This window comes from Enterococcus sp. DIV1298c, assembly GCF_017316315.1.
GTDB classification, from domain to species: domain Bacteria; phylum Bacillota; class Bacilli; order Lactobacillales; family Enterococcaceae; genus Enterococcus_B; species Enterococcus_B mangumiae.
This window is the reverse complement of the sequence record NZ_JAFLWG010000021.1, coordinates 1-52,844: the sequence shown is the minus strand read 5'-3', so window position 1 is coordinate 52,844 and position 52,844 is coordinate 1. Positions and strand designations below refer to the sequence as shown.

At 38.3% G+C, this 52,844-nt stretch carries 54 protein-coding genes, 1 tRNA gene and 1 pseudogene; 44 read left to right on the top strand and 12 right to left on the bottom strand.

Translation table 11 applies throughout. The features are described from left to right. Nucleotides 1-363: 363 nt before the first annotated feature. Both JZO83_RS06140 and JZO83_RS06135 read right to left on the bottom strand, forming a co-directional pair. A complete protein-coding gene (locus JZO83_RS06140) occupies nt 364-792 on the bottom strand; it encodes an ImmA/IrrE family metallo-endopeptidase (RefSeq protein WP_019722947.1) in 429 nt (142 codons plus the stop codon). 6 nt (nt 793-798) lie between these two features. Beyond that, nucleotides 799-1,161 carry a helix-turn-helix transcriptional regulator gene (locus JZO83_RS06135; RefSeq protein ID WP_206859061.1) on the bottom strand — a complete coding sequence of 121 codons (363 nt, stop codon included), beginning with the start codon at nt 1,159-1,161 and terminating at the stop codon, nt 799-801. A gap of 312 nt (nt 1,162-1,473) precedes the next feature. On the opposite strand from JZO83_RS06135, the gene JZO83_RS06130 reads away from it, so the two are divergent. Then, nucleotides 1,474-1,863, top strand: coding sequence for a phage holin family protein (locus JZO83_RS06130; RefSeq protein ID WP_206859060.1), 390 nt, complete (start codon nt 1,474-1,476; stop codon nt 1,861-1,863). A 140-nt stretch (nt 1,864-2,003) separates the two neighbouring features. On the opposite strand, the gene JZO83_RS06125 is transcribed toward JZO83_RS06130, so the two are convergent. From JZO83_RS06125 to JZO83_RS06105, 5 genes are all read right to left on the bottom strand, one after another. Then, a complete protein-coding gene (locus tag JZO83_RS06125) occupies nt 2,004-2,153 on the bottom strand; it encodes a hypothetical protein (RefSeq protein ID WP_206859059.1) in 150 nt (49 codons plus the stop codon). Between the two features lie 601 nt (nt 2,154-2,754). Continuing rightward, complete coding sequence (locus JZO83_RS06120; RefSeq protein WP_207115249.1) at nt 2,755-4,554, bottom strand: glycerophosphodiester phosphodiesterase; 1,800 nt, start codon at nt 4,552-4,554, stop codon at nt 2,755-2,757. Nucleotides 4,555-4,653: 99 nt separating this feature from the next. Next, nucleotides 4,654-5,250 (bottom strand): VTT domain-containing protein, encoded by a 597-nt coding sequence (locus JZO83_RS06115; protein ID WP_206859058.1) that lies wholly within the window; start codon nt 5,248-5,250, stop codon nt 4,654-4,656. A 198-nt stretch (nt 5,251-5,448) separates the two neighbouring features. Continuing rightward, nucleotides 5,449-5,790, bottom strand: a complete 342-nt coding sequence (locus JZO83_RS06110) for a hypothetical protein (protein WP_206859057.1) — start codon at nt 5,788-5,790, stop codon at nt 5,449-5,451. Further along, a complete protein-coding gene (locus tag JZO83_RS06105) occupies nt 5,759-7,087 on the bottom strand; it encodes a DUF1576 domain-containing protein (protein ID WP_206859054.1) in 1,329 nt (442 codons plus the stop codon). Before JZO83_RS06105 ends, JZO83_RS06110 begins: the two co-directional genes overlap by 32 nt. 255 nt (nt 7,088-7,342) lie before the next feature. Here JZO83_RS06105 and JZO83_RS06100 point away from each other — a divergent pair, with 255 nt between their 5' ends. Together JZO83_RS06100 and JZO83_RS06095 are read left to right on the top strand one after the other, a co-directional pair. Then, nucleotides 7,343-7,909 (top strand): TetR/AcrR family transcriptional regulator, encoded by a 567-nt coding sequence (locus JZO83_RS06100; protein WP_023519894.1) that lies wholly within the window; start codon nt 7,343-7,345, stop codon nt 7,907-7,909. Nucleotides 7,910-8,106: 197 nt separating this feature from the next. Beyond that, nucleotides 8,107-8,194, top strand: a tRNA-Ser gene (locus JZO83_RS06095). A gap of 203 nt (nt 8,195-8,397) precedes the next feature. Here JZO83_RS06095 and JZO83_RS06090 read toward each other — a convergent pair. Together JZO83_RS06090 and JZO83_RS06085 are read right to left on the bottom strand one after the other, a co-directional pair. Continuing rightward, nucleotides 8,398-8,604 carry a hypothetical protein gene (locus JZO83_RS06090; protein ID WP_206859053.1) on the bottom strand — a complete coding sequence of 69 codons (207 nt, stop codon included), beginning with the start codon at nt 8,602-8,604 and terminating at the stop codon, nt 8,398-8,400. 382 nt (nt 8,605-8,986) lie between these two features. Beyond that, complete coding sequence (locus JZO83_RS06085; RefSeq protein WP_207115248.1) at nt 8,987-9,562, bottom strand: hypothetical protein; 576 nt, start codon at nt 9,560-9,562, stop codon at nt 8,987-8,989. A gap of 641 nt (nt 9,563-10,203) precedes the next feature. Between JZO83_RS06085 and asnB the strand changes: the two genes are divergently transcribed. Then, on the top strand, nt 10,204-12,099 hold the full coding sequence (gene asnB / locus JZO83_RS06080) for an asparagine synthase (glutamine-hydrolyzing) (RefSeq protein ID WP_206859051.1): 1,896 nt from the start codon (nt 10,204-10,206) through the stop codon (nt 12,097-12,099). A 150-nt stretch (nt 12,100-12,249) separates the two neighbouring features. Here the strand turns inward: asnB and JZO83_RS06075 are convergent, their stop codons facing one another. Continuing rightward, complete coding sequence (locus tag JZO83_RS06075) at nt 12,250-12,696, bottom strand: DUF2188 domain-containing protein (RefSeq protein ID WP_207115247.1); 447 nt, start codon at nt 12,694-12,696, stop codon at nt 12,250-12,252. Nucleotides 12,697-12,926: 230 nt separating this feature from the next. On the opposite strand from JZO83_RS06075, the gene rpmG reads away from it, so the two are divergent. From rpmG to JZO83_RS06040, 7 genes are all read left to right on the top strand, one after another. Then, nucleotides 12,927-13,076, top strand: a complete 150-nt coding sequence (gene rpmG / locus JZO83_RS06070) for a 50S ribosomal protein L33 (RefSeq protein WP_002356321.1) — start codon at nt 12,927-12,929, stop codon at nt 13,074-13,076. An 81-nt stretch (nt 13,077-13,157) separates the two neighbouring features. Next, nucleotides 13,158-13,649, top strand: coding sequence for a dihydrofolate reductase (locus JZO83_RS06065; RefSeq protein WP_206859049.1), 492 nt, complete (start codon nt 13,158-13,160; stop codon nt 13,647-13,649). A gap of 315 nt (nt 13,650-13,964) precedes the next feature. Next, a complete protein-coding gene (kdpA, locus tag JZO83_RS06060) occupies nt 13,965-15,641 on the top strand; it encodes a potassium-transporting ATPase subunit KdpA (protein WP_207115246.1) in 1,677 nt (558 codons plus the stop codon). A 15-nt stretch (nt 15,642-15,656) separates the two neighbouring features. Beyond that, a complete protein-coding gene (gene kdpB / locus JZO83_RS06055) occupies nt 15,657-17,687 on the top strand; it encodes a potassium-transporting ATPase subunit KdpB (protein ID WP_207115245.1) in 2,031 nt (676 codons plus the stop codon). 35 nt (nt 17,688-17,722) lie between these two features. Continuing rightward, nucleotides 17,723-18,244, top strand: coding sequence for a potassium-transporting ATPase subunit C (locus tag JZO83_RS06050; RefSeq protein WP_207115244.1), 522 nt, complete (start codon nt 17,723-17,725; stop codon nt 18,242-18,244). A gap of 27 nt (nt 18,245-18,271) precedes the next feature. Next, nucleotides 18,272-20,896, top strand: coding sequence for a sensor histidine kinase KdpD (locus JZO83_RS06045; protein WP_207115243.1), 2,625 nt, complete (start codon nt 18,272-18,274; stop codon nt 20,894-20,896). Continuing rightward, entirely contained in the window at nt 20,874-21,557 is a 684-nt protein-coding gene (locus JZO83_RS06040; RefSeq protein WP_207115242.1) for a response regulator transcription factor, read from the top strand. Before JZO83_RS06045 ends, JZO83_RS06040 begins: the two co-directional genes overlap by 23 nt. Before the next feature lie 100 nt (nt 21,558-21,657). On the opposite strand, the gene JZO83_RS06035 is transcribed toward JZO83_RS06040, so the two are convergent. Continuing rightward, nucleotides 21,658-22,614 carry an iron-hydroxamate ABC transporter substrate-binding protein gene (locus JZO83_RS06035; RefSeq protein WP_207115241.1) on the bottom strand — a complete coding sequence of 319 codons (957 nt, stop codon included), beginning with the start codon at nt 22,612-22,614 and terminating at the stop codon, nt 21,658-21,660. Nucleotides 22,615-22,779: 165 nt separating this feature from the next. On the opposite strand from JZO83_RS06035, the gene JZO83_RS06030 reads away from it, so the two are divergent. From JZO83_RS06030 to JZO83_RS05970, 13 genes are all read left to right on the top strand, one after another. Continuing rightward, the gene (locus JZO83_RS06030) at nt 22,780-23,580 is read left to right on the top strand and encodes an ABC transporter ATP-binding protein (RefSeq protein ID WP_207115240.1); all 801 of its coding nucleotides are present in this window, start codon (nt 22,780-22,782) and stop codon (nt 23,578-23,580) included. Continuing rightward, entirely contained in the window at nt 23,580-24,569 is a 990-nt protein-coding gene (locus JZO83_RS06025; protein ID WP_207115239.1) for an iron ABC transporter permease, read from the top strand. Before JZO83_RS06030 ends, JZO83_RS06025 begins: the two co-directional genes overlap by 1 nt. Then, nucleotides 24,566-25,570, top strand: a complete 1,005-nt coding sequence (locus JZO83_RS06020) for an iron ABC transporter permease (protein WP_207115238.1) — start codon at nt 24,566-24,568, stop codon at nt 25,568-25,570. Before JZO83_RS06025 ends, JZO83_RS06020 begins: the two co-directional genes overlap by 4 nt. A 213-nt stretch (nt 25,571-25,783) precedes the next feature. Further along, nucleotides 25,784-26,065, top strand: coding sequence for a TIGR04197 family type VII secretion effector (locus tag JZO83_RS06015; protein WP_207115237.1), 282 nt, complete (start codon nt 25,784-25,786; stop codon nt 26,063-26,065). Continuing rightward, the gene (locus JZO83_RS06010; protein WP_207115236.1) at nt 26,065-26,412 is read left to right on the top strand and encodes a DUF3958 family protein; all 348 of its coding nucleotides are present in this window, start codon (nt 26,065-26,067) and stop codon (nt 26,410-26,412) included. Before JZO83_RS06015 ends, JZO83_RS06010 begins: the two co-directional genes overlap by 1 nt. After that, on the top strand, nt 26,409-27,995 hold the full coding sequence (locus JZO83_RS06005; RefSeq protein WP_207115235.1) for an EndoU domain-containing protein: 1,587 nt from the start codon (nt 26,409-26,411) through the stop codon (nt 27,993-27,995). Before JZO83_RS06010 ends, JZO83_RS06005 begins: the two co-directional genes overlap by 4 nt. Before the next feature lie 24 nt (nt 27,996-28,019). Further along, the gene (locus tag JZO83_RS06000; RefSeq protein WP_207115234.1) at nt 28,020-28,403 is read left to right on the top strand and encodes a hypothetical protein; all 384 of its coding nucleotides are present in this window, start codon (nt 28,020-28,022) and stop codon (nt 28,401-28,403) included. Nucleotides 28,404-28,992: 589 nt separating this feature from the next. Then, nucleotides 28,993-29,544 carry a 5-formyltetrahydrofolate cyclo-ligase gene (locus tag JZO83_RS05995; RefSeq protein ID WP_207115233.1) on the top strand — a complete coding sequence of 184 codons (552 nt, stop codon included), beginning with the start codon at nt 28,993-28,995 and terminating at the stop codon, nt 29,542-29,544. A 17-nt stretch (nt 29,545-29,561) separates the two neighbouring features. Then, on the top strand, nt 29,562-30,266 hold the full coding sequence (locus JZO83_RS05990) for a rhomboid family intramembrane serine protease (protein ID WP_207115232.1): 705 nt from the start codon (nt 29,562-29,564) through the stop codon (nt 30,264-30,266). Between the two features lie 19 nt (nt 30,267-30,285). Beyond that, nucleotides 30,286-30,495, top strand: coding sequence for a YqgQ family protein (locus JZO83_RS05985; protein WP_207115231.1), 210 nt, complete (start codon nt 30,286-30,288; stop codon nt 30,493-30,495). Between the two features lie 2 nt (nt 30,496-30,497). Continuing rightward, entirely contained in the window at nt 30,498-31,463 is a 966-nt protein-coding gene (locus tag JZO83_RS05980) for an ROK family glucokinase (RefSeq protein ID WP_019723942.1), read from the top strand. A gap of 14 nt (nt 31,464-31,477) precedes the next feature. Continuing rightward, entirely contained in the window at nt 31,478-31,873 is a 396-nt protein-coding gene (locus JZO83_RS05975) for a rhodanese-like domain-containing protein (RefSeq protein WP_206859021.1), read from the top strand. A gap of 220 nt (nt 31,874-32,093) precedes the next feature. Further along, a complete protein-coding gene (locus tag JZO83_RS05970) occupies nt 32,094-33,899 on the top strand; it encodes an FAD/NAD(P)-binding domain-containing protein (RefSeq protein ID WP_207115230.1) in 1,806 nt (601 codons plus the stop codon). Between the two features lie 110 nt (nt 33,900-34,009). Here the strand turns inward: JZO83_RS05970 and JZO83_RS05965 are convergent, their stop codons facing one another. Continuing rightward, nucleotides 34,010-34,177 carry a DUF3042 family protein gene (locus tag JZO83_RS05965; RefSeq protein ID WP_010735150.1) on the bottom strand — a complete coding sequence of 56 codons (168 nt, stop codon included), beginning with the start codon at nt 34,175-34,177 and terminating at the stop codon, nt 34,010-34,012. Nucleotides 34,178-34,422: 245 nt separating this feature from the next. Between JZO83_RS05965 and galE the strand changes: the two genes are divergently transcribed. The 20 genes and pseudogenes from galE to JZO83_RS05865 all read left to right on the top strand — a co-directional run. Further along, on the top strand, nt 34,423-35,412 hold the full coding sequence (gene galE / locus JZO83_RS05960) for a UDP-glucose 4-epimerase GalE (protein WP_207115229.1): 990 nt from the start codon (nt 34,423-34,425) through the stop codon (nt 35,410-35,412). A gap of 11 nt (nt 35,413-35,423) precedes the next feature. Then, on the top strand, nt 35,424-36,908 hold the full coding sequence (gene galT / locus JZO83_RS05955) for a UDP-glucose--hexose-1-phosphate uridylyltransferase (protein WP_207115228.1): 1,485 nt from the start codon (nt 35,424-35,426) through the stop codon (nt 36,906-36,908). A gap of 28 nt (nt 36,909-36,936) precedes the next feature. After that, nucleotides 36,937-37,929, top strand: coding sequence for a LacI family DNA-binding transcriptional regulator (locus JZO83_RS05950; RefSeq protein ID WP_206857058.1), 993 nt, complete (start codon nt 36,937-36,939; stop codon nt 37,927-37,929). A gap of 135 nt (nt 37,930-38,064) precedes the next feature. Continuing rightward, nucleotides 38,065-38,787, top strand: a complete 723-nt coding sequence (gene tsaB, locus JZO83_RS05945; protein WP_206857191.1) for a tRNA (adenosine(37)-N6)-threonylcarbamoyltransferase complex dimerization subunit type 1 TsaB — start codon at nt 38,065-38,067, stop codon at nt 38,785-38,787. Further along, nucleotides 38,771-39,313: a ribosomal protein S18-alanine N-acetyltransferase gene (gene rimI / locus JZO83_RS05940; RefSeq protein WP_206857063.1), complete on the top strand. Its 543-nt coding sequence runs from the start codon at nt 38,771-38,773 to the stop codon at nt 39,311-39,313. Before tsaB ends, rimI (JZO83_RS05940) begins: the two co-directional genes overlap by 17 nt. Nucleotides 39,314-39,319: 6 nt before the next feature. After that, on the top strand, nt 39,320-39,790 hold the full coding sequence (gene rimI, locus JZO83_RS05935; RefSeq protein ID WP_206857071.1) for a ribosomal protein S18-alanine N-acetyltransferase: 471 nt from the start codon (nt 39,320-39,322) through the stop codon (nt 39,788-39,790). Next, nucleotides 39,787-40,830 carry a tRNA (adenosine(37)-N6)-threonylcarbamoyltransferase complex transferase subunit TsaD gene (gene tsaD / locus JZO83_RS05930; RefSeq protein WP_206857074.1) on the top strand — a complete coding sequence of 348 codons (1,044 nt, stop codon included), beginning with the start codon at nt 39,787-39,789 and terminating at the stop codon, nt 40,828-40,830. The genes rimI (JZO83_RS05935) and tsaD overlap by 4 nt, the downstream gene beginning before the upstream one ends. Nucleotides 40,831-41,121: 291 nt before the next feature. Then, a complete protein-coding gene (locus tag JZO83_RS05925; RefSeq protein ID WP_206857076.1) occupies nt 41,122-41,703 on the top strand; it encodes a hypothetical protein in 582 nt (193 codons plus the stop codon). 31 nt (nt 41,704-41,734) lie between these two features. Then, nucleotides 41,735-42,382, top strand: coding sequence for a class D sortase (locus tag JZO83_RS05920; RefSeq protein ID WP_206857192.1), 648 nt, complete (start codon nt 41,735-41,737; stop codon nt 42,380-42,382). Nucleotides 42,383-42,391: 9 nt separating this feature from the next. Then, on the top strand, nt 42,392-43,246 hold the full coding sequence (locus tag JZO83_RS05915; RefSeq protein WP_206857077.1) for a hypothetical protein: 855 nt from the start codon (nt 42,392-42,394) through the stop codon (nt 43,244-43,246). 20 nt (nt 43,247-43,266) lie between these two features. Continuing rightward, nucleotides 43,267-44,043 carry a Wzz/FepE/Etk N-terminal domain-containing protein gene (locus JZO83_RS05910; protein WP_206857079.1) on the top strand — a complete coding sequence of 259 codons (777 nt, stop codon included), beginning with the start codon at nt 43,267-43,269 and terminating at the stop codon, nt 44,041-44,043. A gap of 12 nt (nt 44,044-44,055) precedes the next feature. Further along, complete coding sequence (locus JZO83_RS05905) at nt 44,056-44,733, top strand: CpsD/CapB family tyrosine-protein kinase (RefSeq protein ID WP_206857081.1); 678 nt, start codon at nt 44,056-44,058, stop codon at nt 44,731-44,733. A 17-nt stretch (nt 44,734-44,750) separates the two neighbouring features. Continuing rightward, entirely contained in the window at nt 44,751-45,491 is a 741-nt protein-coding gene (locus JZO83_RS05900) for a CpsB/CapC family capsule biosynthesis tyrosine phosphatase (protein ID WP_207115227.1), read from the top strand. Nucleotides 45,492-45,514: 23 nt separating this feature from the next. Then, a complete protein-coding gene (locus JZO83_RS05895; protein ID WP_207115226.1) occupies nt 45,515-47,332 on the top strand; it encodes a nucleoside-diphosphate sugar epimerase/dehydratase in 1,818 nt (605 codons plus the stop codon). Between the two features lie 10 nt (nt 47,333-47,342). Continuing rightward, on the top strand, nt 47,343-47,984 hold the full coding sequence (locus tag JZO83_RS05890; protein ID WP_206857087.1) for an acetyltransferase: 642 nt from the start codon (nt 47,343-47,345) through the stop codon (nt 47,982-47,984). Then, nucleotides 47,974-49,092 carry an aminotransferase class I/II-fold pyridoxal phosphate-dependent enzyme gene (locus tag JZO83_RS05885; RefSeq protein ID WP_207115225.1) on the top strand — a complete coding sequence of 373 codons (1,119 nt, stop codon included), beginning with the start codon at nt 47,974-47,976 and terminating at the stop codon, nt 49,090-49,092. Before JZO83_RS05890 ends, JZO83_RS05885 begins: the two co-directional genes overlap by 11 nt. Continuing rightward, a complete protein-coding gene (locus JZO83_RS05880) occupies nt 49,085-49,705 on the top strand; it encodes a sugar transferase (RefSeq protein WP_207115224.1) in 621 nt (206 codons plus the stop codon). Before JZO83_RS05885 ends, JZO83_RS05880 begins: the two co-directional genes overlap by 8 nt. Nucleotides 49,706-49,722: 17 nt before the next feature. After that, complete coding sequence (locus tag JZO83_RS05875) at nt 49,723-50,985, top strand: glycosyltransferase family 4 protein (RefSeq protein ID WP_207115223.1); 1,263 nt, start codon at nt 49,723-49,725, stop codon at nt 50,983-50,985. Beyond that, on the top strand, nt 50,972-52,285 hold the full coding sequence (locus JZO83_RS05870) for a nucleotide sugar dehydrogenase (RefSeq protein WP_207115222.1): 1,314 nt from the start codon (nt 50,972-50,974) through the stop codon (nt 52,283-52,285). The genes JZO83_RS05875 and JZO83_RS05870 overlap by 14 nt, the downstream gene beginning before the upstream one ends. Before the next feature lie 210 nt (nt 52,286-52,495). After that, nucleotides 52,496-52,844: pseudogene (locus JZO83_RS05865) on the top strand (hypothetical protein); the annotation flags it as partial.

Below are 52,844 nucleotides of genomic sequence, written 5' to 3'. Positions count from 1 at the left end.
ATATAAGGACTATGAACAATTTAGGTAAAGTAAATAAGAAGAGGGGAAATTCGTTTTATTAGAAATTTTGTGATTGTTATCGAAGTTGCTGCTTTACTTATATGAAAAAAATAAAAATCAGAATAGTTATATATAAGATGGAAATGTTACTTTTTTTATTGCGTTACTTATCATCATTTATCAAAATTGAACCAGAGAAAACTACTAATTTTGAGAAATAGATTGGTAAAACCTTTTCTTATAATGATTCGGTATTTTTTTGCTAACGACACTGAGTAAATTCTTACAATCCAAAATGATTTTGATCTAAAAAATAGAATAAACTACAGTATCATCTTTCGAAAATCTGTAGTTTATTCCATTTCATATCAAAAACCGATAACAACTCTCCGGAAGTCCATAGAGTCGTGTTAGCTCCTCGACTTCTCTTGGATAGGTTTCTGTATCTTCCTTATACAAGGAAACGATCAGATTGGAAGCGAAGCAGTTGGCTTCACTTTCTGATTTGCTTCTTGAGTTTCTGGATGACACATAGTAACTTGAGATTTCACGATGGAACAAGGCGTGTCCAAGTTCATGGGCGCAAATGTAAAAACGTTCTTCTGATTCTTTTAGTGAGTTGTTCAACAAGATAATAGGGGAGCCTAATAGTTCTTGAAACTGTCCTTTTGGATTATCTAGAAAAGAAACATATCTGATTTCTATTCCTAATTTTTCAGCAATGACAAAAGGATTGGCAGTATCATAGGTGCGCTTCAGTTCGCTTACTAGTTTGATAATATCCATCTCCATATACGCTCACTTCTCTTTGTCGCGTTTTCGAAATTCCCAGAAAAGCCCGGTCAGTACATCTTTTACACGTTGCTTTTCTTGTTCTGTCAATGTTTCGCCGCCATACGCCATGTTGACATTTGAATTAAGCATTTTGTCCAATTCAAATAGATCGTCTGTATTTGCCCATTTTGGTGCTTGGTTGCTGCCCAAAAGGAAATCAGTCGTTACGCCAAAATAATCAGCTACTTTTTTTAAGTTTTCCGACTTTGGCGAAACACGGTCCCATCGTCTGATTTGCCCATTAGAGATTCCTACGGCACGTTCGACTTCAGCAAAGGTTACTTTTTTTTCTTCCGCTAATTGTTTGATTCTTGTAACAAGTGTCATGAGGAACCACCTTTCTTGATCTTGAGATAGCTTAAAAGTTATTTCGGTTGACAATTAGCTTTTATGCTATTATAGTTTACTTATACAATCGTTTAATCATTTAAAAAGACAAGAATTCAGTAACTTAGAAGTTCAAGCAAGCTAGTTCAATTAAGTTAAAGCGTATTCTTTTTCTTTTATTGATTTTATGATAGCTTAAAAGTCATTTTGTGTCAAAGATGATGATATTTTTACTATTTCAAACAATTGAGAAGTACAGCAAGCCGAGTTAAAAAATAATGGGAAATAATCTGGAAAGTAGAGGGTGAGGAAATGATCGTAGATAATGCTGTGGTATTGAATGAGTTTAAAAATCTTGGGAGTAATGTGTATATTCAGATATTTTTATTGATTCTATGTATTGATTTCATTAGCGGAATTTGTTTGAAAACAGAAAAAAAGAAACGTAGCAAACAATCTTTTCTGAAAGATCTAGTCAAGTACGTGATGATTTTTCTTATTGTTGCGATTGCATATCCTTATTTAAAGATTACTGGTTTTGAAGCAATTGGGATTGCTTTAGTGTTCTCGTATTGTGCAATCTATGGTTTGTCTGTGATTGAAAATTTGCGAAAGTTAGGGATTCCTGTGCCAGAGTTTGTTAAAGTACGTTTAAAAAAATGGCGTGATTTTTCAGAGGAGCAGGGGAGGAGTAAAAAATAAACTGTGGATTTTATTGTAAGTAGTACTTGCGTTTAATATTTTTTGAAGTAAACAAAAAAGACGTTTCTGTGGCTCACTTGGCCATAAACGTCTTTTACTTCTTGATAGAATTATCAGCTGGCATGAAAAAGGGACACTCCTTAGTTAGATTCGTGTAATGCTTTTACTGCTTGTTCAATGGTGACCCCATAAGCAACATGTTGTTCATTCATTGCATCGATTGCCATGAAGCGGTTAGTCGAGCTATCAAAAGCTACACGATAGCTGATAGTTGTGTTTGTGAATGTCATATAGGTTTCCTCCCTTCCTTGAAAAGTAACGTATCCATGAAACTTTCTGTGAAACTTTCGGATACAATTCAAGTTTAGCACCATTTCAAAATTTGGGCAATCAAAGTGCTATTGCATAAAAGGGGAGAGTTATATCTCGATTAATTTTCCGTGATTCCAATCAATAAACCAATCATTAATAGTAAAAAAACTCCTGTTTGTACATAGACCATTATTATTCACCTCTTTGATCTAAGTGTAGCTGTTTTTGAATGAAGACTCACGAACAGCTTGGGAGAATGTTCAAACAATATTGTCATATCTGACGTTTGGTTTACTGGTATTGAAAGGAGGGAGAAGTAAATTAGTGGGAAATCCAAGAATTAAACGAGCAAACACTTGTTTTGAGATATTTCGCAAAGTTCATTATAATAAAAGAAAGGGGGCGAAACGCTATGCAAAAAAGAAAAAATTCTGGTAAATTGGGTATTTTTCTAGCAGTTATTTCTGCTATTCCCGCTGTTTTAGCAGTCGTTCGGGCGATTAAGGAATCAAGAGAAAGATAAACTAAAAAGCGTGTCGCTTACTTATCCAATCGGACAGTGAGCGATACGCTTTTGTTTTATCCAACACCTAGAACAAAGTTTAATAATTTGTCTGAGTAGGTTATTTCGCCTTCTGTGTTCTTGATCGTAGCATTTAAAGCTTGCATATCATCTGTAATGATGCCATCTACGCCATAAAACATCATTCGGCTCATATCGTCTGAATCATTTAGGGTCCATACATAGACTTTTTTGCCATCTTGATGGGCAGAATCGATAAAGTTACGATTGATCGTACTGTATTCCATGGTTAGGAAATCACCTGGGGTAACTGGAGGACCAATGATATTAAAAGGTAAAATATACCCAACATAAAAATCTGGATTTTCAGCTTTTAACTCTGAAACTGTTTGATAAGTCAAACTTTGTAAAATATGTCCATGTGTTAAAATATTCTCTTCGTATTTCTTAACAAAATTTTTGACTAGATCTTTTGAGTCTTTTCTAGTCGTTTTGATTTCAATGAGTAATTTCTGATTTAATTCATTTGCTCGTTTTAGATATGTGTCAAATGAAACTAGTGGTTCTTTGGCACCATTTTCAGTGACGGTCAATTTTTCTAATTCTTCAAGTGTCAAATCTTGCGGTGCCTTATTGACTCCTGTCAGATTTCTAAGATTGAAGTCATGCATCACAACGAACTGGCCGTCTTTTGTTTCTTGAACATCCATCTCTACATAATCAGGATGGTAATTTTTACTCGTCTTTTCTAAAGCGGCAATCGTATTTTGCGCGCTATTCCCAGAGCTAACTCCCCGATGAGAAATGGTGAGGGGGGTTGTTTCAGAGGCAGAGTCCAAGTAGTTCATATTGTAAATACATACACCGACACCAAAAAATACGGCAAATAAGGTCAATGCAGTATTCTTTACAGCAGAATGCTTTTGAGGTTCTTCTTGTGGTGAAAACCAGCTAGGGATATCGGGTAAAAACCCTTCGTCATCCATAAAGTCCACAATGACATAAAAAATACCCACGGTCGACATCACAAAATTGAACAAGATGACGCCTTGTAAAAGAGTCATTGCAAACACAGCACTGATCAATGAATACTCAGAAAAATAGGTCTCAACTAAAATCTGACCAGAGATAATCGCTAAGTAACCGATTGTTGAAATCAAGAGAAGCGTTCCACTAATAATCAAGAACTGTCCTGAAATCGCGAAAAATCGTGATTTGGTCAACCGCCAACTTTCTCGAACGGCTTCACGAAAAGGACGGTCTCTTAAAATCATTTCTGGTAAAGAGAAAACCAAACGAATCCCAATATAGCCGAGGAATACATAAACCAAAAGAAAAGAGCTGACGACGATCCAGCGGTTTGCAAAAATAAAGTCGATAATAAATGCAGGAATCTTGATTCTAGAAAGTAAATCAGAATTAAAGCTCATTCCACTGACTGGTAAAATCAGAAAGAAGTAAGCCAAGAAAAATAAAAAAATCATCGGACGAACTTTTTTTAGTTGCCGAATCGTCAATTGCAGTAATTGTTTCAACGATATCGGTTCTTGTTTTTTGATAAAATAAACACTCATCAGTAAAAAAGTGAACTCAAAATAAACTAGGAGTAAAATCATCAACAAGACAGCGATCAAGGAGAAAAAAACGACTGGATGCTGTGAAATCAATGTGGGGATATTATCAGTGGAGAGATAATCAATCGACCCACGTTGTAAAATCAAACGTGTTGTACTTCCGAGCAAAGGTAAACAAATAAATAAGATGAACCCATGCATCAAAACTACGTCACGAAAGTAAGCTTGCGTCCCTTTGAGGAAGTCCCAAGCATTTCCTAAACTACGTTTTATATAAACGATCATTACTATCACCTACTCCTAACATTATAACGCAAAAAATAAAAAAGGAGTACTGCAGTAAATATTCATTGCAGTACTCATAGTGTGTCTATTAAGGAATCATCCTAACAAGCCAGTCAGGAAGTTGCCACCATAAATCAATGCCATACTGTACAAAAAGATCGATAAAGGTTTAGCGATCAATATGATCAAAGTGTACTTTTTGACTGAGATGTTTGTCAAGCCAGCCATCAAACATAAGGCATCGTCTGGTGCTACTGGCAAGAAGATCGCTAGTGCAAAAAGTTTTTCAAAGCGACTTTGGTTATCCAACCAACCGATATATTTATCGTAGGTTTTGTCGCTGATCATCGATAGTATAAATGGTTTACCATATTTTCTACCTAATAAGAAAATGATGATCGAACCGATACAAATACCGACATAATTATAGATAAACCCGGCATAAGGACCAAAAATCAGGACGCCAGCAGCGGTGCTGATCCCACCAGGAATGATCGGTATGACGACTTGCAGTATTTGAATCAAGATAAAGATAATGGGACCTAAGATAATTGAATCACCCACAAGCCCTTTTAATGCGTTTATATCTTTAAATACGCCTAGATTAATAAAATAAATCGTGATTGCCACTGAGAATCCAATCCCGATGATCGATATGATATTCATTAATTTTCGTGATACTGCAACGTTCATCCCTAGTCAACTCCTTCGAGGTTTTCATCTGATACTTGTATTTTACATGAAGTGAGTAATCGCTCGCCACTATTTAAAGTGAAAAACAACAAACAATTTTGTAAGTTCTAACCAAGTATAGAGGATGAGTTAAAATAAAACATCCAACCAGAGACTTATTTACTTAAATTTATGATCTCATTCGGTGACCTATTTAAGTTAAAGTTCAATTCGACGAAAAATCTTGATGTTCAGAATTGGCGAATCATACATGATCTCTACATCATCGATCAAATTTCCAAGTAGCCGATAAGATTCTTGACCGTGAGAAGGGGTGCCTAGCAGTTCGTGGTAATAGATTTCCATACTGGGGTCTCTAGGTGTATTCAATAGTGTTGCTAAATTATTTAAATCTTTTGGCGGATTCATCGTGGTTCCTTGAAATTCGATATACAGTCCTTCGTCGGTATATTCTAATCCGATACGAATCTCATTGATTTCGTGTTCGTAAAAATACGTGAGGAATTCATCAATGATCCTCTTTGATAGCTCTTTTTCCATGTGCGTTCTTTCCCTTCCCGGTAAACGTAAAATTTTCTAGGATAGGCACTAGTATACCAGCAATGAATCCCGTTGAAAATCCACTATTATATAAATTTAATCCCCCGTGTAATGTACTGAGATTATGGACAAGAGTAATATGTAAAAAGCCAGCAATCACTCCGTACACTCCTCCATAAAATCCACTGATTGGGGCTAAGCCTGTGCCAAAAATCGCTGCGACAAGCATGGTCGTTTGTGTCATATCGTGCATCGTTCCTAAGATAGAAGCGATATAAATACCGATAAGGATCGGGAAACAGTTTTTTACGTGGCTTCCAAACGAACTGAAACCAGCCACAGAGATGATCCCGCCAGTCACGGGCCCATTCAATACCCCACCGATCAACAAGACGTAAGACAAAAGTAACAAGCCAACTAAGCCCATGTTGATCAAAGTAGCACCGATACCAGCAGTACCAATAAAATCCGTTGTTAGTTTCCCTGATGATTCAAAAATTTCACGCAAGCCTTTCAACTTAAATGAGTTGAAGAAGAAACCGCAAAGAGCAGTTGATAAAAAGAATAGAAAAATGATCCAGGTCAATTCACGGTGATGATCCGTTGAAAGAATCGATTGAACTTCGATCGAGTAACTAAATTGCCGGAGAATGCCTGTTACTAACATCGCGATCAAGCCGGATGTAAAGCCAATATTGTAAAGTGTAAAACCGCGATGAAAAGTAAGTGTTTGAACTGCTAAGATCGGCAATAAAAAGCCGACGATCAAACCAGCTAAGTTCCCAAGAAAGGCACCTTGAAGCAAAGGTAAGCCAATCCCGAACGTAATATAGCTGACAACAGGGGAGAGTGCGCTACCGAACAAGCCAATCATCACATATTGAGAAAATGGCTTGTGCATAAAATGAGCATAGAGATAAACACCGAGAATGATCGAGATGGAATTATATAGATTTTTTCCAAAGAAAGAAAAGCCTGCGACAGTCAAGATTGAAGCAAACATCGCACCATTCAACATGACTTTATGGCGATAGGCGAGTAACACAGAAGAGAGTGTAAGTAAGCCTACATTCATAAATGCGCTTCCAAATCCACCTAAAGCAATATAGTCTGTTAAAAGATTACTGGGGGAGGTCATGATGACCATTAATCCTACGAGGTTATTCGATAAAGAATCGCTAAGCAATCCAATAATCAAAAAAAACACGCCTGTAAAAATAAGGTAAAAATAGTTTTTCCTTTGAGAAATGATTCTTTTTTTAGGATGAATATAAATAACGTCACTTTTATTCTTCATTACACACCTTCTTTTCCTTTTTATTTAACTATAACTTGAAAGAAAACTTTTGGTCAACTTAAATTCAACATAAAATCAAAAATTGTAAGGGGAAACAAATTTGGCGGGAAAATTGTTAGAAAATTGAGAAAATCCAATAAAAAACACATAAATGCTTTAAAATATAACAATTTAGGTATATTATTTGCAAAAATGAATCATTATCGGTTAAAATAAAAGAACACAGACTGTAGCATGAAGTGGGGGAGTTTTATTATGAGAAGAAAAGTCTATACGAAGGATCAAATTCTGAAAGCTGCATACGAAGTTGTTGCTAAAGAAGGATTCAAAGGTTTCACTGCAAGAAACATTGCTAAGAAGATGGGAATATCGACTCAACCGATCTACTTAGAGTTCAAGAATATGGAAGATTTGAAGAATACGCTATTAGATGTTATCTTCCAACAGTTAGAAGAAGAAGTGTTTCCTGTTGAGCGTACAGGAGATAAGATTATCGACTTAGGGCTTAATTACATTTATTTTGCTAAGAAAAACCATAGCCTTTATATGGCATTATATATCGATGAGCATGGAAATGGTCAAAAGATGCATGATTTTTCTTATAATTATTTCCGTAAGCTTTTGAAAGAAGACGCACGATACAAAGATTTATCAGAAGAGTATATTGATGCACTTCATACTGGTACTTGGGTAACGATTACTGGGATCGCTTCACTGATGTCTTCTAGTATTATGCATCCGACAGAAGAGCAAATCATTTCGATCATCAAAACAACGGTCGATTCTGTATTGGCAATCGAAAATCCAGAAAAAATCCGTTAGAATAATGCAGTAAACTTCTTTCTCTGAGAGTATAAACTCAGAGAGGAAGTTTTTTTTATAAAGTGGTTTTAAAGTTTTCTGTATTTGAACATAACAATAGTGATGTGTAAACGTGGTTTTAGAAAACAAATATATTTGAAATCAGCGCTAGAATTTCTCTTGACATTTTATGGAAAAAGATTAAAAATAGTAGGCATGGAAGGTTGGCAGAGTGGTAATGCACCGGACTCGAAATCCGGCGAGCCGCAGTAATGTGGTGCACGGGTTCAAGTCCCGTACCTTCCTTTATATCAACGTTTTTGAGCTATCTGGCTGTTGCTGGATAGCTTTCTTTTTTCTTTTTGGTTCCCCTTTTGGTACCCCTTTGCATAGAATTTAAGCTTTCATGTAACTAGAAAAATTTGAAATAATGGATTTTATCTACTTAAATAGCCCAGCATGTCATCACCTCCAAACAAAAAGAGATAGCCAAGCTATCCCTTAATCGTTTATCCGTTATAACATTCTTTGCAGCAATGAAGACACCCATTGAAATTTTTTGATGCGTGGGTTTGGTTTGCTTTATGTAAGGCTTCTTCGCAAGTAGTAAATACGCCAATAAAAAGGGCATCTTCTGGACAATGCGTACATGAGATCACGTGGACTTTGTGATTCCCTTGATTATCTGCTTTTTTGTTAAAATAATAAATTGCCATCTCTATCTACCATCCTGATTTATTTCAACGTTTTGCTCGTTGATAAGTAAATTATACTGGAAGAATGGGCAATCAAGAGTATTATTTTTTCATGATCATGGAAGAGGTTGTTTAAAAAAAACTCTTGCAATTAAAAAAGAATGATTGAATTTTTTTACAAGCTTTAATTACTAGTTGATTTACTCTCATGGTTATACAAGTAATTGGTTTGACTATGCGAACATTCTAGAAGTAGTCGTTTATCTGAATAAGTAAAAGTATTCATTCGAACAATTCAAAGCGCAAAAGTCAGAACGATGAAAGCAGTCGGTTGGCTTTTGCGCTTACTATCAATGGGTGATCTGTGCAACTGTTTATACATGAAAGTTTGATTTTACAAGAATCAACTGATATAGCCATTATTTTTGAGTGCTTTTTGGTGTTCACATGGCGTACCGATGATTGTGAAAGGCGTGATCTTAGTAGTAGTTGTTTGTCCGTTCCATTCATAAGAGTAATTTTTACCTACCCAGCTGGTGTCGCAAGCGAAACAATGGTATTCGACCTCGATACGTCCAGTTGCATCTTCTGCCTGGATCCAACCGATTGACTGAGCTGTGCCGTTTGTGATGCTTGCTTGGTTTAGATCCCAACCGTAAGGATCTGAAGTAAAAGCTGTTAAAGGGGTGGCGGGTGTGCTTAACGCTTTTTCTAATACTGGATCATGCGATTGATTTTGTTCTCTAGGTGTTTGATTTGAGAAAACTTGTTCTTCATTGCCTGTTGTTTCTGTAGTGGTCAATGAATCTTTAGTACTTACCGTATGTGGACTGTTGGTTTCTTGCCTTGTTATTTCTTGCGGTGGAACGGCTTTATTTTCTGGTGCAAATAATGGAAATAGCATGAGCCCTAACATGAACGCCCCGATAATAGTTGTTACCCCTAACAATATTCCTAATATTACTTTTCCGATTTTCATAGTCTCCCGTCCTAACTTCAAAAATAAGTTCTTAGATTGAGCATCTATGAAAACGGTCATTTCGTCAAGTGATTTGATATAAGGTTATAGTTATTCTTTGGACTTTTAAGCTTCTAGAAAGTTGCTTCTTGGTATAGATAAAGTCAAAAAAATATGGTATTCATTAGTTATTTTTAAATAAACTGCATGGTAGATAAGCCCTTTTTTGATGGGGTGTTAGGGGCAACATAAACCTTTTTGGCTAAAACACTTTTATCAATCATAAGTTTTTTCTTACACTTCCATGTAAAAGAGTGAGGTAAGTAAAAACGCAGATAATTTATTATTTAGCAATCGAATCATGGACTAGAAATGCAAATGTAACCGCTTGTTATTTTGTGGGTGTCCGTGTGCAAAAATCTCCCTATTTATGAATAACATGAAATATTTGTTAACAGTAGGAGAATCCAGTAGCTTCCTAGGTTAAAACGTGTTAAATTAATTGTTGAGTCTACTTTTTTTAAAGTCAGAGATTTTCCATTTGATTTGTTCACATGTGACGAAATTGTAAGAGTGGAAATCATTCATTCTGAATGCCTTCCTGTGATAAGATTCATGTAGACATAATAATGGAATAGTAATTTTAGTAGGATGTGAAATAAATGTGCGGAATCGTAGGATTTGTTAATGACAAAGATAATAAAAAAGCAATCATCAATGATATGATGGATCGCATCATTCATCGTGGACCAAATAGTTCTGGTGAGTACATTGATTCTGATGTGGCTTTGGGTTTTAGACGTTTAAGTATTATTGATTTAGAAGGCGGCACACAGCCGATTTACAATGAAGATCGAACAAAGATCATTATTTTTAATGGAGAGATCTATAACTATCAACCGCTAAGAAAAGAATTGATCAATGCAGGTCATGTGTTCCAAACTCATGCAGATACAGAAGTGTTATTGCATGGCTATGAAGAGTGGGGAACTGAGTTATTGCAAAAAGTGCGTGGGATGTTTGCTTTTGCGATTTGGGACAATGAAAAAAAAGAATTATTCGGTGCAAGAGACCATTTTGGGATCAAACCGTATTATTATGCTGAAATGAATGGAACATTTATGTTTGGTTCTGAAATCAAGAGCTTTTTACCACATCCAGATTTCAATAAAGAACTAAACCAGGCAGCCTTGAAACCTTATATGACGTTCCAATATTCTCCTTTGAATGGGGAAACCTTCTTTAAAGGCGTATATCGTTTGCCAGAAGGTCACTATTTCACTTACAAAGATGGCCAAATGGACATCCAACAGTATTGGGATGCGAATTTTGAAGAAAAAGGAACGAAGAGTCGTCAAGAATGGATTGATCAAATTGATGAAACAGTCAAAGCATCGATTGAAGCACACACGATCAGTGATGTCGAAGTTGGTTCGTTTTTATCAAGTGGAGTCGATTCAAGTTATGTGACTTCTGTTTTGAAACCTGACCATTCATTCTCAATCGGGTTTGATGATAAAACTTATAATGAAGCGATTGAAGCGCGTAAATTAACAGAGATGCTTGACTTAGATAATACGGCGGCGGTCATCGACGGCGATATGTCCTTTAAAGCTTTTCCTTTGATCCAATATCATTTAGATGAACCTGATTCCAATCCGTCTTGTGTACCGCTGTACTTTTTAGCAAATCTTGCGGCGCAAAGTGTTCGTGTGGTTCAATCCGGTGAAGGAGCAGATGAATTATTTGCTGGCTATCAATCATATGGGTTTCATACAAACTCTAAATTTATCCGCGTGATTGCCCAAGGGTTGAAAAAATTACCTAAAGGAACTCGCTATAATCTAGGAAGAAAAATCGGGAAAATGCGTAACTTCCATGGTAGGATCCATTTATATGAATCTTTAGCACCAGCAAAAGAATATTTCATCGGACATGCACGAATCTTTGAAGAAAACGAAGCGGCTAGCTTGTTGACTCCAGCGTTCCAAAAAGCGCCGACAGTCAAAGAAATCATGGCAGAGCATTATGCGAAAACTGAAGGAATCGAAGATGAGATCAACAAGATGCAATATGTCGACTTGCATCAGTGGATGCCAAAAGATATCTTGTTGAAAGCCGATAAACTTTCAATGGCAAGCTCACTAGAAGTGCGGGTACCATTGTTAGATATCGAAGTGATGAAATTGGCTCAACAGATCCCAAGCAAGTATCTATTGAATCAAAACAATACGAAAGATGTCTTTAGACAAGCTGCGAATAAGCATTTGCCTGAGGAATGGTCTAATCGTGTGAAACTTGGCTTCCCTGTACCGATCAAAGCTTGGTTGAAAGAAGAGCATGGGTATCGTCAAGTCAAAGAATTATTTGAAGCTGATTTTGCGAAAGAGTTCTTTGATCAAGATAAAATCATCAAATTACTAAATGACCATCATGAAGGTCGAAGTGAAGAACAACGTAAGATTTGGACGATCTTTAGTTTCTTGACTTGGTATAAAGTTTATTTTGTAGATGAAACGATTCCTCAAGCTGAATCGATCCAATACGTCACAGTTTAAACGATTAAGAATTTATCTCTAAAAATGCAAAAAACGAAGAGTGCCGATCCGATTTGGATAGGTTCTTCGTTTTTTTTTGCGCAATAACTGACTGATTTCGGTTAAAAATGAATGAGCCATGTTCAAACAAATTTACTTGAAAATTGACGATCAATAATGGACTTCTCGTTCAAATGAACCATCTTTTTTATAGATCAGCAAAGAAGTTTCTTTATTCCGAGCGACTTCTTTTCCTTTTTCGATGGCTTCTTCTTTCTTGTCGAAATGGTTGCTGGCTTTTTCAGCGCCTTTTGAGCGAACGATCCAGTGATCTTCTTCAAATTTGACTTCGACGTTGGCATCTAATAATTTTGATGCTCGTGGATTACTGTCATGCTTATCCTCTTTTTGGGGATTTTTCTCTTTTGAAAAAGCTTTTTTTTCTTGCTCATCTGCGCTTTCGTACCATTCTTTCGCTTGACTGATCGCGATTGGGATTGCTCGATCATCCGGGTAACCCTCATCTAGCAAAGCATTGCCGATATCAATGGCTTTCTTTTTAGTCAACTCTTCTAAGTTCTTCATCGCTGGTGGAAAGTCTTTCATATTCCAAGGCATAATTGATTCCTCCTAAAAGAATGAATTTCACTACTATAACAAGTGTAATCTCAACTTGTAAAAAAGAAAAATCATCTGTTTCGTTTTTAGAAAAAACTCGTTTTATGCTCGTCAAGTAGAACTACTTAACAAAATCGTGAAAAAGGCTAGCAATCTGATAAAAATCATGGTAAGATAATCAAGTCTGAGAGTCATCTTAGAGGATTCTAGTATAAATGGGAGGGAAAATCATGCGCGTAAACATTACTTTAGAGTGTACTTCTTGTAAAGAACGTAACTACCTAACTAACAAAAACAAACGTAACAATCCTGATCGTTTGGAAAAGCAAAAATATTGCCCACGCGAACGTAAAGTTACTTTGCACCGCGAAACAAAATAATTCGTCTAAAAAAGTTTGGGTCTGTACCCAAGCTTTTTTATTTTTAGTATAATAGGTAGTAGAGGAAAGGAGCGATTCAGAATGTTTATTTCTATGTGGGCACAAGATAAGAATGGCTTGATCGGTAAAGATGGCTTATTGCCTTGGCGATTACCTAATGACATGCGTTTTTTTAGAGAACATACAATGGATCGTCTATTAGTAATGGGGCGTAAAACATATGAAGGAATGGGTGATCTATCACTTCCTTATCGACATATCATCGTGTTGACGACCCAAGAAGATTTTGAGGTCAAAGAAAATGCAGAAGTGATGCATTCGATCGATGAATTGTTGGCTTTTGCAGAGACTGTTACAGAAGATATTTATGTTTCTGGAGGGAGTCGGATCTTTCAAGCGCTTTTACCTCAAACAGCGATTATTTGGCGAACGTTGATTGATGGCGAATTTGAAGGAGATACGTATATCGGTGAGATCGATTTTAGCGATTTTGTGCTAGCAGAAGAACATGAGGGAATCATGGATCAAGACAATCATTATGCGCATCGCTTCCAAAAATGGGTCAGAAAGTAACATTTGCTTATTGTGATAGAAATGAAATGAGAAGAAGAAACAGATAAAGATGTTCATGAGATGATCGGAACGTCTTTTTTTGTACAGATTTTTACAGAAACAGCGAAATCAGGCAAGGGCTAGTCCTTGAGATTTCGCTGTTTTTGTATCGTATAAAGAAAATATAAAGAAATTTCTAGAACATTAACACTATCTTTATAGCCCTTTGTCTATGATAAAAACAAAGGAGAGGAAGAACATGATTTTATTTTTAGGTTTTATCAGTTTTATTTTGTTAGGTTATCTATTTTGGTTTTTATTTAAGGGGGAAGAGCAATGATGAGTGCAGTATTCCAAGGATTGTTTTTCTTTTTTATATTACTTGTTTTAGCCGCACCGCTTGGGTGGTACATCAAGTTGATCATGACAGGCGAAACACCGAAATATGTTCGTTTCATTCAACCGCTCGAACGGTTTTTCTATAAAATCATTGGTTCTGAAAGTCAAAAGAAAATGACTGCCAAACGCTATTTAGCTCATGTGTTGGGTGTAGGGATTTGTTCGTTGCTATTTTTGACAGGGCTCTTGATGATTCAAGGGTGGCTTCCTGGCAACAATGGAGTGGAGAATTTGCCGTTTGATTTAGCGGTGAATACAGCGGTAAGTTTCGTGACAAATACAAACTGGCAAGCTTACGCTGGAGAAGTAACACTTTCGAATACGACGCAAATGTTTGGTTTAACTGTTCAAAATTTCTTATCAGCAGCTGTAGGTTTAGCGGTACTTTGCGCATTGATCCGTGGCATCATCCAAAGGAAATCAAGCCAACTTGGTAATTTTTGGCAAGATCTAGTCCGTGGCTTGCTTTACATTTTTCTACCATTATCATTGATTACTGCCGTACTTTTGATTTCTCAAGGCGTGGTCCAAACGTTTAGTCATGGGATGTCTTATACCGGCTTATCTGGCGAATCCTTGTGGTTATATTTAGGTCCTGTAGCCAGTCAAGTAGCCATCAAGCAACTAGGTACGAATGGCGGTGGCTTTTTCGGCGCTAATTCCGCTCATCCGTTTGAGAATCCGACGATTTTTTCAAATTTCATTGAGAATATCGCCATTTTGTTGATACCAACTGCTTTGATCTTTGCTTTTGGCTATTGGGTCAAAGAGTGGAAGCAAGGCCGGACGATTTTGATTGTTTCGCTCGCTTTTCTTTTTGCAGCATTCGTCGGTGTAGCATTTAGTGAGTTCCATGGGCCTAACTTTGCAAATGTCCTTGGTTCCTTGAACATGGAAGGAAAAGAAGTACGTTTTGGCGTGGGTTGGTCAAGTTTGTGGGCAGTCAGCACCACAGCGGCATCTAATGGTTCAGTAAATGCGATGTTGGATAGTTTTACGCCCTTGGGTGGTGGTATTCCGCTTTTCTTGATGCAATTAGGTGAGATCATCTTTGGTGGAGTTGGTAGTGGTTTATATGGCATGTTGGCATTCTTGTTGTTGACTGTTTTTATTGCCGGTTTACTTGTTGGACGTACACCAGAATATTTAGGGAAAAAAATCGAGGCATTTGATATTAAAATGGCAAGTTTAGTGATTTTGACGCCCGTTTTATTGACGTTGTTTGGCACAATGGCAGTTTCCCTTCATCCCGAGATCTTAACTTGGTTGACGAATAAGGGGCCACATGGATTTAGTGAGTTGCTTTATAACGTGACTTCTTTAGCAAACAATAATGGGAGTGCATTTGGTGGACTGACAGCTGATACACCGTTCCTCAATCTTTTGGGAAGTGTTTTGATGTTGTGCTCTCGTTATATTCCAATAGTCGCTATTTTGTTCTTAGCGGAAAACATGGGCAAGAAAAAAACGATTGCGGTCAATGATGGCACGCTATCAACAACGAATGGCACATTTATTTCCATGTTGATGATCGTTATTCTCGTTGTCGGCGCATTGAGCTTTTTACCAGCATTGGCATTAGGTCCGATCGCTGATCATTTTACCTTAAGTTAGAAGGAGTAAAATCAAATGAAAACTATTTATGTATGGGCAATGAAAGAAGCATTCATCAAATTAGATCCACGACAACAAATCAAGAATCCAGTGATGTTCATGGTCTATATCGGAGCAATCATGGCTACGATCCTTTGTTTTGAACAATCGGCTGTCCCTTTATGGTTTACAGTCACGATCACATGCTTACTATGGATCACCTTACTTTTTGCCAATTTTGCTGAAGCAGTAGCGGAAGGACGAGGAAAAGCACAGGCAAACAGCTTGAAGCAAGCCAAAAAAGAAGTGATCACGTATAAGATCCACCGCTTAGAAGATATTGAAAATCAAGAATTTATTGAGATCAAATCTTCAGATTTAAAAAAAGGCGATTTGATCTATGTAGTCTCAGGACAACAGATTCCTGCTGATGGAGATGTGATCGAAGGCGCTGCTTCAGTGGATGAGAGTGCCATCACTGGGGAATCCGCGCCAGTGATTCGTGAATCAGGCGGCGATCGCAGTGCGGTCACTGGTGGTACAACGGTTGTTTCTGACTACTTGGTGATCCGTGTGACGTCAGAGAATGGGCATTCCTTTTTAGATCAAATGATTTCGATGGTGGAAGGTACCCAACGAAAAAAAACACCGAACGAGATTGGTTTACAAATCTTTTTGATCACTTTAACGATCATCTTTTTAGTTGTTTCGGTTAGTTTAGTGCCATTTACTGAATTAAGTACGATGCTCTCAGGAAAAGGAGAATCGATTGCGACAATTGTTGTCATTGCTTTGTTTGTCTGCCTCGCTCCTACCACGATCGGTGCATTGATTTCGTCGATCGGGATTGCAGGAATGAGTCGTTTAACGAAAGAAAATGTCATTGCCATGAGTGGTCGAGCAATCGAAGCTGCTGGAGATGTGGATGTGTTGCTTTTAGATAAAACAGGAACGATTACTTTAGGAAATCGTCGTGCCAGTGAGTTTTTACCGGTAAAAGGTATCACAGAGCAACAATTAGCTGATGCGGCGCAACTTTCTTCTTTGGCAGATGAGACAGCGGAAGGGCGAAGTATCGTCATTTTAGCAAAAGAAAAATTTGCGTTGCGAGAACGTGTTTTTGAAAAATCAGAAGTGAAATTCATTGATTTTAGCGCACAAACTCGCATGAGTGGGATGGATTATCGTGGCGACCAAATTCGTAAAGGTGCCGCAGATACAATGAAGAAATACGTCCAAGCACGCGGCGGACAGTATCCAGAAGAATGTGATCAAATCGTTGCGAAAGTTGCGCAAGCTGGAGGAACACCGTTAGTTGTTGTGAAAAATGACCAAGTGATGGGTGTCATTTATCTAAAAGATATTGTTAAAAATGGTGTGCAAGAAAACTTTGCTGACATGCGCAAAATGGGCATCAAAACAATCATGATCACAGGGGATAATCCGTTGACAGCAGCGGCGATTGCAGCTGAGGCGGGCGTCGATGACTTTCTTGCTGAAGCGACACCTGAAAATAAAATGGATCTGATCCGTGATTATCAAGAAAAAGGTCACCTTGTCGCAATGACTGGTGACGGAACCAACGATGCACCGGCATTAGCACAAGCAGATGTTGCTGTGGCGATGAATACCGGAACGCAAGCAGCAAAAGAAGCAGGGAATATGATCGATTTAGATTCCAGTCCAACAAAGCTATTGAAGGTCGTTCGTATCGGGAAACAACTATTGATGACTAGAGGGGCATTGACGACGTTCAGTATTGCAAATGATGTAGCAAAATATTTTGCGGTGATCCCAGTCTTGTTTTATGGCATCTATCCAGAATTGGCGCAGTTGAATATCATGGCATTAGGTAGCCCCCTTACAGCGATTTTGTCGGCTGTTATCTATAATGCAGTCATTATTGTTGCTTTGATTCCTTTAGCTTTAAAAGGAGTCAAGTATACCGAAAAACCTGCAAGTCAGATTTTGCGACATAATCTTTTAGTGTACGGATTAGGTGGCTTGATTGCCCCCTTCGTATTCATCAAACTGATCGATCTCGCTTTAAGCTTTTTCTTGATCTAACACTGAATCATTTTACAGAAAGAAGGAACTCCCTTATGAAAAAGGTACTTAGAGCACAGCTTAGTTTTTTATTTATCAGCATTCTACTTTTTGGTGGGCTTTATACCGTGACTGTTACTGGAATCGGTCAACTTTTCTTTCCCCATCAAGCCAACGGCAGTCAGGAAGTCGTTGCAGGGAAGGTGGTCGGCTCATCATTGATTGGCCAACCGTTTCAACAAGCTGCTTATTTTAATGGAAGAAACCAAGAAGTAACACAACTTTCACCAACGTCAGTCGAGCAAAAGAAATTAGTGGAAGAAAAAACAAGATTAGCTCAACAAAACAATCAAACAATTGAGATCCCGATCGATCTGGTCACGAACTCAGCAAGTGGTCTCGATCCACATATCAGCGTAGCTGCCGCAGAAAGTCAAGCCTCACGGATCGCCAAGGAGCGTGGACAAGACGTGACTAAGATTCGTGCTATAATACAGGAAAAAGCACAGAAAGATTGGTTTTCGGATCGGAAATTTGTCAATGTGCTTGAACTGAATCTGTCATTAGATCGTTTATAGAGGACAGAGGGATTAGGAGAAACAAAGATGGAAAGACAGAATATTTCAGAGAGATTATACAAGCCTGAAAAAGGTCGAGGGCGTCTGCGGGTTTATTTTGGTTTCGCCGCGGGCGTCGGTAAGACGTATGCGATGCTTGCAGAAGCACAGGAACTGAGAGTTCTAGGAAAAGATATCGTAGTTGGTTATATCGAGCCTCATGATCGTCCAGATACAAATGAGTTGTTAAAGGGGCTACCACAGATTCCTTTAAAAGGGCTGACATATAAAGGGTTGACTTTGAGTGAACCAAATATCGATGCAATCATCAAGCGACAGCCAGAAATCGTGTTGATTGATGAGCTTGCCCATAGTAATGCTCCAGGGTCAAGAAATCGCAAACGATATCAAGACATTGAAGAATTATTGAATGCAGGCATCAATGTCCATACGACGATCAATGTCCAACATATTGAAAGCTTGAATGATATCGTTGAAGAAGTAACAGGAATCGAAGTAAAAGAAACGGTTCCCGATACGTTTTTCCAGCATGCAACGTTAAAAGTCATCGATGTTGAACCGGATGAATTGATCGATCGTTTGGCACAAGGAAAAATCTACGCTAATGAAAATGCGAAGCGGGCGTTACAACATTTTTTTATTCCTAAAAAATTGGAACAATTAAGAGGGTTAGCGATCCAGCGTGCCTCGGATCATATCAATCGTGTGATCGGTAAGACAAATGGTGTCCAAAGTAAATTGATCACGATCGTTCAAGATGCTTTCCCCAAAATGGCTGAAAAAAGCATTCGCTGGACCGCACGATTAGCGCAAGGACTAGGTGCAGAATGGATCGTCTTATACATTCGTTCTGATGACCGTTTACAAGGAACGAATGACTTAGCGGAGAAACTTGGGGCAGAAGTCGTGGTGATCGAGGAGGATCATTCTTTTGAAACGATCGTCGAATATGCTAAACTAGTCGGAGCAACCGATTTGATCATCGGTAAAAACTTGGTAAAGCCTTGGTACGAGCGTTTATTTTCAGAAGAGTTAGATGTACGTTTACTCAAACGATTGCCAGAAACTGAACTTCACTTGATCCCTTATAAAGAAAAACGGTCCACACTCCTTGCCCATTCCAAAGAACTAGTGGAGGGGGGAGGGAAAGATTTTGCCATTTCATTGATCTGTGTCTTCGTGGCAACGATTTTAACTGAAGGGATGCAATATCTTCACTTCGGGGAACAAAACTTGATGTTGGTCTATATTTTCTTTATTTTACTTGTTGCTCGTTTGACCTCTGGTTACTTTTGGAGTGCGTTATCTTCCATTTTAAGTGTCTTGGCTTTTAACTGGTTTTTTGTTGAACCTCTTTATTCCTTGACCGTGTATAAACAAGGCTATCCGATCACTTTGGTCATTATGCTGATCGTGGCATTGATGATCAGTAATCTAATGGTTCGTTTGAAAAAACAGGCGGTCCATGCAAGAGAAAAAGAACAGCAAATGGAAATTTTGTATGAATTGAACAAACAGTTTGTTTTAGCAGAAGACCAGCAACAAATCGTTGAACTATCGGCGACTTATTTAGGACGTCTGTTAGATCGCGAAGTGATTTTCTTTGATAAACATGCCATGAAGCAAAGTCAATATACACCGAAAGAAGCACCGCTCTTATTAGATCACCCAGAAGAAGCGGCTGTGGCTTATTGGACGGCTAAGAACCAAAAAGAATCAGGCTATGGCACTGATACGTTAAGTGGGGCAAAAGGTTTTTACTTACCGATCGTTGCAAATGGGAAGACGTTAGCTGTGTTAGGCATTCGTCGCAGTCGGGTGCTCCCGATCGAAGATAGCCAATTGAACTACCTGCGCTTAGTATTAACACAACTTGCGGTTATTTTAGAGCAAACCGAGCTTAAAAATGAAAAAGAGCAGATCGAGTTAGAAAATGAGCGGGAGAAAGTTCGTAGCAATTTATTGCGGGCGATCTCTCACGATTTGCGTACACCACTGACGGCGATTTCTGGAATTGCGGAAACACTCTTGCAAACAAATGAAGAACTGAAACAAACGACGCGACAAAAGCTTTTGACCGATATCCAGACCGAATCTCAGTGGTTGATCCGGATGGTGGAAAATCTGCTTTCGATTACTCGCATCAATATGGACACGATGCAAGTAAAAAAATCGGCAGAACCGATCGAAGAAATCATTGAAGCTGTATATGAACATGCTACGAAGGTGTACCCTGATAAAGCATTACGCGTCCATTTACCTTCGACTGTTTTATTTGTAGAAGTTGATCCGATATTGATCGAACAAGCGATGTTCAATCTGGTGGAAAATGCGTTCCGCCATGGCTCAGTCAAAGGACAAGTAGAAGTCGGCGTGTACCAAGAAGGCGAAAACGTCATTTGTGAAGTAAAAAATGACGGTGAGATCTCGTTGAAGCAATATGAAAAAATCCAAATGAATCTATCGAACGAAGAAGAAGTACCGATCGATTCTAAAAATGGCCTTGGGATTGGATTAAGTATTGTCAAAACGATCGTCCATGCTCATGGTGGTAAACTAGAAATGACCGTAGCAGAAGGAAAAACAGTGGTTCGTATTTATCTGAAAAAGAGTGAGGAGGTGGCGCTGCATGAGGAAAGTCCTATTGATTGAAGATGATCCAACAATCACCGATTTTATGGAAGTCGTGTTAGCAAAAGAACACTATCAAGTGACGATAGCGGCAACAGGCATGGAAGCTTTGAATGTGTTCCAAGAAACTTCCTTTGATTTGATTTTGCTTGATTTAGGGTTGCCTGATATCGATGGCATCGAGCTATTGAAAATCATCCGTAAACGACTTGCTACTCCGTTGATCGTGATCTCTGCGCGTAACAACGAACATGAAAAGGTCAAAGCTCTCGATCTTGGTGCGGATGATTATGTGACGAAACCTTTTGGGATGAATGAATTACTTGCTAGGATCAGAACAGCTTTTCGTCATCGTAAACAAGAAGAATTACCTTCGATCATTACGAACGGAGAATTATGTTTGGATACAGAAAGTCAACTGTTGACAAAAGCAGGAGAACCGATCCATCTGACGAAAAATGAATACCGTATTTTACTCGTTTTATTCCAACATCTCGGAAAAGTCGTCACGTATCGCGTATTAACGTCAGAAGTTTGGGGACCTTATGGAACTGATTCTCAAGTGTTGAGGGTCAACATGTCAAATATCCGTAAAAAAATCGAGAAAAATACCATCAGCCCAGAATATTTGATCACAGAGATCGGCGTCGGCTATCGGTTACGGGATTACCGAAGTTCTTAGGAATTGCTAGAAAAAATGATCATCAAAAAACGACAATCACCAACAAATACATTTATTTGGTGATTGTCGTTTGTTTTTATGATTTTACTTAAAGCTGATTTTATTTTAGCTCTGCTTTGATGTCATCGATCATTTGACGACTAGCGATCGGACCATTGTATAACCAGCTAGAAGTTGGACCAAACTCGAATACTTGATCGGCTTTCACTGCTTTCAGATTTTGCCAAGTAGGTTCGTTGAACATCGCCGCTTGTTCATCGCTGTTCACTAAAATGATGTAGTCTGCGTCTAATTCAGCTAATTTTTCTGATGAAACAGCTGACCAGTCAGAAGTTGCTTCTTTTGATACTTCTTCCACTAAAGAAGGAACGCCAAACTGTAGATCTTCATAAACGATACGTCCGCTTGAACGGTTCTCGCTGACCATAAAAGCAGAGTTGTTTGTGACCCATAAGACAGCGGCTGTTTTGCCATTGATCTTTTCACTCAATGCTTCTCTTGTTTCTTTCGCATAATCTTGATAGTCTTGAATGATTTCTTTGGCTTTATCTTCTTTATTCAACACTTTACCGATGTCTTGTAATTGTTCTTCCCATGTGACATCTGTCCCGTTTTTAACGACGTAGGTTGGGGCAATTTTACTATATTGCTCGTATTTGCCACCTTCAACCGTGGCAGAAGAAGAAATCAATAATAGATCAGGTTCAAAACTCAACACATTTTCGTAAGGTAAATCATAGGAAATCGTTGGGATATCTTTCAGATCTTCTTGTAAATAATCTTGGATCGAACCGCTACCGACTGTCCATTGTGCGACAGGCGTTTCACCTAAAGCAATCAGATAATCCTCTAAGTAACTACCGATGATGCGTTTCGGTTGGTTTGGCACTTCAACGGAGTGGCCTAATGTATCGGTCACCGTATGTGTACCATTATCAGCGGTAGTCGTTGAAGAAGCTGTTTCTTCCGTTGTTGATGAGCTTGGCGAGCAAGCACTAAGCAATCCTACCATCAGTAATGCACTAGAGATTGTGAATAGTTTATTTTTAAGTCTCATGTCTTTCCTCCAAATGTAATTGAGAACGTTTCTCAATTGCTATTATTCCCCAAGATAAGGGCGCTGTCAACTCTTTTTACTAGCGTAAACGATGAAATTTATGCTTGACGAATTTGTGAAGTACCGTCATAATTGAGAATGATTTTCAATGAGAGGGGGAAGTATATGTCTAGATTAAATGCCATTGAAATCACTACCGGTTACCCCAATAAAACGATAATTGAAAATTTATCTGTCGCAATACCAGAAGGGAAGATCACCAGTTTGATCGGTCCAAATGGTAGTGGCAAGTCTACCTTATTAAAAAGCTTCACCCGCATACTTCCTGTAAAAAATGGCAAAATACTTGTCAATGATCGTGAATTGACGACCTACCACTCAAAAGAATTAGCACGAAAACTTGCTTTACTTGCTCAAACGAGTGAATATCCATTAGGGATGACAGTAGAAGAAGTGGTTTCTTATGGTAGATATCCTTATCAAAAATTATTTAGTGGCATGGACGATCAAGATCTGCAAGCCATTGAGTGGGCATTGACAGCAACAAATCTTATCGCATTGAAAGATCGAGATATAGCAAGCTTATCAGGCGGCCAAGCGCAGCGAGTTTGGATCGCTATGGCGTTAGCTCAAGAAGCGGATATCTTGATACTTGATGAACCAACCACTTTTTTAGACCCTGCACATCAATTAGAGATATTAGATTTATTAACAGAAATCAATCGAATGAAAAAAACCACGATCTTGATGTCGATCCATGATATCAATCATGCCTCTCGTTTTTCTGATTATTTAGTCGCGATGAAAGAAGGACGATTAGTTGTCGATGGGACGCCAGAAGAAGTCATTACCAAAGAATGGATGAGAGAGATTTTTGAGATCGATGCACAAATCGTCCAGTTACCTGAAACAAATAAACCTGTTTTCTTAACGTATGATCTAATCAAGAAACAGGAGGAGAAATGATGAGAAAAGGGAAAAAAATAATGACGCTATGGCTACTTCTGCTATTGGCAATCATCGTCTTCTTTTTTGCTTTGTATAATGGTGCCTCTACAGTTAAAGGCAACGAAGTTTGGCAGGCGCTCTTTCAATTTGATGCGACTGATCAAGCACAGCAGATCATTCGCAATATCCGTTTGCCACGTGTAGTTGGTGCATTCATCGTCGGCAGTTGTTTCGCACTCAGTGGGGCTTTGATGCAAGGTGTCACTAGAAATAATTTAGCGGATTCAGGCTTGTTAGGGATAAATGCTGGCGCATCATTAGCTATGGCATTTAGCTTTGCCTTTTTACCAAAAGCTTCGCCATTTGCCATTTTTTTACTTTCATTACTTGGGTCGTTGATCGTGACGATGATCGTCTTAGGTTTTTTCAGTTTTTCAAAAATCGGGCTTAGTACCATGCAGATGATTTTAGCCGGTGTGGCGATCAGTTCTTTTTTTACTGCGATCAGCCAAGCGTTGACTCAGCTATTCAATTTACAACAAGATTTAACTTTTTGGTTCGTTGGTGGTGCGGCTAATATTACTTGGCAACAGTTGATCGTTCTTTCGCCAATCTATTTAGTGGCAGTTATTGGCTCTTTTCTGTTAGGCAAGTCGATTTCCTTGATCCATTTAAGCGAATCACATGCCATTGCACTAGGCGGACACCCACAGCGGACACGTGTCTTAGTGTTCATTTTTGTCTCGATCTTAGCTGCGCTTGCTGTTTCTTTAGTTGGACCCGTTTCCTTTATTGGCTTGATGGTACCACCAATTGTTCGTGGCTTTGTCGGTACGGATTATCGCTATGTCTTACCAGCTTCGTTTATCGCTGGAGGAGTCTTAGTCATGTTAGCCGACTTTGTCGCACGAATGATCAATCCACCATTTGAAACACCGTTCGGCTTAGTGATCTCCTTGATTGGTGTGCCATTCTTATTGGTACAAGTTAGGAGGGAACGCGTGTGAAAAAAATATATTGGGGCATTGGATTATTACTCTGTTTATGGGTTTTGACTGCAATCATCAGTTTAATGATCGGCACCCCTTTTCTATATATCGACCAATTACTAGATGTCATGTTTGGCAGGGGCACACAAGTCCAACAGTTGGTTTTGACAGAATTTCGTTTGCCAAGACTGATGATCAGCTTACTGGCAGGGGCATGTTTAGGAATAGCCGGTTTCCTCTTACAAGGAGTAACTAGAAATCCTTTAGCCGACTCCAGCATTTTAGGTATCAACTCTGGTGCGGGATTTTTCGTTATGTTGTACCTTGGCTTTTTTACAAGCCATGCTTCGCCTTTTTTGTTACTTTTCGTCGCCTTTCTAGGTGGAACGTTTGCTGCTTTTTTAGTTTATTTTGTTGCGTATCGTCGTTCAGGACAAGTAGCAATGAATCGCTTGCTTCTTTCAGGTATCGCAGTAAATGCGGGTTTCTCTGCGGCAATGCTTTTAAGTACAATAAAGATCTCAAAAGAAAATTATGGCTTTGTGAACGCTTGGTTAGCGGGTTCGATCTGGGGTGCAAGTTGGCCTTATGTTACTGCCTTTTTACCTTGGGCGATCATCTTGATTCCCTTGGCGTTTTTCTATAGTCGCAGAATCGGTCTTTTATCATTTGGACAAGAGCGAGCGCAAAGCTTAGGGCTGAATGTGTCACGAAGTCAGTCATTATTGCTCTTACTTGCTGTCGGCTTGGCGTGTGGCAGTGTAGCTGTAGCGGGTAGCTTATCCTTTGTCGGTTTACTCGCACCTCATGCTGCAAAAATCATCGTACGTAAAGAAAATCATTGGGCGTTCCTATTGAGTGGGTTGTTCGGCGGGCTTTTTGTCAATATTGCCGATATTCTTGCCCGAGTCATTTTACCTGATGGGGAAGTACCGACGGGAATATTGATTGCTGTCTTAGGCGCACCGTACTTTCTTTACTTACTATTTCATATTCAAAAGAAACAACTATCCGTATAAGAGAAAGCCAGAATGTTGGATTGGTTGGGATAGGGAGACACTGAAGGCGATTCTACCTTCAGTGTTTTTTGTACATTGAAGAAGACCGTCATCAAATAAGAAATAAAGTAACAGGACCTATCTAATTAAATTTTTATTCATTGAAAGGTTATGTATTGTTATAATGTAATATGTAAGCGTTACGCCCAGTCTATAGAATAAAGGAGGAAATTGATGACCACATTCAGCAGTAATTCTCAACAAGCCCAGCAGTCTACTTCTAAAATCAACAGTGCAACCACACCTTTACAACAATCAACATCGCTCCAAAATGACACACGTACCACGCTTATTGGCAATCAAGACATTCAAAGTAGCATAACATCTGCTAAAAACTCTGCCAGCCAAATTGCCACAGCCATTTCAAGTGCAGCCAATCAGTTACAGACAATCGCCCAAGGTTTTTCTACACTAGACACTCAGTTAAGTCGAGATCTTTTCAAGGAGAGACGCTAATGAAACGAATGACCGATCTTCATATCGAAGAAACATTTTTGCTCGCAAAAAGAGAAGGACACGAAAGAAAAGGAAAACAACTAGATGCCTGTCGCTCGGAATATCAGGATCATCTAAAAGGAATTGGGCACTTCTTATTCCAATTACAGATGTCCTACCAGAAGTCGAATACCGCTACATCTATCGAAACAATCACCACAGAATTTTCACAGCAAAGTAGACGATTGATGAATGGCTTTGATGAGTCTCAACACCACGAAATGATCCAGCAACAAAAAATCACCAATAAACTCGAAGAAATTGCTTTTGAGAAAAGAAAAATCATGTCGGAGGAACAGAGCCTATGAGTATCGACATGTATCTAAACGACTCCCTGACACAAGCCAGTAGCACTAGTCACTTTTGCCAAAAACAAGTCACTGATTACCAGAATCTCCAACAAGCGATTACCCAGTTCACTTTACAAACGCCTAATCTCAAGGGAAAAGCGTACGATGCAGCAAAAGCCTATTTTTCTCAAGTGCTTTATCCACTCGTCCAAGGAGGGATCTTACTCTCCGAAGCGGTCGAAAAAGCAACAAAACGATTTCCGCAGGAATACATAGAACAAGTTGATTTCATTAGCTTAAAACAATCCGAATTAGAAGCACAGATTCGCCAAATGAATCAATATATTACTCAAGCAGAAGGAATACGGCAACTACTTCTTTCACCTTATATGCCAGAAGAACATCAAGGCTTTCAACTCAATCAAAATACATTGTTACTCACGATGTACCATGACTTGAAACAAAAGCTGGAAGAGAAACTCCAAAAGCTTTTAGATTACAATCAAAGCTCCACACAATTCTTTTCCGAGATAAACTCTCTTGAACAAGCAATCAATCAAGGCCTCGCCCAAACAAAAACTGCTTGGAATAGCCAAACGAAGACATTTTCCATGCCGAAAGATCTGTCATGGACAACCACGATCCAAGACAAATGGCAACAAGCAGAAAACGAGAAAAAGGGAATCGATCCAACCAAAAACAAAGAACTAGAAAAGTACAATGTTTATGCCCTCATTATTTCCGATAGCGAGGGCAATCCACGTGTCTTTTGGAAAATTGAGAACAAGCAATCCGGTCACGGCATCATGAACCCAGAGCTGTATCAATATGTCACGAAAGTAGGTCATTACCTAGATCCTGAACTGATCCAATTCATGACGTATGATACCTATCAAGAGAAAGTCAATGCAGCTTGGCGTCAGGGCATTAATTACGAAACTGGCGAAAAACTAGACCCACTCGTAGGCAGTCTCGTCTCTACCTCGCAATATGTCAAAGACGGCTACACATGGATTACCGAATCCGAACTCGGTCAAGCAATGATGGTGTTGGGTTTTACTTATGCGTCTTACAAAGTATTGACGACCACTGGTGTGAAGGAGGTGGAGAGTGGTAAGATTGAGGAGACTAATGGTGGTCATAATTTCAAATTTGGAAATAACTCAAAGAATCATTTAAAAAATGTAGAGACTGTCAATACTAAAAAGGGTGTTGTTGGTGGACATAATATGGATGAATTCAATAATGCACTAAAAAAACAAGGGTTTAATCCTGAATCCCTCATTATTTCTAAAAAGCCACACTCTTTTATTGATGGTGTTTATGAAGTAGAATATAAAATACCCAGAAAAGATATTGCTGGAAATATCTTAGAACCAGTATCTTATAAAACTATCAAGCAACCTAAAACAATTTATGATCCTGCTAAAATTAGTGACGAGAAATTATATCGATGGGGACAAGAAGCGATGGAAAATGGAATAATTCAATCAGATGGTCGAACTATTGAAGGTATTGCTTCTAATGGTTTAAGATTTCGAGGATACTTAGAAGAAGTTAAAAGTACTAACGTAAAAAACTTCTTTCCTATTTTAGATTAATTTTTATTGATTGGAGTGAAGATGATGACAGAAGAATTTAAGATTTTAAAAAATGAGCAAGAGATAGATTGCCTTATGGAAACTTTTTTTTGTGCAGCTAATAGAAATCTAAAGAAGGTATTAAGTTTATTATCTAATAAGGAAGGATGGGGAGAAGAGGTTGTTTTTTTATCTTTTGAAAATGATTTAGATGACTACGATATGGCGCAATTGCCTAAGCCACTAGATGACAAACATGTATTGATTGAGTTGGCTTCTCCAGCTGTAGAAGTAAATCAGGTAGTGTATTTAGATTTTGACACTTTTTACAACTATTTGGATAAAAACGTAAGAAAAGAAACAAAAAAATCAGATGATAGTGAGTTAATAGAATTATTGAAAAGAGTTAAAATTACTTTAGAAATATAATTTATAAGTTTGCTGAGAAGCAATTTAGACGAGAGCCTGAGAAATAGTGGGGTCATTTTGATGAAATGCTTGATACACATAAATCCCTTAAAAGTTCAAAGAAAAGTATTGGAAATACTCTGAAGAATCCTAATATTGTACTGACCCCCAGAAGCTAGCTTTTTTGGTCTAACTTTTTGGGGTCACTACATACTCTATAGCAGAGACTTTATTAGTAAAAAACGAGTTTGCATAAATACCTAAAGCTTTTAATTTAAATGAATCATTTAGATGAAATCTTAGCATTAAAAAAAACAAGACTCATGCACTGTACTAGTCAAACCTAGACTGTGAATGAGTCTTTGTGCACAATGATGAGTAGCGGTCAACACTAATTTGTGAATGTCTTTTTTTTGTGGGATTTGATGGAAATAACTACATGATGAAGTCGCGAGTTAAACATGGTTCAACTAATATAAATTCAGTAAAGCTATGCTAGATTGATATTCTAACTAAAATAAGTTCGAACAAACGCAAAAATCTAAAAAGTTAAATTGCTATTTTCGCCGTTTTCCGCTACCATTTTAACAGAAGGTAGGCAGGTGATTATATGGGAGACGAAAAGCAGAAAAAGGAAAAACTTCGTCAGTTTGGTATCGATAAGCTGAAAAAAATTGCTGTAAGTGGCGATAAAAAAACAAAAGAACAAAAAATCGCTGCGCAGTTGTTTGCCACTGACTATTGGAAAAACGCGCAAGTCATTGGTTTGACACTTTCAAATGAATTTGAAATAGATACACGACCGTTGATTGAACAAGCAAGAGCCACAGGGAAAATCGTTGTGATCCCTAAGACATTACCAAAACGTCAAATGGCTTTTTATGCGTACACTGAGCACACGGGATTGAAACGGTCAAATTTTGGTGTTTTGGAACCTGTGTCAACTCATCTTTATGAGGCAGAAATGATCGATTTACTGATCGTACCAGGAATCGTCTTTCATCCAGAGGGATATAGAATTGGCTTTGGTGGAGGGTATTATGATCGCTATCTTCAAGAGTATCCGCATCAAACCTGTAGTTTAGCTTTCAAAGAAATGATTCATAGTGATTGGCAACCAGAAATATTTGATAAAAAAATTCAACATCTATTGATTGATTAAAAAACAAGGGGGTATTTATGAAAGTCAACCGTCAGCAACAATTTCATTTAAAATCTTGGCTAAATGGGCCATATTTAACACAGATCTTTTTAGTGATCCAAACAATCGTCTTTATCGCAATGGAGATATTACCTGGGAATCGCATTGCGTTTGAACTGGGGATGTCTGGCCAGCATATTGTCTATTTACATGAATGGTGGCGTTTGATCACGCCGATATTTATTCATTTTGGGATGATGCATTTTGTATTGAACTCCGTTGTTTTGTATTTTATGGGTTCACAAATCGAAACAGTATACGGCCATTGGCGCTTTTTCTTGATTTATTTACTTAGCGGTATCATGGGAAATATAACAAGTTTTGCCTTCAATGAAATGAATGTATTATCTGGTGGGGCGAGTACATCGCTTTTTGGTTTATTTGGTGCTTTATTTGTTCTGGGTATCCATTATAAAAATGATTATGTGGTCAAACAGCTGGTGCGTCGTTACATGATCTTTATCCTTTTTTCTTTCCTATTTGGGTTATCAGATAGTGCAGTGGATATTTGGGGACATGTAGGTGGTTTGATTGGGGGATTCTTGATTGGGAATCTACTCGGTTTGCCGGATCGGTTCAATGATTACTCTATCCATCATCGTATCTTATCGGGGCTCGTTTTTCTCTTTCTTTTTATAATATGTGTTTTAGTGGGTTTAAAAAATTATGGAATACTTGTATAATGTGAAGGAAGTGCTTTAAATGGAAAGCTTATACGACGTACAACAGCTATTCAAGAGATTTGGTATCTTTATTTATGTGGGGGCACGGATTTATGATATTGAATTGATGACGATCGAATTACGTAAGCTTTATGAGAATCATTTGATCGATCACGAAACATATATGACTGCATGGCACATCTTAAAAAGAGAACATCAAATCGAAGAGAGCAGAAAGAAAGGAAATTGATCATGGACAAAAAAATTATTGGGATTGATTTAGGTGGAACAACAGCAAAATTTGCGATCTTGACACCTGACGGAGAAATTCAACAGAAATGGAGTATCGATACCAATATTTTGGATGATGGCAAGCACATTATTCCTGAAATCATTGAATCTATCAATCATCGTCTGAACTTATACGGTATGAAAGCTGAAGACTTTATCGGTATCGGCATGGGTACACCGGGTACTGTAGATAGCGAAGCTGGTACAGTGATTGGTGCTTATAATCTAAATTGGCGTGAGTTGCAATTTGTCAAAAAAATGATTGAAGAAGGAACAGGTATCAAATTTGCGATCGATAATGATGCAAATGTTGCAGCACTAGGCGAACGTTGGAAAGGTGCCGGCGAAAATGATCCTGATGTCGTGTTCATCACACTAGGTACAGGTGTTGGTGGTGGTATCGTTGCAGATGGTCATTTGCTTCATGGTGTGACTGGTGCGGCTGGAGAAGTTGGTCATATCACGATCGATCCAAATGGTTTTGAATGTACATGTGGCAAACGTGGCTGTTTAGAAACCGTATCAAGTGCCACAGGTGTGGTTCGAGTAGCTCGTCATCTAGCAGAAGAATATGCTGGCGATTCTAGATTGAAAGCAATGCTTGATAATGGGGAAGAAGTAACAAGTAAAGATGTTTTTGAATTAGCAGAAGCAGATGATCCATTTGGTTTGATGGTCGTCGATCGTGTCTGCCTTTACTTAGGATTAGCTTGTGGGAATTTAGGAAACACATTGAATCCATCAAGTATTGTGATTGGTGGAGGCGTATCCGCTGCTGGGGAATTCTTGCGTAGCCGCGTAGAAAAATACTTCAAAGAATTTACCTTCCCTCAAGTAAGAGAATCAACAAAAATCAAATTAGCAGAATTAGGAAATGAAGCAGGCGTGATCGGCGCTGCGTCATTAGCCTTGAAATATGCTGAATAAAGTGGAGGCATGACATGGTTTTATGGATTATTAACATCATTTTATTACTGATCATCTTAGCAATCGTATTTTGGGAAGTTTACTTGCGAGTAATGGCTAAACGTTCAGCGACAATGCTTGAAGAAGCAGAATTTCGTGAAGGCATGCGTCGTGCGCAAGTCATCGATGTTCGTGAAAAAGATGTCTTTGATGCGGGACATATTTTAGGCGCAAGAAATATTCCTTATACAGTACTAAAAAACTCACTTGGTTCGATTCGTAAAGATCAACCTGTATATATTTATGACCAAAAGAAAAGTTTGAGTATTCGTACAGCCAACCAATTACGTAAAGCAGGCTACCAAGATATCTACATCTTAAAAGGCGGCTATGACGGCTGGTCAGGTAAAATCAAAAGTAAGAAAATTTAACGAGGCGCCACGTGCATCTTGTATAACCTTTGTAGCAACAAGAATAAGAGCTGTTATTTGCTCTTTTTTCTTGTTGTTTTTTCTTATCGTAGAAAAATTATGCTATGATTGAATCAGAGGGTATAACCTCTGATTATAGCTGGTCGTAGTGTTCCAGTGTTTAAAAATTTTTTTAAAGCGAAGTGAGCAATAGAGCGAATACATACAGGTAGGTGGATAGATGAGAATTGGGATTATCGGGGCAGGACCTCGTGGGCTTAGCATGTTAGAACGTTTACTTTATAATAATCAACAAGAAAAAGAGATTGAGATCCTGCTTTTTGATCTAAGTGGAATCGGCGGTAAAGTATGGCGGGTGGATCAGCCGAAAGAAGTATTGATGAATTCCTTGGCGTCACAAGTGACGATGTTCACGGATGAAACATTAAGTAGCGGTGGGGTGGTCGCTAACGGGATAAATCTCTATCAATGGGCGAAAGAACTTGCACCTTCATACCTCGAGAAAACTAATATCAAAGAAAAAGAAGTTTTTTTACGTGAAGCGGCTGACTTATCAGAAAACCAACCAACAAGTCGTCGGTTCTTTGGCGCTTATCTGCAATGGTTCTACGAGGAACTACAAGAGCGGTTTCCTGATCGTTTTGACTATGTCCAACAATTAGTCACTGAAGTAACCAAGAAAGACACACGATATGTCGTGGAAACAATAGAAGAAACATATGTAGTGGATCAGCTGATCCTGGCGACTGGTCACTGGGAACATGAATTTACGACAGAAGAAAACCAATTGAGCGGGTATGCTGCTGCGCACGATTTGTTTTATCAAGGACCAGCAAACCCTGCGGATGTTGATCTATCGATGATCCCTGCGAAAGAGCCAGTGTTTATTCGCGGTTTAGGGCTGTGTTTCTTTGATTATATCGGTTTATTGACCCAGCAGCGTGGTGGGCGTTTTGTAGAACAGGGAGGGAAATTAGTTTATCTACCTTCTGGTGAAGAACCAATTGTATATTGTGGTTCTCGCCGTGGCTTCCCTTATTATCCTCATGGCCGAAATCAGAAAAAAGTGGGCGAAGTGGCAAAACCAGTTATTCTGACACAAGAACGGTTAGAAACGTACTATCGCACCAAAAAATTGAGTGGTCAAGATTTCTTTGCAGAATTAAAGAAAGAACTTGAGCTATTTTACTATAAAAAAGTGATCGAAGAACGTGGTTTAGCGATTTCTCTCAGTGAATTTCAAGAAGTCTTCCTTGTATCTTCAGAAAACGAATGGCTGCAACAATATCCTGAACTATCTCATGACTTATGGTCTTGGGATCTACTAGATCACTTGACCGATCATACGTTGCCTTATCCAGAAATGAGTCGGAAATATATCGAAGATCAGATCAGCGAAGCACAAAAAGGCAATGTTGACGGACCTTTGATCGCGACATTGGACGCTTTGAAAGACTGGCGTAATCTCGTGCATCAAGTGATGCTGTGGGAGGTCTTTTCGGCAAAAGAATACAAAGAAGTCTTGTGGCAATGGTTCAATACGTTTGATGCGTTCTTTACCATTGGTCCGCCTTTACGAAGAACACAGGAATTAGCAGCTTTGATCGATGCAGGGATTTTTCGTTTGGTGGAACCCCCGTTTACAATTGCCGGAAAGAATGGACACTTTTGTCTTGAAGACAGGGAGCTTACATTCGATTACCTCATTGAGGCACGATTACCAAAAAATGATTTGCAAACAACAAGCAATCCGGTATTGAAGAATCTACGTGAGAAGCAAATCCTTCAGCCGTTCCAGTTACATGATTCAAGCGGAGAATATGTTTCAGGTGCGGTGGCAGTGGAGCGTAGCAGTTCTCGTGTAATCGATGCAAATGGGGAAGTTCAAAACAATTTGTTTTGTATCGGTATTCCGACAGAAGGAGTCGAATGGTTGACGGCTTCTGTTCCTAGGCCGCATGTTGATTTTTGGAATTTAAAGCAAATCGATCATATTGCGCAATTGATTTTAGCGGAAGAGGCATAAAAAAGAACGTTCTTTCAAGTAAGTGATCACTTCTTGAAAGAACGTTCTTTTTTAGAGCATAAGACAGAAAAAGCGAATGAGTGGTGGTCAAAACGCTTTTTCATCATCTGTTATCTTGAAACACGTTTTCTCATTGCTTTTTTACGATTTTCTTCAATCATTGCTTCTTTTTCGTCGATTGGATCAATGACTGTTTTCTTTACAGATGTGACTAATCCAGCAACAGCTGCTACAGTAGCTAAGCTACCTACTAAAATACCTGATACAAATTTTTTCATAATGATTCACCTCATTTATCTATTTGACCTCTTCATTATGAAGCAAAACAAAGAAAAACGCTAGTCTTTCGTATTTTATTTGAAACCCTTTACAAGTTAATGTTGAAAAAGTTTACTAAATGTTTTATTATAAATTTACTAAATAAATCGAAAGAAGGTCCTGCCAAAAAAAGTCCCTGTTTTCTGATCCTCACTTTTGTTAAAATAAATAACGAATATAATTATATGGATAAAGGAGTCTTAACATGACAATTTTAGTATTAGGCGGAGCAGGTTATATTGGTTCCCATGCCGTCGATCAATTAATTGAAAAGGGCTATGATGTAGCAGTCGTGGACAATCTATTAACCGGTCATCGCCAAGCGATCCACACGGATGCACGATTTTATGAAGGGGATATTCGTGACAAAGATTTCTTGCGTTCTGTTTTTCAAAAAGAAACGATTGAAGGTGTCTTACACTTTGCGGCAAGTTCTTTAGTTGGCGAATCGGTCGAAAAACCATTAGTTTACTTTAATAATAATGTTTATGGTATGCAAGTGTTATTAGAAGTGATGCATGAATTTGATGTGAAACGCATCATCTTTTCTTCGACAGCTGCGACTTATGGCGAGCCAAAAGAATCACCAATCACAGAGGAGTCACCAACGAATCCGAAAAATCCTTATGGGGAAAGCAAATTGATGATGGAAAAAATGATGAAGTGGTGTGACGAAGCCTATGGTATGCGCTACGTTGCATTGCGCTATTTCAATGTAGCAGGTGCTAAAGAGGATGCATCGATCGGCGAAGATCATACGCCAGAAACGCATTTAGTTCCAATCATCTTACAAGTCGCTCTTGGACAACGAGAAGCATTGGCTGTTTATGGTGACGATTATGATACGCCAGACGGAACGTGTATCAGAGATTACGTACAAGTAGAAGATTTGATCGCTGCTCACATTTTAGCTTTAGAGTATCTAAAGGCTGGCAATGAAAGCAACTTCTTCAATTTAGGAAGCAATAAAGGCTATTCAGTGAAAGAGATGCTAGAAGCAGCACGAGAAGTCACAGGTCGTGACATCCCTGCGAAAATCGCGCCACGAAGAGCAGGAGATCCAAGTCGCTTGATTGCATCAAGTGAAAAAGCAAGAGAGATCTTGGGCTGGGCGCCTAAATATACAGACGTGAAAGAAATCATCAAAACTGCATGGGCATGGCATGAAAGCCATCCTAATGGGTATGAAAAGTAGGTGGAGAGAAAATGACGATCAGTCAAACGATAGCAGAATTTGTCACTTTAGCCATCGCTTCTGGCGGTTGGATGGAAATGGACCGTATTTACTTACAAAATCGTATTTTAGGACTTATTGGCGAAGAAGCTGGCGAGGCCTTTGACGTACGTCCAGTTCAAGAGGAATCAGTGGACTTGTTGAACCGTTTAGTTGAACAAGCACAATTGAATGGACAAGTGACCGATTTAGTCGCGGAACGAGAAATGTTCGAAGCCCAACTGATGGACTTCTTGACACCGCCACCGTCTGTTGTTAATGCGTTTTTTGCCCAACATTATTCAAAAAGTCCAGAAGAAGCGACCGATTATTTTTATCAGTTGAGCCGTAACAATGACTATATCAAAACACGAGCAATCGCTAAAAATATCGTATACACGTATCCTTCTGAATATGGGGATTTGGAAATCACGATCAATTTGTCTAAACCAGAAAAAGATCCAAAACAGATCGCCGCAGAAAGAAAAGCGGTGAAAGTGGATTATCCATCTTGTATGTTATGTATGGAAAATGAAGGCTACAAAGGAAGATTGAATTATCCCGCACGAACAAATCATCGAATCATCCGAATGAACTTAGACGGAGAAAGTTGGGGTTTTCAATATTCGCCATATGCCTACTATAATGAACATTCGATTATTTTATCGGAAGAACATCGACCAATGCGGATCACAAAAGAAACATTCGCTCGTTTGTTGAAAATCACCGAAGTATTGCCACACTATTTCGTGGGTTCGAATGCTGATTTACCGATCGTAGGTGGTTCGATCTTGTCGCATGACCATTACCAAGCCGGACGACATGAGTTTCCGATGGCAAAAGCGCCAATGGAGAAATTGATCAAGTTAAGTGACTATCCACAAGTGATTGCAGGAATCGTCAAATGGCCAATGTCCGTGATTCGCTTACAGTCACCAGATAAAAAGCTATTGATCGAAGCAGCGGATACTGTACTCAATAAGTGGCAGAACTATTCCGATGAAACTGTATCGGTCGTTGCTTTTTCAGCAGATGGTACGCCGCATCATACAATCACACCGATTGCCCGTAGAAGAGACGATTATTTTGAAATCGACTTAGTGTTGCGCGACAACAATGTGTCAGAAGAACATCCTGAAGGTATTTTCCATCCACATCGTGACATCCAACATATCAAAAAAGAAAACATCGGATTGATCGAAGTCATGGGATTGGCAGTGTTGCCGCCTCGTTTAAAAACAGAATTAGAAGAAGTGAAGCATTACTTGCTAGGAGAAGAGAACCAAGTAGCAGACTATCACCGTGAATGGGCAGATCAATTAAAACAAGCCCATCCTGATGTGACTGAAGAGACAGCTACAGGCGTCATCCAAGAAGCTGTCGGCAAAGTTTTTGCTCGCGTCTTAGAAGATGCTGGGGTCTTCAAACGAGATGAGCAAGGAAAAGCTGCGTTCTTGCGCTTTACTGAAACATTATAGAAATCAGTCACTTACAGGAGGAGAACGTATGGCCACAATCAAAGACATTGCACAGTTGGCGGGAGTTTCTCCTGCTACTGTATCCAGAGTGCTGAATTATGATGAAAAATTGTCAGTAGGATTGGAAACAAAGCAAAAAATTTTTGAAGCAGCGGAACACTTGAATTATACAAAGCACCATAAAAATCAAGCCTCTGAGAAGCAAACAATCAAGTTGATCCAATGGTATGATACGCAAGAAGAATTAGAAGACCTCTATTATCTTTCGATACGTCTAGGCATCGAAAAAAAAGCCGAGGAAGCAAACATTCGTTTGATCAAGGAAACATGGGACGCAATCAGCGACCAACCAGCAGATGGAACCATCGCACTCGGAAAGTTTGACGATGAACAATTGAACGAATTAAAACGTACACAAGAAAACCTTCTGCTTGTCGATTCAGATGGCACAACTTTTGGCGTCGATTCTTTGGTGGTCGATTTTGAATCAAGTCTGCGTTTAGTGATGGCTCATTTCGTGCAAGAAGAAGTCAAACAAGTAGTCATGCTAGCAGGGAAAGAGTATACGAAACAACAACGAACAAGAGTAACTGATCCTCGCACAGCTATTTTCCAAAAATTGATCAGTGAAGAGAAGCATCTATCTGGAAGAATCATCGAAGCTGACTTTTCAGTGGAGGCAGGGTATCAAGCCGTTCGTCACTTTTTATCACAAGAAAAGAATTTACCAGACGCGCTATTTGCGGCAAATGACGCATTAGCAATCGGTGCATTGAAGGCAATCAAAGAAGCAGGTCTAATGATCCCTCAAGATATTTCGGTGATTGGCTTTAATGATATCAGCGTGGCAAAATACGTTTCGCCACCACTGTCATCCGTCAAAGTATATACCGAATGGATGGGCGAGTTGGCTGTGGAGACCTTACTCCAGCTTATTCATACGACTGCACCAGTTGCAAGGAAAATAACAATCGCCACTGAACTTGTTTTACGAGAATCAACAAAAACAGGGCACGAATAAAGAATAGTTATCAATCATCGAAAGGGATGAAATTTCAACTGCGGCATAAGCCAAACTTGATTTTTCCTTCCCTTTTTTCTCTGGAAGTATGCTACAATGAAAAGCGATATTAGAGTAGCAGAAGGGAACGGTCAAATGATTACATTAGGGATCGATACAGCAAATCAAACCTTAACGATTGGCGTGATTGAAGACCAAACGGTGTTAGGTCAAATCCAAGTAAATAAAAAGAAAAACCATAGTCTAACCTTGATGCCAGCGCTGGATCAATTGATCTCAGATTGCCAACTGACACCAGAACAAATCGACCGAGTTGCTGTGTCAAGCGGTCCAGGATCTTATACAGGATTGAGAATCGGGGTAACAACTGCTAAGACATTAGCTTACACATTAAATAAAGAATTGGTTGGGGTTTCCAGCCTTGCCGTACTTGCAGCAAATTGTGTGGGGATCGACGGAATCATCGTACCGATGTTTGATGCAAGAAGAAAGAATGTTTACGCAGGTGCCTATCGTTGGCATCATGGGAAACTGGAAACACTTCTAGAAGACACCCATATCTCTTTTGCGGAATTAGCGGAGAAATTAAAACAAATGGATGGAGCGATCACTTTTGTCGGTAGTGATTGCCACAAATTTGAGTCGGAAATCGCAGAATCAATCCCGTCTGCCAAACGTAATACTTTGCCACTTTGGGATATTCCTAGTGGTGTCGTCGTTGCGCAATTAGGTGCTTCAAGCCATCCGGTCAGCGATATCCAAGCCTTTTTACCACGTTACTTAAAACGAGTGGAAGCAGAAGAAAAGTGGCTAGAGACACATACGCCAGGAGAAGAAAGCTATGTTGAAAAAATTTAAAGCCTATATACGGACGATGCTTAAAGAAAAAGAGGATTATCCACCGAAAACGATCACTGTTGGTGAGAAAGAGTACCAATTAAGAGAACTGACAGTCGATGACGTCAAAGAGCTGTTAAGCATCGAACGCGAAGTCTATTTCGGTGAACTACCTTGGACAAAAACGGCGTTTATCTCCGAATTGACTTCTCCATTCTTGACTTTGTATTTAGGGATATTCGACAAAGAAAAATTATTCGGTTTTGTTGGTTCTAGAATATTAGGACTAGATTGTCATCTCACGAATATTGCGGTCAGTCCTAGCTATCAACGGCAACGAATCGGAACCTATTTGATCAATGAGATCGAGAGATTTGCACGCAATAATCAATGTGAAACAATGTCCTTAGAAGTACGGATCAGCAACCAGAATGCCCAACGTTTATATCGAAAAATAGGCTTTCAATCGAGGAAAGTAAAAAAAGGGTATTATACCGAAAATAATGAAGACGCCTTGGACATGGTAAAAATATTAAAAGAAGAGTGAAAAAAAGTGATTGAAGAAAAAACAGCTTTCAAGGATGAACAATTAGCATACGAGCTTTGGCAACTCAGCGAAGATGCTTTCTCAACTGGTTCGCCTTGGACAAAAGAACAATTTTTGACCGATATCCAACAACCACAAACCAATTACTTAGTGGTTCGCGAAGAGAACAAAATCATTGGCTTTCTTGGATATACCAGAGTGCTTGATGAAGTAGAAGTGACGAATCTCGCAGTTTTGACGACTGAACAACAAAAAGGTATCGCAAGGAGATTATTACAAGAAATGCTTCAGCGAGAAAAAGCAAACCAAGCCTATAGCGTCTTTTTAGAAGTACGTCAGTCAAATGTCGCCGCACAACATCTTTATGAGTCAGAAAAATTTCGCCAAGTAGGCAAACGCAAGGCCTATTATCATGAGCCAGATGAAGATGCAGTCATCATGTGTACAAAGCTAAAAACGGAGGCGATGAAACATTGAATGAAAAACAAACAGAACTGATTCTAGCAATCGAATCAAGTTGCGATGAAACCAGCGTAGCTGTTGTCAAAGATGGACAAGAGATCTTATCAAATATCGTTGCCTCACAAATCAATAGTCATAAACGTTTTGGGGGGATCGTCCCTGAAGTTGCTAGTCGGCATCACGTAGAGCAGATCACTTTATGTCTTGAAGAAGCATTAGTTGAGGCGGGAGTGACAGCGGAACAACTCACAGCAGTCGCTGTCACACAAGGACCAGGACTTGTCGGCTCCTTACTTATTGGAATCTCGGCAGCAAAAGCCTTTGCCTGGGCAAATCACTTACCCTTGATTCCAGTCAATCATATGGCAGGACATATTTACTCTGCTCGTTTTGAAAAAGAATATGAATTTCCATTGATGGCATTGTTGGTCAGTGGCGGCCATACGGAGTTAGTTTATATGGAAGAAGACGGCGCTTATGAGATCATCGGTGAGACAAGAGATGATGCCGCTGGGGAAGCCTATGACAAAGTAGGACGTGTATTAGGATTGACCTATCCGAGTGGAAAAGAAATCGATGAATTGGCTTATCAAGGCAAAGATACCTACAACTTCCCTCGGGCAATGATCCGTGAAGATAATTTTGATTTTAGCTTTAGTGGCTTAAAAAGTGCATTCATTAATTTAGTGCATAATGCAGAACAACGAGGGGAAGAATTAGACCGAGCGGATCTAGCCGCAAGCTTTCAAGCAAGCGTCGTTGACGTGTTGGTAACTAAAACCGTCCGAGCGTGCAAAACCTATCCGGTGAAGCAATTGATCCTCGCAGGCGGAGTGGCTGCCAATCAAGGATTAAGAAAAAGTTTGAAAGAAAACTTGGCAACTGAGCTACCCGATTTGGAATTGATCGTACCACCATTACGTCTTTGCGGCGACAATGCTGCCATGATCGGTGCAGCGGCTTCCATCGAATGGCGAAAAGGGCATCTCGCAAATTATCAACTAAATGCAGAACCAAGCTTAGTGTTAGATAACTCACTTGCAAGTGTTAGGTAATAAACCTAACACTGCGAGTTAAATGAGTGTCCTATAAAAGGTTATATCGATATAGTTTATTCTCATGATGTATCAGTTATTGATTCAACTAGTTTCATTCTTGCCAAGAGCCCCGTATTCAGCGGTAGATTGCCTCAGAAAAACATCAGTTAAAGCAAGGGATATAAATTGTGTCATATAATTCTATGTGATAGTATAAGTGCTGTAGGAAATATAAAGAATAATGTTATTTCCTATGTTTTTTTACAAGATTCAATGTTTTCACAATTCAATGCAAAGGAGGTCGAATGGATGAAAAAGTTTGTCGGATATTTAGTTGTATTTTTCACTGCATTATTGTTCACTGTACCTGTAGATGCCGCTGGCGCGATTTCTGCGAATGAGCAACAGATCCTAGACTTGTTGAAAGCACCTGTAACTATTCAAGGAAAAGATTTTACTGTCCCTGATACGTACATTACACAAGCCGAAAATCACTTGAAACAAAATGATTTAACGGATGCACAAGTAGAAACAGCCGTTACTGGAATTCAGAACGTGCGTAATCTATTAAGTTCAGTGACGATAGATATGACAGGAATCAATACGCTTGATGATTTGATCCGTGCTTTACCGCGGGACATCATCATGCAGATCCAACGAGAGGTGACGAGAGTTGCTGACGCGTTAGGGTTAGTTATACTAAGTTGGAATGGTGGCAATATTCAAATCGGTGCAAAAAATGCTGATGGTACTACATCACCAGCGTTTAGCACTAGCTCTCCAATCAAACAAACAGGCGGTAACTATATCGCTAGTGCATTAGCAATTACGTCATTACTATTAGTCGCAGCAGGTGCGGTTGTAGTAGGAAGAAAAACGAAAATTGCGTAAAAAGCGTAAACTGCTGAAGAGATTAGGGGCAATGCTCTTTGCCCCTGTCTTTTTTTTGGCAGTAGGCTATTCTCTTATGTACGTCATAGGGCGACCTGTCATTCATTTTGCCACTTCTTCTATCAATTTATTTTTACTTTCAGATGTACCAACATTTGAAACAAATGAACAGACCTTTGAAGCTGTCAAAGAAGAAGATATCGCAAAAGATGAGAACAATGAATTACCATCTAGTAGTATCACTTACCCTCGAGGTGGCGAACGCTACGGTGAGATCATTGTGGATTCTTTAAATTTGAATGTGCCTTTGTATTTTGGAGATACCGATGAGATATTACGAAAAGGTGCCGGACAATATATGGGTTCTGTCTACATAGGTGAGACTGGAACTTCATTAATCGGTGGGCACAATGTTGATGGGTTCGGTAAACTGAGCGGTATTCAGACGAATGATATCGTAACAGCGAATACGACCTACGCGAATTACCGTTATCGAGTCAAAGAAATGGTGATTCGTCATAAAGATGATCCGGAAATCAATGAATTGATCAGTCAAAAAGATAAACCAATACTGCTTCTATATACATGCTATCCTGTTGATAGTTTAGGCATGACGGATGAACGGCTTTTTGTTATCTGTGAGTTAGTTGACGGTCCGTTGATCAATCCTAATAAATAGGAGGAAATCATGAGTACGCAAAAATTCATGCAAAAAGGGTCCCGTTGGGTACTTACTTTCATCTGTTCCTTGAGTTTGTTTGCCGGCATGACTTTAGTTGTATTGAGACTAACATTGTTCAATCAACAATTCATGGAAAAAGCCATGGAAGAAGCCAACTATTCAGAAACGATCACCACAGAAATCAATCAAAGAATCAGCGATTTAGGTCGAGGGAGCAATATTCCCGCAGATGTATTGGCAGACGCTGTTCCTCAATCCTACGTTCAATCAAATATTGAACACTACATCCGCTCGATCTACACCGACATTCCTTTTATGATTGAACGGACAGAAGATGTTGATCAAACGATCCAGAAAAAAATCGAAGACTATGCGAAAGAAAATGATTATGAAATCAATGCAGAAACCCAACAATCCATCGATAATTTGAAGAAATCTGCAATAGAAACTTACAGTGAATATATTGAGATTCCCTATCTTTTAACGTATGGAAAGCAAGTGATGGGCTACAAGAGAACGCTGACCTTATTGACTTTCTTTACACTGACAGTTTCCGCACTGCTAGTGATCGCAATCATTGCTATCGACACACGTTTTTTCCATCGTGCGTTGCGCTATTTAAGTTATGCAGTTGGTGGCGCTGGTCTGATGCTTTTAGCGTTACCGCTTTTTGTGTACCTTTCCAGAATGGTCGAGCGTATCGGAATCAATTCTAAGTCGCTCTATCATTTTTTAACTACGTATCTCACCAATTTCATTTTAACATTTATTCAATGGGGGATCGTGCTCATAATTTGTAGTTTTATCATCTGGTTATTGAGCGAATTATTAAGAAGACGCAAAGTTAAGAAAAGATATTAACGATAGAAAGTGGAGAAAACATGGAAGAAACGATTAGTCTAGGAGAATTATTTGATATTTTAAGGAAGCGTTGGTTGCTTATTCTTGCAACTACACTTGCTGGATTTGCTTTGGCTGCAGGCGTGACATTCTTTTTGATCACACCTAAGTACAGTTCATCTGCTGAGATGATTGTTCAGTCAAAAGCAGAAAATGCGAATACCAATCTACAAGATGTCAACGCAAATGTTATGTTGATAAACACGTATAAAGATATGATTTTAGGGGATGTCGTCATCAACGATGTCCAACGAGAACTTGAACAAAATTATGGACAAAGTCTGACTAAAGGTGAGCTGAAATCAGTAATCAGTGTCAATCAATCACAAAATTCACAAATGTTCCAAATCGTCGCAACTGTCGATAATCCCGATCATGCAACGGACATTGCCAATGTCACAGCACAAGTCTTCCAATCAAAAGCAGCAGACGTATTGAATGTTAATAAAGTAACGATCACTTCTGCAGCACAAAGCAATCCAACACCAGTTTCGCCAAACAATATGTTGAATGTCGCAATCGGTGGATTATTAGGATTGATGATTGGGATCGGGCTAGCTTTCCTTCTTGAATTGTTGGACAAAACAGTCAAAGATGAACGTTTCGTTACTGAAGAACTAGGATTGCCGATCCTTGGAGATGTCAATGAAATGACGAAAAAAGAGCTTGAAAACGGACGGATGTTTCAGACGACACAAGTAGAAACAATTGAAACAAACGACCAAAGAGAAAGCCGTCGTTCACGAAAACGTGTATAAGGAGAACTATTTATGAAGAAGAACACTATATTACCTGTTTCATTACTCAGTATTACAGATAAAAATGCGATGATCTCCGAACAATATCGGACGATTCGTTCCAATATCCAATTTGCTTCTGTCGATCGAGAGTTGAAGACAATGGTCGTGACTTCCTCAGGACCGGGTGAAGGAAAATCGACGACGGCAGCCAACTTAGCAGTTGTTTTTGCAAACAGTGGAAAACGCGTATTGCTCGTTGATGCTGATTTGAGAAAGCCCAGTGTTGCACTGACTTTTCAATTGCCAAATGTCAATGGACTAAGTAATTTCTTAGGCGATCGTGAAGGAAGAGCGGAGAATTACTACCACCAAAGCTCTGTGGAAAATATGTGGGTCATGACAAGTGGTCCAAAACCGCCCAATCCTTCAGAATTACTTGATTCTAAACGGATGGAAGAAGTGATCGAACAATTGAAGTCATTGTTTGATTTGATCATCTTTGATTTACCACCCATTGCAACAGTCACAGATGCCCAAATTTTAGCTGCTAAGACCGACGGCACTCTTTTAGTCGTACGCGAACGGAAAACAGTGAAACAAGAATTGATCAAAGCAAAAGAACTTTTAACGATTGCACAAGCAACGATTTTAGGTGTCGTCTACAATGGTGCAAAGAAAAATGCCGAGTTCAATTATTACTATTATTAATGAGGAAGTGAGCAGAAATGATTGATTTACATTGTCATATTTTACCTGGTATCGATGATGGCCCAAAAACGGTCAAGGAATCAATTGCCATGGCAGAAGAAGCTGTTCGACAAGGAATCACCCACATTTTATGCACCCCTCATCACAACCAACGTTTCTCCAACGAAAAATCCGATGTTTTAGTAGCTGTCGAAGACTTGCAAAAAGAACTCGATCGACAGTCCATCCCATTAACTTTATTTGAAGGACAAGAAGTCCGAATAAGCAGAAATTTGATCGACGAAATCAACAGCGACAAGATTCTTTTTGCAGATGTCACCGATCGTTATTTGTTGGCTGAACTGCCAACAAATAATATTCCCGAGTACACAGAAAGTTTATTTTATGAATTAAGACAAATGGGGATTGTGCCAATCATTGTCCATCCCGAGAGAAACCGCGGTTTCCAAGAAAACCCCAATTTGTTATTACCTTATTTGAATATGGGCTGTTTGGCTCAATTGACTGCACCAAGTATTGCAGGTGTTTATGGCAAACAGATCAAGAAATTAAGTGAAGAACTGGTCCAAAACCGTCTCGTTCAGATGATCGCCTCAGATGCCCATAGTCGAAAAGATCGGGATTTTTATATGGAGAAAGCTTATAGCATCGTAGAGAAAAAATTTGGACCAACAGTTATCGAAGAAATGGATCAAGTTACAAGAGATATCATCAATGGGGAGCAAGTATATGCAAAAGATTTTCGACCTATTGTATAAAAGTGTTTTAGGGGGCGCAAGGGTTGTTTGAACTTACTAGAAAAAGAAAAGTCATCATCTTGGTGTTGGTTGACAGTTTATTATTAGGAATTTCTATATTATCAAGCTATTATTTTATGACACCATTTGTTGGGATCGATCAAGATTATTTAGCCGTGAATTTAGGCGTATCCCTCCTCTTTTACATCGGATATGGCATGCTGTTCAAAACATTCACGCGAATCAATCGATATACGAATTTAAATGAGATGGCCGCCATTTTTTCAGCCATTACTTGTACCGTTATTTCATCATTTATAGTGCAATATTTGTTTATGCAAAAAATTAGCTTAAGATTGCAATCACTAACTTATGTCTTATCGATGTTTCTCATCATCAGTAGTCGTCTATTCTGGCGTATATATATCGAACACAAAGCACAGCGTCAAGGATCACCACTCAATAAATATAGAACACTGATCATCGGAGCAGGCGAAGGCGGACGTATTTTAAGTAACAGTATCAATAGTTCAAAAGCCATCAACGATATGGAAATAGTTGGTTTTATCGATGATGATCCGAATAAATACAAAACGTATTTATCAGGGATAAAAGTAGTTGGAAATACAAAGGATCTACCGAGATTGATCGATGAAATGTCAATCGATATGGTAACGATCGCAATCCCTTCTTTACCACGAAAAAGAATTCGCGAAATTTTCCACCTGATTGAAACAAAAGAAGTCAAGATGAATACGATGCCTTCGATTGAAGAAATCGCATCAGGAAAAATCAATGTTTCTCGTTTAAAAGAAATCGACGTGGTTGATTTGTTAGGACGAGAAGAAGTCCAATTAGATTTGGATAAATTAAAATCACACATCTCAGAAAAAGTAATACTTGTTACCGGAGCGGGAGGCTCTATTGGTTCGGAGATTTGTCGTCAAGTGCTTGCTTTTTCACCCAAAAAATTACTCTTATTAGGTCATGGTGAAAACTCAATTTATTTGATTCATCGCGAACTATCAGGAGATCCTTCCCATAATGAAACAGAAATCATTCCAATTATTGCTGATATCCAAGACCGAGAAAAGATCTTCCATATCATGAAAGAACATCGACCAGATATTGTCTACCATGCAGCAGCACACAAACATGTGCCATTGATGGAATACAATCCAAGAGAAGCAGTAAAAAACAATATCAAAGGAACCAAAAATGTTGCCGAAGCAGCTAAAGAAGCTTATGTCAAAAATTTTGTGATGGTTTCCACAGATAAAGCCAATAATCCACCAAACGTTATGGGAGCCACAAAACGAATTGCAGAAATGATCGTTACAGGTTTAAACGGAGAAAATTGTACAAAATTTTCAGCGGTTAGATTTGGGAATGTCTTAGGCTCTCGTGGGAGCGTGATCCCTGTGTTTCGAGAACAAATCGCAAAAGGCGGACCGATCACGATCACCGATTTTCGCATGACCCGTTACTTTATGACGATCCCAGAAGCAAGCCGATTAGTGATCCAATCCGGAGCATTAGCTAAGGGCGGCGAAATCTTCGTCCTAGATATGAGTGAACCAGTCAAAATCTTAGATCTTGCTCGAAACATGATTCGGTTAAGTGGCTATACAGAAGAAGAAATTGAAATCGTTGAAACAGGGATCCGACCAGGCGAAAAATTATATGAAGAGTTGTTGTTAGATAAGGAACGAAACGATGAACAAGTGTATGAGAAGATTTTTGTTGGGAATATTAAAGGATATCCGATACAGGAAGTCATGCAGTTTGTAAATAGTTTATCAGATGAGGATAAGCAGTTAGCTAAAGAAGTTGTAGCGTTTGCACGAGCTTCGAATAAATAGGGGGAGTATCATGAAAGCAGTGATTGTTGGAGCTGGAGGATTTGGTAAAGAAATTGCCTTCTTATTAAACAGAAGTTCAGAATATGACGATGTTTCATTTGTCGATGATGCAAAAACTTTAGATGAACAGATTGTTGGCATACCGGTGATTGGAACAATAGATAGATTAAGTAGAGTAGAACAAAAAACTGCTGTATTTATAGGGGTTGCTTCCCCACTTATTAAGGAAAAAATTTTTTTGAAATTAAAAGATAATAATAATCTGACTTTTCCTAATCTGATTGACCCTACGGCTATTGTAGGATTGAATGTGAAACTAGGTATTGGAAATATCTTGATGCCTTATACGACGTATACCGCAGATATATCAATTGGTGATTTCAATATGTTCAATATCCATTCAACGATAGGCCATGATTCACAGATAGGAAACTATAATTCGATTTATCCAAATGTAAATTTATCTGGTTACACGATAGTTGGTAATAAAAATGAAATTGGTGTTGGTACAAAAGTGATTCCACAGGTCTCGATAGGCCAAGGAAATATTATAGGCGCAGGAAGTGTGATTGTTAAGGATATTCTAAACAATACAAAAAGTGTGGGGGTACCTGCAAAAATAATTGAAAGTTGGGACGAAGATGGAAAATGAACGAATACTATTAGCATCACCACATATGAGTGATGAAGGTTATGAACAAGAATACGTCAAAGAAGCATTTGATACCAACTGGGTTGCCCCGCTTGGCGCAAATGTGAATAACTTTGAAAAAGAATTAGCTGAGTATGTAGGGATTGATCATGCTGCTGCCTTGACTTCAGGTACGGCAGCTATCCATTTGGCATTAAAAGCTGCTGGTGTAGGTAAAGGCGATATTGTCATTTGTCAATCGTTAACATTTTCTGCCACTGTAAACCCGATCATCTACCAAGGTGCAAAACCAGTTTTTGTTGATAGTGACTATGAAACATGGAATATGGACCCTGAACAACTTAAAATCGCGTTGGAAAAATATCCGGAAACAAAAGCGGTTATTGTGGTTCATTTATATGGGCTGTCTGCAAATTTAGACAAAATTGTGAAAATTTGTAAAGACTATCAAGTAACATTGATCGAAGATGCCGCAGAATCATTAGGTACAACATATAAAGGTCAATACACTGGTACCTTTGGCGAATATGGTATCTATTCCTTTAACGGAAATAAAATCATTACTACTTCTGGTGGAGGAATGGCTGTTTCAAATAATCCAGAACGAATTGAAAAAATTCGATTTTGGTCTACGCAATCGAGAGAACAAGCACGACATTATCAACATAATGAAATAGGGTATAACTATCGCATGAGCAATATTGTGGCAGGGATAGGCAGAGGACAGCTAAAAGTGTTGTCGGACCGAATCAAAAAGAAACAGTATATCCATGACTTTTACAAAAATGAACTTTCTGGAATTTCTTCTATTACTTTCATGCCTGAAAATGAATGGAATAAACCAAATTTTTGGCTGAGTGTGATTTTACTTTCCGATGTCGACACAAATATGTTAATGGATGAACTTGATAAAGCAAACATCGAGGCTCGCCCTGTATGGAAACCAATGCATCTACAACCGATTTTCGAAGGATATGACTATGTTGGTAGTAATGTTGCTGAAACACTGTTTAATACCGGTGTATGTTTACCCTCTGATACAAAGATGACTGATGAAGATTTATATCGAGTAGTGAAAACAGTAAAGCGAGTGTTACATCATGAATAATAAAAGCTTATATCAGAAATGGGGAAAAAGAACATTAGATATATGTTTATCAGCTATTGCGCTGATTCTCTTATCGCCCGTACTTTTATTCGTAGCCCTGCTAGTAAAGTTTAAATTAGGCTCTCCTGTAATTTTTAAGCAAGAAAGACCTGGAAAAGATGAAGTTATTTTTTCTATGTATAAATTTCGTACAATGACAGATGAAAAAGATGAAAGCGGCAATTATCTACCTGATGATGTACGTTTAACAAAGTTTGGGCAACTATTAAGAGCAACCAGTTTAGATGAACTTCCTGAGCTTTGGAATATCTTAAAAGGAGATATGTCGTTTGTGGGTCCAAGACCATTATTAGTTGAGTATTTACCATTATATAATGAGGAACAAAGGAGGAGACATAGCGTACGACCAGGATTGACTGGATTAGCGCAAGTCAAGGGTAGAAATGCAATTAGCTGGGATGAAAAGTTTGCATACGATGTAGGTTACATTAATAAAATATCTTTCAAATTAGACGTTATAATAATTTTGTATACGGTTAAAAAAGTTGTGAAAAGAGAAGGTATCGCTCAGAGTGATGTCATAGCTACAACAGAAAAATTTAAAGGAAATTAGAATTGGGATGATTAGACTTGAAGAAAAATATTTATATATTAAATCATTATGCAACAGATATGTATTTTAACGAAGGTGGCAGACACTTATGGTTTGCACAAAAATTAAAGGAAAATGGATATAATCCTATCGTTTTTTGTGCTTCAACAACTCATAATTCAAATAAAGAATACTTTCAAGAAGAGCATTATAAAATTAAATATTTTTCGTCAATCCCTTTTGTTTTTATTAAATGCGCAAAATATGATACAAACGGATTCAGTAGAATTAAAAATATGGTCGATTTTTATCAGGGGATAATGGGTCTAAGAAAAATAGACTTAGATATTCCTAAACCAGATGTTATATATGCTTCAAGTGTTCATCCATTAACTCTAGTTGCTGGGATAAGACTTGCTAAATTTTTTGGAGTGGAGTGCATCTCTGAAGTAAGAGACCTATGGCCAGAGAGTATCGTTGCGTACAGTAAATTAACAAAGAATAATCCTGTCATACGTATGCTTTATCAGGGAGAAAAATGGATTTATAAAAATTCAGATAAGGTGATTATGACCTGGGAAGGCGGATATGATTATGTAACGGATCAGGGATGGAGCAACCTGCCAGCATCTAAATTTTTTCATATAAATAATGGTGTTATTTTGAAAGACTTTGATAAAAATATTAAGCATAATGTATATAAGGATAATCTTCTTTCAGATAGAAACTATATAAATATTGTTTATACTGGATCTATTAGGAAAGTCAATAATCTTGATTTCATCTTGGATGTGGCAAAAAAATTAAACAAAGAAAATAATAACGTTCGTTTTTTAATATATGGTTCAGGCGATGAAGTAAGTAAGATAAAACAAAGGATAATTGATGAAAATATTACTAATGCACTATATATGGGGAAAGTAGAAAAAAAGTATATTCCGTCAATTTTATCTCAAGCAGATATAAATCTATTGCACAACCAAAGTACGATACTAGATAAATATGGGCAGAGTCAAAATAAATTATTTGAATATTTAGCAGCCGGCAAACCGATTTTACAAACTTATACGACAAACTATAGCGTTATAGAAAGATATTCTTGTGGAGAAATGTGTGAAAAACAAGAAATTGATCAAGTCATTTTTAATTTAAAAAAAATAATTAATAGCTCAGCTATGGTTGAAATGGGGATTAATTCAAGAAATGCAGTGCTTGAATATGATTATGATTTACTCACTCAAAAGCTTATCAATATAATTGAAAATAAAAAAATGGAGATTATCGACTATGACACTATATGAAAAATTAGTAAACAAAGAGGAAAAATTGAGCTTAATTGGATTAGGTTACGTTGGGATGCCAATTGCTGTAGCTTTTGCAAAAAAAATTAATGTAGTAGGATTTGATTTGAATTCGAAGAAAATCGAAGAGTATAAAAATGGTATTGATGCAACCCATGAAGTCGGGGATGATGAAATTCAAAAAACTACAGTAGAATTCACCAATGATGCAGAAGATTTAAAATCAGCAAAATTCCATATCGTTGCTGTTCCTACGCCAATAAATCAAGATAAAACACCCAATCTCAAACCAATTATTGGTGCAAGTGAGATACTAGGTAAAAATCTGACACGTGGCTCTATAGTAGTTTATGAGTCCACTGTTTATCCGGGAGCAACTGAAGAAATTTGTATTCCTATTTTAGAAAAAGAATCAGGATTAACTTGTGGTGTGGATTTTGAGGTTGGTTATTCACCTGAAAGAATTAATCCAGGGGATAAAGTTCACACTCTTGAAAATATCATCAAAATCGTTTCAGCAACTACAGAAGAGTCTTTGAAAGAAATCAGCAATGTTTACCAAATTGTTATCAAAGCTGGTGTTCATGAAGTTTCATCCATAAAAGTTGCCGAAGCAGCTAAAGTTGTAGAAAATTCGCAAAGAGATATTAATATTGCCTTCGTAAATGAATTAGCTATTGCTTTTGATAAGATGGGGATTAACACAAATGAAGTAATAGATGCTATGAATACAAAATGGAACGCATTAGGTTTTAGACCTGGATTAGTTGGGGGCCATTGTATTGGCGTCGATCCTTATTATTTTATATATCAGGCAGAGAATCTAGGTTATACTTCACAAATCATATCTGCTGGAAGAAAAGTGAATGATTCAATGGGCGAGTTTGTTGCTGACGCAATTATTAAAAAATTAGTATCAACCGGAAAACCAGTGAAAAATTCAAAAGTAACTATTTTAGGACTGACGTTTAAAGAAGATTGTCCTGATTTAAGAAATTCAAAAGTAATTGATATTATTAAACGTTTAAGAGAGTATGAAATCGAACCGCAGATTGTTGATCCGTGGGTTGATTCTGATGAAGCATATTCAGAATATGGGGTGAAAGTAGTAGAACTAAGTTCGCTAACTAATCAAGATGCATTAGTATTTGCTGTAGGACATAAAGAATTCAAAAACTTAACGTTGAATAAAATTAGTGAATATTTTGCAGATACGGAATCCAAAGTATTGATTGATGTAAAAAACTTGTTTTCTATTAATGATTTGGAAAAAGAAAACTATTTATATTGGAAACTTTAGTCGATATAGTTATAAACGTAGTAATATTTTTATACTAGGGTCAAAGAGTTAACTTTGCTACTATTCTCTGTTATAGTAATAAGCGATAAATGACTCGGTGAATTGAATTTACCGAGTCATTTAGCTTAACTAGATAAATCTATTTTTTAAAATCAAAAGTTGAAAATAAGAGATAAAAATTTCTTTTTTTCTAAAAAAGGATTAGATAAAATGAAAAAAATTCTTCATATATGTAATAATTATATATATTCTAATTTGTATAATGAGTTGATTACAAGGTTAGATCAAAATTATGACAACAAAGTTTTTGCAGCGGTAGGAATTGGCAAAAGTCATCTAGCAAAACCTCAGATGATGAATGATAATATCAGAGTTATAGAGTGCTTTAATCCATATGATCGTTTTTTTTACAAAATAAAATCCAACAAAATTTTAGATGCTTTACTTGGAGTATACGATCCAACGAAATTTAGCATAGTCCATGCACACACCTTATTCACTGATGGAAATGTTGCCTATAATCTATATAAGAATAATAAGATTCCATATATTATTACAG

Excerpts from the sequence above, each read along its gene's own strand:
- rimI (WP_206857063.1), top strand. The coding sequence starts at position 38,771 with ATGTTGAAAAAATTTAAAGCCTATATACGGACGATGCTTAAAGAAAAA.
- kdpA (WP_207115246.1), top strand. The coding sequence starts at position 13,965 with ATGATGAGTGCAGTATTCCAAGGATTGTTTTTCTTTTTTATATTACTT.
- JZO83_RS05900 (WP_207115227.1), top strand. The coding sequence starts at position 44,751 with ATGATTGATTTACATTGTCATATTTTACCTGGTATCGATGATGGCCCA.
- JZO83_RS05965 (WP_010735150.1), bottom strand. The coding sequence starts at position 34,177 with ATGAAAAAATTTGTATCAGGTATTTTAGTAGGTAGCTTAGCTACTGTA.
- rpmG (WP_002356321.1), top strand. The coding sequence starts at position 12,927 with ATGCGCGTAAACATTACTTTAGAGTGTACTTCTTGTAAAGAACGTAAC.
- JZO83_RS06130 (WP_206859060.1), top strand. The coding sequence starts at position 1,474 with ATGATCGTAGATAATGCTGTGGTATTGAATGAGTTTAAAAATCTTGGG.
- JZO83_RS05905 (WP_206857081.1), top strand. The coding sequence starts at position 44,056 with ATGAAGAAGAACACTATATTACCTGTTTCATTACTCAGTATTACAGAT.
- JZO83_RS06045 (WP_207115243.1), top strand. The coding sequence starts at position 18,272 with ATGGAAAGACAGAATATTTCAGAGAGATTATACAAGCCTGAAAAAGGT.
- JZO83_RS06100 (WP_023519894.1), top strand. The coding sequence starts at position 7,343 with ATGAGAAGAAAAGTCTATACGAAGGATCAAATTCTGAAAGCTGCATAC.
- JZO83_RS05880 (WP_207115224.1), top strand. The coding sequence starts at position 49,085 with ATGAATAATAAAAGCTTATATCAGAAATGGGGAAAAAGAACATTAGAT.
- JZO83_RS05975 (WP_206859021.1), top strand. The coding sequence starts at position 31,478 with ATGGTTTTATGGATTATTAACATCATTTTATTACTGATCATCTTAGCA.
- JZO83_RS05925 (WP_206857076.1), top strand. The coding sequence starts at position 41,122 with ATGAAAAAGTTTGTCGGATATTTAGTTGTATTTTTCACTGCATTATTG.
- JZO83_RS06005 (WP_207115235.1), top strand. The coding sequence starts at position 26,409 with ATGAGTATCGACATGTATCTAAACGACTCCCTGACACAAGCCAGTAGC.
- JZO83_RS06090 (WP_206859053.1), bottom strand. The coding sequence starts at position 8,604 with ATGGCAATTTATTATTTTAACAAAAAAGCAGATAATCAAGGGAATCAC.
- JZO83_RS05910 (WP_206857079.1), top strand. The coding sequence starts at position 43,267 with ATGGAAGAAACGATTAGTCTAGGAGAATTATTTGATATTTTAAGGAAG.
- JZO83_RS06040 (WP_207115242.1), top strand. The coding sequence starts at position 20,874 with ATGAGGAAAGTCCTATTGATTGAAGATGATCCAACAATCACCGATTTT.
- JZO83_RS06125 (WP_206859059.1), bottom strand. The coding sequence starts at position 2,153 with ATGACATTCACAAACACAACTATCAGCTATCGTGTAGCTTTTGATAGC.
- JZO83_RS06065 (WP_206859049.1), top strand. The coding sequence starts at position 13,158 with ATGTTTATTTCTATGTGGGCACAAGATAAGAATGGCTTGATCGGTAAA.
- JZO83_RS06085 (WP_207115248.1), bottom strand. The coding sequence starts at position 9,562 with ATGAAAATCGGAAAAGTAATATTAGGAATATTGTTAGGGGTAACAACT.
- JZO83_RS05985 (WP_207115231.1), top strand. The coding sequence starts at position 30,286 with ATGGAAAGCTTATACGACGTACAACAGCTATTCAAGAGATTTGGTATC.
- JZO83_RS06140 (WP_019722947.1), bottom strand. The coding sequence starts at position 792 with ATGGAGATGGATATTATCAAACTAGTAAGCGAACTGAAGCGCACCTAT.
- JZO83_RS05950 (WP_206857058.1), top strand. The coding sequence starts at position 36,937 with ATGGCCACAATCAAAGACATTGCACAGTTGGCGGGAGTTTCTCCTGCT.
- galE (WP_207115229.1), top strand. The coding sequence starts at position 34,423 with ATGACAATTTTAGTATTAGGCGGAGCAGGTTATATTGGTTCCCATGCC.
- JZO83_RS05990 (WP_207115232.1), top strand. The coding sequence starts at position 29,562 with ATGAAAGTCAACCGTCAGCAACAATTTCATTTAAAATCTTGGCTAAAT.
- tsaB (WP_206857191.1), top strand. The coding sequence starts at position 38,065 with ATGATTACATTAGGGATCGATACAGCAAATCAAACCTTAACGATTGGC.
- JZO83_RS06010 (WP_207115236.1), top strand. The coding sequence starts at position 26,065 with ATGAAACGAATGACCGATCTTCATATCGAAGAAACATTTTTGCTCGCA.
- JZO83_RS06015 (WP_207115237.1), top strand. The coding sequence starts at position 25,784 with ATGACCACATTCAGCAGTAATTCTCAACAAGCCCAGCAGTCTACTTCT.
- kdpB (WP_207115245.1), top strand. The coding sequence starts at position 15,657 with ATGAAAACTATTTATGTATGGGCAATGAAAGAAGCATTCATCAAATTA.
- JZO83_RS05920 (WP_206857192.1), top strand. The coding sequence starts at position 41,735 with ATGCTCTTTGCCCCTGTCTTTTTTTTGGCAGTAGGCTATTCTCTTATG.
- JZO83_RS06135 (WP_206859061.1), bottom strand. The coding sequence starts at position 1,161 with ATGACACTTGTTACAAGAATCAAACAATTAGCGGAAGAAAAAAAAGTA.
- JZO83_RS05980 (WP_019723942.1), top strand. The coding sequence starts at position 30,498 with ATGGACAAAAAAATTATTGGGATTGATTTAGGTGGAACAACAGCAAAA.
- JZO83_RS05995 (WP_207115233.1), top strand. The coding sequence starts at position 28,993 with ATGGGAGACGAAAAGCAGAAAAAGGAAAAACTTCGTCAGTTTGGTATC.
- JZO83_RS06035 (WP_207115241.1), bottom strand. The coding sequence starts at position 22,614 with ATGAGACTTAAAAATAAACTATTCACAATCTCTAGTGCATTACTGATG.
- JZO83_RS06105 (WP_206859054.1), bottom strand. The coding sequence starts at position 7,087 with ATGAAGAATAAAAGTGACGTTATTTATATTCATCCTAAAAAAAGAATC.
- asnB (WP_206859051.1), top strand. The coding sequence starts at position 10,204 with ATGTGCGGAATCGTAGGATTTGTTAATGACAAAGATAATAAAAAAGCA.
- JZO83_RS05890 (WP_206857087.1), top strand. The coding sequence starts at position 47,343 with ATGAAAGCAGTGATTGTTGGAGCTGGAGGATTTGGTAAAGAAATTGCC.
- JZO83_RS06025 (WP_207115239.1), top strand. The coding sequence starts at position 23,580 with ATGAGAAAAGGGAAAAAAATAATGACGCTATGGCTACTTCTGCTATTG.
- JZO83_RS06075 (WP_207115247.1), bottom strand. The coding sequence starts at position 12,696 with ATGCCTTGGAATATGAAAGACTTTCCACCAGCGATGAAGAACTTAGAA.
- JZO83_RS05970 (WP_207115230.1), top strand. The coding sequence starts at position 32,094 with ATGAGAATTGGGATTATCGGGGCAGGACCTCGTGGGCTTAGCATGTTA.
- JZO83_RS05915 (WP_206857077.1), top strand. The coding sequence starts at position 42,392 with ATGAGTACGCAAAAATTCATGCAAAAAGGGTCCCGTTGGGTACTTACT.
- JZO83_RS06110 (WP_206859057.1), bottom strand. The coding sequence starts at position 5,790 with ATGGAAAAAGAGCTATCAAAGAGGATCATTGATGAATTCCTCACGTAT.
- JZO83_RS06000 (WP_207115234.1), top strand. The coding sequence starts at position 28,020 with ATGACAGAAGAATTTAAGATTTTAAAAAATGAGCAAGAGATAGATTGC.
- JZO83_RS05870 (WP_207115222.1), top strand. The coding sequence starts at position 50,972 with ATGACACTATATGAAAAATTAGTAAACAAAGAGGAAAAATTGAGCTTA.
- galT (WP_207115228.1), top strand. The coding sequence starts at position 35,424 with ATGACGATCAGTCAAACGATAGCAGAATTTGTCACTTTAGCCATCGCT.
- JZO83_RS06115 (WP_206859058.1), bottom strand. The coding sequence starts at position 5,250 with ATGAACGTTGCAGTATCACGAAAATTAATGAATATCATATCGATCATC.
- JZO83_RS06050 (WP_207115244.1), top strand. The coding sequence starts at position 17,723 with ATGAAAAAGGTACTTAGAGCACAGCTTAGTTTTTTATTTATCAGCATT.
- JZO83_RS05885 (WP_207115225.1), top strand. The coding sequence starts at position 47,974 with ATGGAAAATGAACGAATACTATTAGCATCACCACATATGAGTGATGAA.
- JZO83_RS06030 (WP_207115240.1), top strand. The coding sequence starts at position 22,780 with ATGTCTAGATTAAATGCCATTGAAATCACTACCGGTTACCCCAATAAA.